At 69.0% G+C, this 55,505-nt stretch carries 56 protein-coding genes (1 of these 56 running past the window's edge); 27 read left to right on the top strand and 29 right to left on the bottom strand.

Going from position 1 to position 55,505, the window contains the following annotated elements; genetic code table 11:
* Positions 1–135: 135 nt before the first annotated feature.
* The gene (locus ACWGIC_RS15605; RefSeq protein WP_452076604.1) at positions 136–996 is read right to left on the bottom strand and encodes an alpha/beta fold hydrolase; all 861 of its coding nucleotides are present in this window, start codon (positions 994–996) and stop codon (positions 136–138) included.
* 117 nt (positions 997–1,113) lie between these two features.
* Here ACWGIC_RS15605 and ACWGIC_RS15610 point away from each other — a divergent pair, with 117 nt between their 5' ends.
* Complete coding sequence (locus ACWGIC_RS15610; protein WP_452076605.1) at positions 1,114–1,707, top strand: TetR/AcrR family transcriptional regulator; 594 nt, start codon at positions 1,114–1,116, stop codon at positions 1,705–1,707.
* Here ACWGIC_RS15610 and ACWGIC_RS15615 read toward each other — a convergent pair.
* A complete protein-coding gene (locus ACWGIC_RS15615; protein WP_452076606.1) occupies positions 1,688–2,758 on the bottom strand; it encodes a DUF6670 family protein in 1,071 nt (356 codons plus the stop codon). The two genes, ACWGIC_RS15610 and ACWGIC_RS15615, sit on opposite strands and share 20 nt — an antisense overlap.
* Before the next feature lie 68 nt (positions 2,759–2,826).
* On the opposite strand from ACWGIC_RS15615, the gene ACWGIC_RS15620 reads away from it, so the two are divergent.
* The 4 genes from ACWGIC_RS15620 (at position 2,827) to ACWGIC_RS15635 (ending at position 7,162) form a co-directional block, all read left to right on the top strand.
* Positions 2,827–4,377, top strand: a complete 1,551-nt coding sequence (locus tag ACWGIC_RS15620; RefSeq protein ID WP_452076607.1) for an FAD-binding oxidoreductase — start codon at positions 2,827–2,829, stop codon at positions 4,375–4,377.
* Between the two features lie 533 nt (positions 4,378–4,910).
* Positions 4,911–5,195: a hypothetical protein gene (locus tag ACWGIC_RS15625; protein WP_452076608.1), complete on the top strand. Its 285-nt coding sequence runs from the start codon at positions 4,911–4,913 to the stop codon at positions 5,193–5,195.
* Positions 5,196–5,285: 90 nt separating this feature from the next.
* Entirely contained in the window at positions 5,286–6,038 is a 753-nt protein-coding gene (locus ACWGIC_RS15630) for an SDR family NAD(P)-dependent oxidoreductase (protein ID WP_452076609.1), read from the top strand.
* Between the two features lie 266 nt (positions 6,039–6,304).
* On the top strand, positions 6,305–7,162 hold the full coding sequence (locus ACWGIC_RS15635; RefSeq protein ID WP_452076610.1) for a LysR family transcriptional regulator: 858 nt from the start codon (positions 6,305–6,307) through the stop codon (positions 7,160–7,162).
* Here the strand turns inward: ACWGIC_RS15635 and ACWGIC_RS15640 are convergent.
* The 5 genes from ACWGIC_RS15640 to wzm form a co-directional block, all read right to left on the bottom strand.
* The gene (locus tag ACWGIC_RS15640) at positions 7,116–8,222 is read right to left on the bottom strand and encodes a hypothetical protein (protein ID WP_452076611.1); all 1,107 of its coding nucleotides are present in this window, start codon (positions 8,220–8,222) and stop codon (positions 7,116–7,118) included. The genes ACWGIC_RS15635 and ACWGIC_RS15640 overlap by 47 nt on opposite strands.
* 129 nt (positions 8,223–8,351) lie before the next feature.
* Complete coding sequence (locus tag ACWGIC_RS15645) at positions 8,352–8,861, bottom strand: isochorismatase family protein (protein ID WP_452076612.1); 510 nt, start codon at positions 8,859–8,861, stop codon at positions 8,352–8,354.
* A gap of 192 nt (positions 8,862–9,053) precedes the next feature.
* Positions 9,054–9,341 carry a hypothetical protein gene (locus ACWGIC_RS15650; RefSeq protein WP_452076613.1) on the bottom strand — a complete coding sequence of 96 codons (288 nt, stop codon included), beginning with the start codon at positions 9,339–9,341 and terminating at the stop codon, positions 9,054–9,056.
* A 284-nt stretch (positions 9,342–9,625) separates the two neighbouring features.
* Positions 9,626–10,705, bottom strand: coding sequence for a glycoside hydrolase family 3 N-terminal domain-containing protein (locus tag ACWGIC_RS15655; protein WP_452076614.1), 1,080 nt, complete (start codon positions 10,703–10,705; stop codon positions 9,626–9,628).
* A gap of 111 nt (positions 10,706–10,816) precedes the next feature.
* A complete protein-coding gene (gene wzm, locus ACWGIC_RS15660; RefSeq protein ID WP_452076615.1) occupies positions 10,817–11,725 on the bottom strand; it encodes a galactan export ABC transporter permease subunit Wzm/RfbD in 909 nt (302 codons plus the stop codon).
* Between the two features lie 58 nt (positions 11,726–11,783).
* Here wzm and ACWGIC_RS15665 point away from each other — a divergent pair, with 58 nt between their 5' ends.
* Together ACWGIC_RS15665 and ACWGIC_RS15670 are read left to right on the top strand one after the other, a co-directional pair.
* A complete protein-coding gene (locus ACWGIC_RS15665; RefSeq protein ID WP_452076616.1) occupies positions 11,784–13,112 on the top strand; it encodes a class I adenylate-forming enzyme family protein in 1,329 nt (442 codons plus the stop codon).
* 491 nt (positions 13,113–13,603) lie between these two features.
* Complete coding sequence (locus ACWGIC_RS15670) at positions 13,604–14,656, top strand: reverse transcriptase family protein (RefSeq protein ID WP_452076617.1); 1,053 nt, start codon at positions 13,604–13,606, stop codon at positions 14,654–14,656.
* 9 nt (positions 14,657–14,665) lie between these two features.
* On the opposite strand, the gene ACWGIC_RS15675 is transcribed toward ACWGIC_RS15670, so the two are convergent.
* Both ACWGIC_RS15675 and ACWGIC_RS15680 read right to left on the bottom strand, forming a co-directional pair.
* Positions 14,666–15,121, bottom strand: a complete 456-nt coding sequence (locus ACWGIC_RS15675; RefSeq protein ID WP_452076618.1) for a hypothetical protein — start codon at positions 15,119–15,121, stop codon at positions 14,666–14,668.
* A gap of 1,349 nt (positions 15,122–16,470) precedes the next feature.
* Complete coding sequence (locus tag ACWGIC_RS15680) at positions 16,471–16,665, bottom strand: hypothetical protein (RefSeq protein WP_037715467.1); 195 nt, start codon at positions 16,663–16,665, stop codon at positions 16,471–16,473.
* A 262-nt stretch (positions 16,666–16,927) separates the two neighbouring features.
* Here ACWGIC_RS15680 and ACWGIC_RS15685 point away from each other — a divergent pair, with 262 nt between their 5' ends.
* The gene (locus tag ACWGIC_RS15685; RefSeq protein WP_452076700.1) at positions 16,928–17,917 is read left to right on the top strand and encodes an MCE family protein; all 990 of its coding nucleotides are present in this window, start codon (positions 16,928–16,930) and stop codon (positions 17,915–17,917) included.
* On the opposite strand, the gene ACWGIC_RS15690 is transcribed toward ACWGIC_RS15685, so the two are convergent.
* Positions 17,907–18,788 (bottom strand): class I SAM-dependent methyltransferase, encoded by an 882-nt coding sequence (locus ACWGIC_RS15690; RefSeq protein WP_452076619.1) that lies wholly within the window; start codon positions 18,786–18,788, stop codon positions 17,907–17,909. The genes ACWGIC_RS15685 and ACWGIC_RS15690 overlap by 11 nt on opposite strands.
* A gap of 46 nt (positions 18,789–18,834) precedes the next feature.
* Entirely contained in the window at positions 18,835–19,254 is a 420-nt protein-coding gene (locus ACWGIC_RS15695; RefSeq protein WP_452076620.1) for a PaaI family thioesterase, read from the bottom strand.
* A gap of 83 nt (positions 19,255–19,337) precedes the next feature.
* On the opposite strand from ACWGIC_RS15695, the gene ACWGIC_RS15700 reads away from it, so the two are divergent.
* Positions 19,338–19,757, top strand: a complete 420-nt coding sequence (locus ACWGIC_RS15700) for a MarR family winged helix-turn-helix transcriptional regulator (protein ID WP_452076621.1) — start codon at positions 19,338–19,340, stop codon at positions 19,755–19,757.
* Positions 19,758–20,106: 349 nt separating this feature from the next.
* Here ACWGIC_RS15700 and ACWGIC_RS15705 read toward each other — a convergent pair whose 3' ends face one another.
* Positions 20,107–21,021: a proteasome assembly chaperone family protein gene (locus ACWGIC_RS15705; RefSeq protein WP_452076622.1), complete on the bottom strand. Its 915-nt coding sequence runs from the start codon at positions 21,019–21,021 to the stop codon at positions 20,107–20,109.
* Positions 21,022–21,152: 131 nt separating this feature from the next.
* On the opposite strand from ACWGIC_RS15705, the gene ACWGIC_RS15710 reads away from it, so the two are divergent.
* From ACWGIC_RS15710 to ACWGIC_RS15735, 6 genes are all read left to right on the top strand, one after another.
* A complete protein-coding gene (locus ACWGIC_RS15710; RefSeq protein ID WP_452076623.1) occupies positions 21,153–21,707 on the top strand; it encodes a PH domain-containing protein in 555 nt (184 codons plus the stop codon).
* A 74-nt stretch (positions 21,708–21,781) separates the two neighbouring features.
* Positions 21,782–23,227 (top strand): PH domain-containing protein, encoded by a 1,446-nt coding sequence (locus tag ACWGIC_RS15715; protein WP_452076701.1) that lies wholly within the window; start codon positions 21,782–21,784, stop codon positions 23,225–23,227.
* Between the two features lie 62 nt (positions 23,228–23,289).
* Positions 23,290–24,045, top strand: coding sequence for an IclR family transcriptional regulator (locus ACWGIC_RS15720; RefSeq protein WP_452076624.1), 756 nt, complete (start codon positions 23,290–23,292; stop codon positions 24,043–24,045).
* Positions 24,046–24,061: 16 nt separating this feature from the next.
* The gene (locus tag ACWGIC_RS15725; protein WP_452076625.1) at positions 24,062–24,562 is read left to right on the top strand and encodes a GNAT family N-acetyltransferase; all 501 of its coding nucleotides are present in this window, start codon (positions 24,062–24,064) and stop codon (positions 24,560–24,562) included.
* Positions 24,563–24,777: 215 nt separating this feature from the next.
* Positions 24,778–24,975 carry a hypothetical protein gene (locus ACWGIC_RS15730; RefSeq protein ID WP_452076626.1) on the top strand — a complete coding sequence of 66 codons (198 nt, stop codon included), beginning with the start codon at positions 24,778–24,780 and terminating at the stop codon, positions 24,973–24,975.
* Positions 24,976–26,224: 1,249 nt separating this feature from the next.
* Positions 26,225–27,106 (top strand): esterase-like activity of phytase family protein, encoded by an 882-nt coding sequence (locus ACWGIC_RS15735; RefSeq protein ID WP_452076627.1) that lies wholly within the window; start codon positions 26,225–26,227, stop codon positions 27,104–27,106.
* A gap of 64 nt (positions 27,107–27,170) precedes the next feature.
* Here the strand turns inward: ACWGIC_RS15735 and ACWGIC_RS15740 are convergent, their stop codons facing one another.
* From ACWGIC_RS15740 to ACWGIC_RS15750, 3 genes are all read right to left on the bottom strand, one after another.
* Positions 27,171–28,442, bottom strand: a complete 1,272-nt coding sequence (locus ACWGIC_RS15740; protein ID WP_452076628.1) for an aminotransferase family protein — start codon at positions 28,440–28,442, stop codon at positions 27,171–27,173.
* Positions 28,443–28,511: 69 nt separating this feature from the next.
* Positions 28,512–28,796 carry a hypothetical protein gene (locus ACWGIC_RS15745; protein ID WP_452076629.1) on the bottom strand — a complete coding sequence of 95 codons (285 nt, stop codon included), beginning with the start codon at positions 28,794–28,796 and terminating at the stop codon, positions 28,512–28,514.
* A 13-nt stretch (positions 28,797–28,809) separates the two neighbouring features.
* Positions 28,810–30,138, bottom strand: coding sequence for an MFS transporter (locus ACWGIC_RS15750; RefSeq protein WP_452076630.1), 1,329 nt, complete (start codon positions 30,136–30,138; stop codon positions 28,810–28,812).
* 247 nt (positions 30,139–30,385) lie between these two features.
* Here ACWGIC_RS15750 and ACWGIC_RS15755 point away from each other — a divergent pair, with 247 nt between their 5' ends.
* Positions 30,386–31,066, top strand: coding sequence for a GntR family transcriptional regulator (locus ACWGIC_RS15755; protein WP_452076631.1), 681 nt, complete (start codon positions 30,386–30,388; stop codon positions 31,064–31,066).
* 8 nt (positions 31,067–31,074) lie between these two features.
* Here the strand turns inward: ACWGIC_RS15755 and ACWGIC_RS15760 are convergent, their stop codons facing one another.
* Genes ACWGIC_RS15760 through ACWGIC_RS15770 form a run of 3 tightly spaced genes read right to left on the bottom strand, consistent with a single transcriptional unit; the run spans position 31,075 to position 32,757 of the window.
* Complete coding sequence (locus tag ACWGIC_RS15760) at positions 31,075–31,542, bottom strand: EVE domain-containing protein (RefSeq protein WP_452076632.1); 468 nt, start codon at positions 31,540–31,542, stop codon at positions 31,075–31,077.
* Positions 31,539–32,396, bottom strand: a complete 858-nt coding sequence (locus ACWGIC_RS15765; protein WP_452076633.1) for an NAD(P)H-binding protein — start codon at positions 32,394–32,396, stop codon at positions 31,539–31,541. The genes ACWGIC_RS15760 and ACWGIC_RS15765 overlap by 4 nt, the downstream gene beginning before the upstream one ends.
* Positions 32,389–32,757 (bottom strand): VOC family protein, encoded by a 369-nt coding sequence (locus ACWGIC_RS15770; protein ID WP_452076634.1) that lies wholly within the window; start codon positions 32,755–32,757, stop codon positions 32,389–32,391. Before ACWGIC_RS15770 ends, ACWGIC_RS15765 begins: the two co-directional genes overlap by 8 nt.
* A 63-nt stretch (positions 32,758–32,820) precedes the next feature.
* On the opposite strand from ACWGIC_RS15770, the gene ACWGIC_RS15775 reads away from it, so the two are divergent.
* On the top strand, positions 32,821–33,270 hold the full coding sequence (locus tag ACWGIC_RS15775; RefSeq protein WP_452076635.1) for a MarR family winged helix-turn-helix transcriptional regulator: 450 nt from the start codon (positions 32,821–32,823) through the stop codon (positions 33,268–33,270).
* Position 33,271: 1 nt separating this feature from the next.
* Here the strand turns inward: ACWGIC_RS15775 and ACWGIC_RS15780 are convergent, their stop codons facing one another.
* Positions 33,272–34,918, bottom strand: coding sequence for a thiamine pyrophosphate-binding protein (locus ACWGIC_RS15780; RefSeq protein ID WP_452076636.1), 1,647 nt, complete (start codon positions 34,916–34,918; stop codon positions 33,272–33,274).
* A 193-nt stretch (positions 34,919–35,111) separates the two neighbouring features.
* Between ACWGIC_RS15780 and ACWGIC_RS15785 the strand changes: the two genes are divergently transcribed.
* Positions 35,112–36,479 carry a WS/DGAT/MGAT family O-acyltransferase gene (locus ACWGIC_RS15785; RefSeq protein ID WP_452076637.1) on the top strand — a complete coding sequence of 456 codons (1,368 nt, stop codon included), beginning with the start codon at positions 35,112–35,114 and terminating at the stop codon, positions 36,477–36,479.
* Between the two features lie 4 nt (positions 36,480–36,483).
* Here the strand turns inward: ACWGIC_RS15785 and ACWGIC_RS15790 are convergent, their stop codons facing one another.
* Positions 36,484–37,434 carry an aldo/keto reductase gene (locus ACWGIC_RS15790; protein ID WP_452076638.1) on the bottom strand — a complete coding sequence of 317 codons (951 nt, stop codon included), beginning with the start codon at positions 37,432–37,434 and terminating at the stop codon, positions 36,484–36,486.
* Positions 37,435–37,519: 85 nt separating this feature from the next.
* Between ACWGIC_RS15790 and ACWGIC_RS15795 the strand changes: the two genes are divergently transcribed.
* Complete coding sequence (locus ACWGIC_RS15795) at positions 37,520–38,746, top strand: MFS transporter (RefSeq protein WP_452076639.1); 1,227 nt, start codon at positions 37,520–37,522, stop codon at positions 38,744–38,746.
* Here the strand turns inward: ACWGIC_RS15795 and ACWGIC_RS15800 are convergent.
* The 3 genes from ACWGIC_RS15800 to ACWGIC_RS15810 are packed head-to-tail and all read right to left on the bottom strand — an operon-like array spanning position 38,706 to position 41,552.
* Positions 38,706–39,188: a MaoC family dehydratase gene (locus ACWGIC_RS15800; protein WP_452076640.1), complete on the bottom strand. Its 483-nt coding sequence runs from the start codon at positions 39,186–39,188 to the stop codon at positions 38,706–38,708. The genes ACWGIC_RS15795 and ACWGIC_RS15800 overlap by 41 nt on opposite strands.
* 52 nt (positions 39,189–39,240) lie before the next feature.
* Entirely contained in the window at positions 39,241–40,623 is a 1,383-nt protein-coding gene (locus ACWGIC_RS15805; protein ID WP_452076641.1) for an amidase, read from the bottom strand.
* A complete protein-coding gene (locus ACWGIC_RS15810) occupies positions 40,605–41,552 on the bottom strand; it encodes a D-2-hydroxyacid dehydrogenase (RefSeq protein WP_452076642.1) in 948 nt (315 codons plus the stop codon). The genes ACWGIC_RS15805 and ACWGIC_RS15810 overlap by 19 nt, the downstream gene beginning before the upstream one ends.
* 164 nt (positions 41,553–41,716) lie before the next feature.
* Here ACWGIC_RS15810 and ACWGIC_RS15815 point away from each other — a divergent pair, with 164 nt between their 5' ends.
* From ACWGIC_RS15815 to ACWGIC_RS15825, 3 genes are read left to right on the top strand one after another with little or no spacing between them, the layout of a single operon-like run.
* Complete coding sequence (locus ACWGIC_RS15815) at positions 41,717–42,457, top strand: maleate cis-trans isomerase family protein (protein WP_452076643.1); 741 nt, start codon at positions 41,717–41,719, stop codon at positions 42,455–42,457.
* Between the two features lie 46 nt (positions 42,458–42,503).
* Positions 42,504–43,238, top strand: coding sequence for a maleate cis-trans isomerase family protein (locus tag ACWGIC_RS15820; RefSeq protein ID WP_452076644.1), 735 nt, complete (start codon positions 42,504–42,506; stop codon positions 43,236–43,238).
* Between the two features lie 3 nt (positions 43,239–43,241).
* Positions 43,242–43,928: a GntR family transcriptional regulator gene (locus ACWGIC_RS15825; RefSeq protein WP_452076645.1), complete on the top strand. Its 687-nt coding sequence runs from the start codon at positions 43,242–43,244 to the stop codon at positions 43,926–43,928.
* A gap of 314 nt (positions 43,929–44,242) precedes the next feature.
* On the opposite strand, the gene ACWGIC_RS15830 is transcribed toward ACWGIC_RS15825, so the two are convergent.
* Positions 44,243–45,016 carry an amidohydrolase family protein gene (locus tag ACWGIC_RS15830; protein ID WP_452076646.1) on the bottom strand — a complete coding sequence of 258 codons (774 nt, stop codon included), beginning with the start codon at positions 45,014–45,016 and terminating at the stop codon, positions 44,243–44,245.
* 96 nt (positions 45,017–45,112) lie between these two features.
* On the opposite strand from ACWGIC_RS15830, the gene ACWGIC_RS15835 reads away from it, so the two are divergent.
* A complete protein-coding gene (locus ACWGIC_RS15835; RefSeq protein WP_452076647.1) occupies positions 45,113–45,466 on the top strand; it encodes a MerR family transcriptional regulator in 354 nt (117 codons plus the stop codon).
* A 5-nt stretch (positions 45,467–45,471) separates the two neighbouring features.
* Here ACWGIC_RS15835 and ACWGIC_RS15840 read toward each other — a convergent pair whose 3' ends face one another.
* The 4 genes from ACWGIC_RS15840 to ACWGIC_RS15855 all read right to left on the bottom strand — a co-directional run bounded on the left by ACWGIC_RS15840 (position 45,472) and on the right by ACWGIC_RS15855 (position 49,079).
* A complete protein-coding gene (locus ACWGIC_RS15840; protein ID WP_452076648.1) occupies positions 45,472–45,972 on the bottom strand; it encodes a GNAT family N-acetyltransferase in 501 nt (166 codons plus the stop codon).
* Between the two features lie 53 nt (positions 45,973–46,025).
* Positions 46,026–46,493: a DUF4262 domain-containing protein gene (locus ACWGIC_RS15845; RefSeq protein ID WP_452076649.1), complete on the bottom strand. Its 468-nt coding sequence runs from the start codon at positions 46,491–46,493 to the stop codon at positions 46,026–46,028.
* A gap of 70 nt (positions 46,494–46,563) precedes the next feature.
* The gene (locus tag ACWGIC_RS15850; protein WP_452076650.1) at positions 46,564–47,619 is read right to left on the bottom strand and encodes a tartrate dehydrogenase; all 1,056 of its coding nucleotides are present in this window, start codon (positions 47,617–47,619) and stop codon (positions 46,564–46,566) included.
* On the bottom strand, positions 47,616–49,079 hold the full coding sequence (locus ACWGIC_RS15855) for an NAD-dependent succinate-semialdehyde dehydrogenase (RefSeq protein WP_452076651.1): 1,464 nt from the start codon (positions 49,077–49,079) through the stop codon (positions 47,616–47,618). The genes ACWGIC_RS15850 and ACWGIC_RS15855 overlap by 4 nt, the downstream gene beginning before the upstream one ends.
* 93 nt (positions 49,080–49,172) lie before the next feature.
* Between ACWGIC_RS15855 and ACWGIC_RS15860 the strand changes: the two genes are divergently transcribed.
* The 4 genes from ACWGIC_RS15860 (at position 49,173) to ACWGIC_RS15875 (ending at position 54,755) form a co-directional block, all read left to right on the top strand.
* Complete coding sequence (locus tag ACWGIC_RS15860) at positions 49,173–50,429, top strand: aspartate aminotransferase family protein (protein WP_452076652.1); 1,257 nt, start codon at positions 49,173–49,175, stop codon at positions 50,427–50,429.
* A gap of 3 nt (positions 50,430–50,432) precedes the next feature.
* A complete protein-coding gene (locus ACWGIC_RS15865) occupies positions 50,433–50,933 on the top strand; it encodes a DUF3830 family protein (protein WP_452076653.1) in 501 nt (166 codons plus the stop codon).
* Positions 50,934–51,801: 868 nt separating this feature from the next.
* The gene (locus ACWGIC_RS15870) at positions 51,802–53,187 is read left to right on the top strand and encodes an FAD-binding oxidoreductase (RefSeq protein ID WP_452076654.1); all 1,386 of its coding nucleotides are present in this window, start codon (positions 51,802–51,804) and stop codon (positions 53,185–53,187) included.
* A gap of 5 nt (positions 53,188–53,192) precedes the next feature.
* Positions 53,193–54,755: an acetolactate synthase large subunit gene (locus tag ACWGIC_RS15875; protein ID WP_452076655.1), complete on the top strand. Its 1,563-nt coding sequence runs from the start codon at positions 53,193–53,195 to the stop codon at positions 54,753–54,755.
* On the opposite strand, the gene ACWGIC_RS15880 is transcribed toward ACWGIC_RS15875, so the two are convergent.
* Positions 54,752–55,505: the 3' portion of an MFS transporter gene (locus tag ACWGIC_RS15880; RefSeq protein WP_452076656.1), read on the bottom strand. 653 nt of this gene lie beyond the right edge of the window; only the last 754 of its 1,407 coding nucleotides appear in the window; the start codon falls outside the window, past its right edge — the gene reads right to left on this strand; the stop codon is at positions 54,752–54,754. The genes ACWGIC_RS15875 and ACWGIC_RS15880 overlap by 4 nt on opposite strands.

Below are 55,505 nucleotides of genomic sequence, written 5' to 3' on the forward strand. Positions count from 1 at the left end.
AGCCAAAAATGCGGGAGGAGGGTGCTTGTCAAGGCATCTTTCCCGCCTTGACAAGCACCCTCCTCCCGTCATCACAATCGGCTTCGGGGTGCCCCCAACTCACCGGACGCAATGTCGCCCCCTGGCGACGAGCCGTCACCCCAACACCTCCCGCAACCGCACAGCAAACGCCTCCGGCTCCCCCGCATACCCATGCTCCCCGCCAAGAAACCCCGCATGATGACTAGGAAACATCACCACCCCCACCCCCAGCACCCGAGCCACCCCCCGAGCAGTACGCGCCGTGAACGTATCCCCAGTCTCTTCCCCAACCCCAATCACCACCCGAGCACCCGAATCCCGAACCCCACCAACATCCGGCACATAATCAATCACCGCCCGAGACCGCCCAGACAACAACGGATCATCCCGCCGCCCATCATCCTCCGCGGACATCCCAAACGCCCCCGGCTCCACCACCGCCCGCGCGAAAAACTCCTCCGTAAACTCCCCCACCCAACTGCTCATAGCGATAAACTCCGCCATCCCATACCCAAATCCCCGCTCGAAATACCGCTCAGTCACCCCATCACAAGCCCGCCCAGCAGCCTCCCGATCCGGCAACCCCGAAATACACGGCGGCTCATGCGCGACCAACGTCACCACATCCCCCGGATACCCCGCGACCAACGCCAGCGCGGTAACCGCCCCGCCACTGCTGCCAAACAAATCAACCGGCCCCACCCCCAATGCTTGAATCACCGCGTGCACATCCCCAGCCTGCACCTCCGGCCGATTCTCCGTCTCCCCGTCAGACCGCGTACTGCGCCCAATCCCCCGCGGATCGTAAGTAACCACAGTCCGCTCCGGAAACAACGAAACAAGCGTGCCGAACCCACTGGCGTCCATCGGCTGCCCGATCATCACCAACGGCCGCCGCCCGTCCGAGACCGGCTGATTGTGCACGTCGTAAACAAGGTCCGCCCCGTCAACCGCAAGATGATGAGCAGTCACCACAAACTCCCCTCGCGACACCTGAACAGCCAGCCTACCCATCCGCACAAGCCGGGCACTCCGCAAAGAGTCCACAGTGGACCAAAGCAACCCAAGAACCGGATCAGCTATGCTGAAGCGGTGGCGAATCCAGCAGGCAGCAAAGGAATGCCGCGCCCCGAGCGGGAGCGGCTGATCCTCGACGCCGCCGTCCAGGAGTTCGGCGCCCAGGGCTACGCCCACGCCTCAGTAGCCGCCATCGCCCGCCGGGCGGAAATTTCCAAACCGCTGGTGTACGGCTACTTCGAGTCCAAAGACGGCCTCTACCTCGCCTGCCTGCACCGAGGCGCGGCCCCGCTGGTCGACGCCGTAACCGAAGCCCAGACCGGCACCGGCCTCACCCGGGCCCTGGGCACCCTGAACGCGATCTTCCGCACCCTGGAACCCCGCCGCCTCGACTGGGCCGTCCTGTGGGATCCCACCCTGCCGCCAGGTTCCGCAGTGGACGAAGCAGCCCGCGCCTACCGCCGGAAACTGTCCGCGCTCGGTGCGGAGGGCACGCAGGATGCCTTGGCCTCAGCCGGTTTCGCCGACCCCGGCGACGCCTCGCTGTTCGCCCGCATCTGGTACGGCGCGGTCGCCGCCACCGTCACCTGGTGGCTGGAGCACCCGGAGGAATCCGCCGAAACCACCATCCAGCGCTGCGCCCGCATCCTCACCTCCCTGCGCGGCTGATTTCGCAGTCCACCCACTCGAAATACCCGCTCCCCGACACCGCCCGCCCCCGGAACGCCCCGGAATACGTGTAGGCGCCGACGTAACCGCGCCCGTGGCCGTACCGCAATGGACTGTCCACCACCGCCTCCACCGCCACGACCTCCTCCGCGCCGTCCCGCACCGTCCACCGAAACCGTTCCGGCACGCGCATTTCCCGCCCCCGCGGATCAACCTCCGGCTCGGCCCGATGCTCCACTTCGACCTGCACGTCACGAAACACCGCCGCGTCACCGTCCAGCGTGCGCAAGTGCGCGAGCCGACAAGCCGTCGCCCCGGCCGCACGGACATCGGTAAGCAACAGTTGCGTCCGGTCGTCCAAGTTGATGATCTGATAGGTGAAGAAATCGATCGGCATCTTGAACCGAGGCGGCAACGGCGTACGCCGAAGTGCTTGCGGCGAAAGCGATCGCGCGTATTCGACAGTGCAGAGGCCGCCGATCTCAGTCTCACCGGTTTCGTCGGTGATCATCCCGGTGAACGTGGCAAGCAGGCTCAAGTGATCATAGGCAGGATTGCGCACAAACCACGAGACCTGCGACGTCGCAGTGATCGCCAAGTTCGCCGAGAAGCCTTCGTAACGCGCATGCACCTGATACGACGGATGCGCCGCTTCGATAGCCAGATCCGAATCCCATTCCAGCCGCGAACCGTCCTCGGCGAAGCGGCATTCGGTGCGGGAATCGTAGGCTTGATAGTGATGATGCCCGGGCGCGGCGGTGGACGACAGCACGGTCGTGGTGCGGCGGGCGTCGGAGGTCGCGAGGTAGTCGTTGTCGAAACAGACCGCGCCGGTGCTGCCGATCAGGGTCATGGTGTTGAGGTAGCGGTGCGGCCGCGGCAGTTCCGGCACGAAGATGCCGTAATGCGTCCACGCCCAGGTCCGCGAATCCGGATGCGGCCGCAGCAGGCCAGGCCGGTCGAACGGCTTCGCGGACTCCTCGATCCGCTGGTCGAAGCGGGGCAGCACTCGGTTCACCACAAACGGCGCGGCAGCGGTCAGCACGCTCATCTTTCCTCCTCGGTGCCTATTACCCTAGAGTAAGTTACTCAAGGGTCAATTCGGAAGGGAGCAGTCGGATGACACGGTCCTGGTGGGGCTGGGGTGACACCGAGGAAGCGCTGACCTCCGAAGAGTCGAAGGCGCTGGTCGCGCGCACCGCCGCCCTCCTCCCCGCACACGACTTCACCGACCACGCCCCGCCCGCGCCAGGCGACCTGCCGGTCCCGCCGTCCCGGCTCCGCCCGCCCGCCGCGCTGGCGCGGCTGTGCTCGACCGACCCCCTCGACCGGCTGTCGCACGCACGCGGCAAGGCGTTCCGCGACGTCGTGCGCAACCTGGAAGGACGGATCGAAACGATGCCGGACGTCGTCGCGCGGCCGGAGTCCGAGCAGGACGTGCTCGACGTCCTGGACTGGTGTTCCGCCGAAGACACGCCGGTAATCCCTTACGGCGGCGGCAGTTCCGTCGTCGGCGGCATCGAACCGCGGTTCCCCGCTCCCGCGGTGTCGCTGGATCTCAGCCGCCTCGGCCAGGTCGTGGAGATCGACCAGACGAGCCGCGCCGCGCGGATCCAAGCGGGGGTCTACGGACCCGCCCTCGAAGACCAACTCCGCCCGCACGGACTGACTCTGCGGCACTACCCCCAGTCGTTCACGCATTCCACCCTCGGCGGCTGGCTGGCGACCCGCGCCGGCGGCCACTTCGCCACGCTCGCCACGCACATCGACGACCTCACCGAGTCCCTGCGCGTCGTGACTCCGGCCGGCGTCAGCGAGTCGCGACGGTTGCCCGGCTCAGGAGCCGGACCGTCGCCGGACCGGCTGTTCCTCGGCTCGGAAGGCACCCTCGGCGTGATCACCGAAGCCTGGATGCGGCTGCAGGAACGGCCACGCTGGCAGGCGAAGGCGTCAGTGAGCTTCGCCCGGTACGCCGACGCCGTGCGCGCGACCCGGGCGATCGCCCAGTCCGGCCTGCACCCGGCGAACTGCCGCCTCCTCGACGCCGCGGAAACGTTCCTCAACACTGGTGTCCAGACGGACGGCCTGCTGCTGCTCGCGTTCGAGTCCGCCGACCACCCAGTGGACGCTTGGCTGGACCGCGCACTCGAACTGACCGCGGACCACGGCGGCACCGTCACCTCCCGCCGCGGCGAGTCCGGTTCGACGTGGCGGTCGGCTTTCCTGCGGATGCCGTACCAGCGCGACGCACTCGCCCGGCGGTCGATGGTGGTGGAGACCTTCGAGACCGCCTGCACCTGGGACGCGTTCGAATCCCTGCACAAGGCAGTCACGACGGCGGCGAACGCGGCGATCTCCGAGATCTGCGGCGCGGGCGTGGTGACCTGCCGGTTCACCCACGTCTACCCGGACGGCCCCGCCCCGTACTACGGCATCTACGCGACCGGGCGCTGGGGCAGCACCGTCGCTCAGTGGGACGAGCTGAAAACCGCGGTGTCCGAAGCGATCCTGGCCAGCGGCGGCACGATCACCCACCATCACGCGGTCGGCCGCGACCACCGCCCGTGGTACGACCGGCAGCGCCCGGACCCGTTCGCCGCCGCCCTCTCCGCGGCGAAGGACGCCCTCGACCCAGCTGGCGTGCTGAACCCGGGCGTCCTGCTTCGCTGACCCGGCACCGCCGCAAATACCGCAACGCCGCGTGACTGCTGCACATCCCGTGCGCGCCCGACCCCGGCGGCGTGGCCGCGTCGTATGGCGGCGAGGTCGTCCGCAGACCGAACACCAGACGTCGCACTTCTTTCGCTCCGGCGAGGATGTTCCCGCCGACGAAATTTAGGCACCGCCGCCCGGCTGCACAAGAACACCGTCCACTACCGCGCCCGCAGGCCGAGGAACCATGCAGGCGGCCGCTCGCCGAACACCGACTGGAAGTGGAAGTAGCCCTGCGTGCGGTCACTTTCCCGCGCCAGAGGCTGCCGTGGAACGAACCCGGCCGAGCCGTCTGTCCATTGTGGATTGGTTTGCCTTCTCGCGTCGCCGTGTTAGCCTGTCGCCGTGCTGCGCCTCATGACGTCCGAGCGACTCGTAACCCGGCGCGCCGGCTGAACCAGGCTGCCGGCGCGCGATGCCGGCGTACGGTTTTTTCTTCGGGACCTGGCCCTTTTCCCGCCAGACCTTTCGCGAGTTCCCGGAGAAACGCCATGTCCCTGAGCACCTTCTCGTCCGCCCCGTACACCTCCGCCCCGGCCATGCTGGTCCGCCGCCGGATCGCGACGTATTTCGTCGGCGGCATCGACCAGATCCCCGGCCTGGTCGCCACGCTGGGCCAGCACGGGAAGCTGATCCACGAGCTGTCGGTCGACGTCCGCGAGGGCGTCCGGGAGAGCAGCATGGTCAGCACGGTCCTGGTCAGCCCCGATGCGCTCGACGCCCTGTTGGACGCACTGCGCGACCTGCCGTCCGTCGTCTCCGCAGAGCTGGCCTGACCTCGGCGCGGTCACCCGCCCGGGTGGCCCGGCGAGGCTGCCGCCGACGTCGCGCAGACTGGGGTCCCCACCAGCGAAAGGGCACCCCACATGCGATTGGCCGACAAGATCACCCTGATCACCGGCGCTTCGAGCGGAATGGGCCGGGCGGCCGCCCTCACCTTCGCCCGCGAAGGCGCGACGGTCGTCGTCACCGACGTCGAAGACGCTGACGGCGCCGCGGTGGCCGAGGAGATCCGCTCCGTCGGCGGCCAGGCCGAATACCGCCGCCTGGACGTCACCGACGAGGCCTCGTGGACGTCCGCGATCGCCGACGTCCTGGACCAGCACGGAAAGCTCGACGTCCTGGTCAACAACGCCGGCATCAGCGGCACCTTCGACCCGGACCTCACCAGTACGGCGTTTTACGACCGCCTGCTGCAGGTCAACGCCCGCGGAGTGTTCCTGGGCATCAAACACGGCGCAGCGGCGATGTCCGGCCGCGGTGGCGGTTCGATCGTGAACCTGACGTCGATCTCGGCGTCGATCGGCCAGCCTGGCGTGCACCTGGGCTACGCCGCCTCCAAAGGCGCGATCAAAGCCATGACCACCACCGCGTCCGTCCACTACGCAGCCGAAGGCATCCGCGTCAACGCGGTCGCCCCCGGCTTGCTGCCGCCGATGCGCACCTCCCGCGGCTCGACTGATCCGGTGTGGCGGGCGAAGCAGGTCGAAGGCGTCCCGATGGGCCGGACCGGCGAGGTCCAGGAGGTCGCCGACGTGATCCTGTTCCTGGCTTCCGCGGAATCCTCGTACGTAACCGGAGTGGAAATCCTGGTCGACGGCGGTTTCACGGCCAAATAAGGCTCTCCCGTGGGGCTCCCGCCGCTCGGCGGGAGCCCCACGGTCGCAGTCCCTCAGCCAGGCCGAGATCAACGCCGCGACGATCGCCGCAGCCCGCGCCGCCGAATCCCCAGCGTCCAACCCCGGTGCCCGAATCCTCCACGCTTCAGCTCTCTGCCTGCCACACCGAGCCGCCCTCGGCCCCGTTGCTGCCGCCCGTCGTCCTCCAGCCCACGCGGTACGTTCACCCGAACCACTCCCTGGTTGGCGAGACGGAGACGAAGCCGATGGAACTGAGGCAGGTCGAACACTTCCTCGCCGTAGTCCGGCACCGCAACTTCACCCGCGCCGCCCAAGACGTGCACGTCGTGCAGTCCGCGCTCAGCGCGTCCGTCCGCAAGCTGGAAGCCGACCTAGGTGCGGAACTGTTCGACCGCACCACCCGCCGGGTGACCCTCACCCCCGCAGGCGAGGCCCTGCTCCCCCTGGCCCGCCAAATCGCCGCGAACGTCGACTCCGCCCGCGGCGAGGTAGCCGCGGTGACTGGTCTCGCCCGCGGCCGAGTGTCGATCGGAACCATCCAGACCCTGACCGTCATCGACCTGCCCGCGAAACTGGGCGAATTCCGCACCCGCTACCCGGGAATCCGGCTGCGCGTCCGAGAAGGCACCATCCCCGGACTGACCGCCGCGGTCTCCGACGGCGAACTGGATCTGTCCTATGTGGGCGGTCAGCTGCCGGAAGACCTGGCCGAATTCGCCAGCTGGCAGCAAAACCTGGTCCTGCTCACCCACCCCGGACACCGCCTGTCGACCCGCCGCCGAGTCCGGCTAGCGGAACTGGACGGCGAACCTTTCGTAGATTTCACCGGCAGCGGCCTGCAGGCTCTGGTCGACCGCTCCTTCACCGAAGCCGGAGTCCGCCGCGACCAGGTGTGCGAGGCAACGAACGTCCCACTGCTGGTCGACCTGGTCGCGGCGGGCCTAGGCGTCACCGTCGTGCCTGAACAAGTCGCCGCACGATCCGGACTCCCGTTCGCCCACCTCACCCAGCCGACGCTGTCCCGCACCATCTACCTGACCGGCCGCTCGGCAAACCTCACCAACCCGGCGGCACGCGCGCTGCTGGCCCACCTCCTCGCCTGACCCCGCGCACCGGCGCGAGCACCAGCGCGAACCCCACCAGCCCCAACACCAACGCGACGGTCGTCAGCCCGGTGATCCCAGCGACAAACGCCAACGCGAACGCCCTTCCGCCCAACCGCCGCAGCAACCGGACGACATCCCGAGTCGCCCCGTCGACCGAGTCGGTGTCGGCTGCCAGGTCGAGGCTGACCGCCAGCTCGGCAAGGCTCGCCGGGTCGGCTCCAGCCACCGATGCGGCGTCGGCTGTTTGGTCGGCGCTGGCGACCGAGTCGGCCTTGGCGGCCGGATCGGCACTCGCGACCGAGTCGGCCTTGGCTGCCGAGCTGCTGCTGGCCACCGACCTGCTGCCGGTCGGCCGATTGGCGCTCGCCACCGGCTCCACGCTGGCTCCCAGACCGGCGTTGGACACCGCCTTACCGCTGGCCACCGCATCGACGCCAACCTCCGACTCGATGCCAACCGTCCGGTCGACGCCAACCGCCGGGCGAACGCTAGCCACCGACGCGGCGTCGGCCGCTGACTCGGCCGTGGCGATTGGCTCGTCCCTAACCACCGAGTCGCCACTGACCACCGGCTCAACGCGTGCCACCAACCCGACGCGCACCACCGACGCGATGTTGGCCGCCGAATCGACGCTCGCCACAGACTCGTCGCTGGCCGCCAAGTCGCCGCTGACCGCCCGAGCGGCACTCGCCACCGGCTCAACGCTGGCCACCGCCGAGTCGCCACTGACCGCCAGCTCGACGCGCGCCACAGACCCGACATCGGTCACCGACTCGACGCCAGCCACCGACCCGATGTCGGCCATCGACTCAACACTCGCCGCCGACCCGACATCGGCCGACGCGACGTCAGCCACCGACTCGCCGTCGGCCACCGTGTGATCGCCCACCGCACCGACGACAACGCCATCCGGCGCGACCCCACGCCCGCCCGCGCCTCCCTCAGCACCACCGCCAGCCTCGATGTCAGCGGAGCGATCCGCCGACACCCCACCGGCAAGGCGTCGGTCGTCGCTTCGGCCGGAACCCTCGGCGAAGCCACCAGGCGAAGACGTCATGGGCTGAGTATTGGTTCGCCACGACCACCCAGTCCAACACCTGTTTTCGCTGCGATTCAGCGATGAAATCGATCGCCCTCGCGAAGGCGCATCGACGCGACAGTGGCCGCCGACTCGACGGCACCTCGATCAGGCAAAGACCACCTCCCCGCTTCCGACCAGCTTCACGCCTGCCGCGGACAGCTCCTCGTCGACCCGGGCGCTCTCCTCCGCGGCGGAGAGTTCGCCGTCGTAAGTGGCGTGAGCGTCTTGGACCAGCGTGACCTCGTGACCACGGTCGAGAGCGGCCAAGGCGGTTGCCCGGACACAGAAATCGCTCTGCATTCCGGCCACGACCAGCGGTGCTGATTCCGGCAGCAAGGAACCCAGCTGCGTATCGGCAAAAGAGTCCGGTGTCTGTTTGTCGACTACGTGCTCGCCCGGACGGACCTCGTGCACTAGTTCCCAGCCGGAGGCCCCGGGCACGTCGGGGTCCTCGCCGGTGCCGTTGTTCCGGATGTGCACTACCCGGGCACCCGCGGCCCGCGCCCGCTCCAGGACCCGCGAGATCGCGGCGGCGACTCGGTCGGCATCGGGCACTGGGGTGGGCGGGAGAAGGATGTTGTTCTGAACATCGACGAGAAGCAGCACGGGAACCATGGCAGAAGCATCTCAGCGGGCACCGACAAAAAACGGGGCTCGGCGTTCGCCCACAGGGATGAACGCTGGGCGAGTCTCGAACAGCGCACCCCGATGGGCAGGAATCTGGCATGTGTCCAGGAGCGGCACTCGGCAGTCACCGCTTCCGGTCGCGAGCAGCAGCTCGGCGCACCTGCCCCGAACCCGCTAGCGCTACGAATCCCGCCCCGAATCCTCCGGAGACGACGGCCGCGGGTGGCGCACCGGCCGTTGCCGGGCCACCGGGTAACGCGCCAGAGGATGCGCCTCGTCGAGCCGGTGGCGGGCGCGGCGGGGTACGTCGTCCGATGGGGAGACCCAGCGGCGCATCGAGTCGTCCGGAGGAGCGGCTGGAGAAGGCGGAGAAACAGCAGAGCGACGCCGGGCGGCGCGGCGCAGGAACACCACGGCCAGCACCACGAACACCGCGGCGACGGCCACCAGGAGCCACCAAGCTTGCATTCGTCCTCCCGTCGTGGGTGGGTCGCACGCAAGGGTGCCCGTTCAGCCCGCCGACAGCGCGTTGTCCACACCGCCGGGTGTCACCGGAACGGGCGGTTGTTCGCGAAGGCGGGGTGCCGCGCAGGTCAACAGCAATGACGCTAGCAGGATTCACTGCCCGACAACGGCTGGATGCCACGCTCCGGAGAGGCATACCAAGGCAGGACAGCGAAGCCCACCGCGAGACGAACAGAGGCTTACGACCACGAAGGATCACCCGGCAAGGCAACCCGCCGCCGAATGCTTCACTTCACCCCATCCCGCAACGCCGACACCCGATCCACCGCCGCGGTGAACTCCCCGCTCGGCAGGGAGCCGTTCGACAACCCCGTTGCCAGCGCGGAAGCCGCGTCGTCGCCCTGGCTCACGTCTCGGGCAGAGGCCAGGATCAGATCCATCCCCGCCTCCGCCGCCAGCACCGCACGGTTTCCCGGCCCGCCATAAGACTTCAGCGCGCCGGCCTCCAAAGCGTCCGTCACGGTCACCCCGGCGAAGTTCGTCTCGTTGCGGAGTTCCTGCACCGCCGTTGACGAAAGTCCGGCAGGACGGGCGGGATCCAGGGCTGGGTACACAGCCCACGAGAGCATCACCAGCTTCACGCCGGCGTCGACCACCGGGTGATAGGGAGACTCGTCCTTGGCGCGCAGTTCGGGCAACGGCACGTCCAACGTCACCGGGCCGACGTCCGTGTTGCTTCCGTCCGGAACAGCACCCAGGCCGGGGAAGTGCTTGGCCGTCGCGGCGACGCCGGTCGACTGCTGAGCGGTGACGAAATCCCGGCCCAGCGCACCGGCCACCTGGGGGTCCTGGCTGTAAGAACGCCCGTATTTATCAATGAAGTTGCCCGGCTGGCGGTAGACATCCAGAACCGGCGCGAGGTTGACGTTCATGCCCACCCCGGCAAGATTCTGCCCAGCACCGGTGCCGGCCGCTTTGGCCGCGGCGGAGGGGTCCGCGGACTGGGCGACCTGCTTCGCCGACAAAACGGGCTCACCGGGCAAACGGCGGACCTTCCCGCCTTCCTGGTCGGTCATCAGCAGCAACGGTCGACGCACCGGGCTTTGCTCGTTCGCCTCGCGCAATTGCCGTACGACGTCGGCGATCTGTTGTGAGCTTGAGATATTCTCGCCGAAGAAAATCACGCCTGCCGCTTCTCCGGCGCGGATTCGTTGCAGCAACGTGGCGGGCGGCGTCAAACCGGGATAGGAGTAGATCACCCGCTGTCCGGCCAGTTGCCGCGGCGTGAGCCCGGCCGGGGTGGCGGCGACCGTGCTCATCGCGAGCACCGTCACGGCGAGAGCCAGCAATGCCTTCCGACGCTTCATGCGACCTCCGTTCGCGAGCTGTGAGACAACGCTAGCCCCCGGTGGGCGTGCGTGCTCGACTGACGTCCGCGAAGCAGCGGCGAAGAGAAGTCACGAAGTCCTAAGTAGACATTAAACCCAGTAAGCGACCCGGGCGCGGTAATTGCGCAGCACCAGCAACGCCAGCGACCAGCCGACCACGGTCACCACGCCCGCGACGAGCCAATGCGTCCAGCTCTGTTGCTGCCCGACAAGCGGCGCGCGCACAATCTCGACGAAGTGGTACACCGGGTTGAGCTGCAGCAAATTCACCGCGAGGGAGCCGAATCCTTCGTGTGAGCCCTGATTCATCACCCGCACCTGGTCCATCGACCACATGATCGGCGTCGCGTAGAAGAGCATCGTGATGAAGCTCTGGATCACCGGCGGGATGTCACGGAACCGCGTGGACACCACGCCGAACAGCAGCACCACCCACGCGCCGTTCAGCAGGACCAGCAGCAGGGCGGGCACGGCGAGCAGCATTCCCCAGCCGAGCCCGGGGTGCAGCAAAGCGCCAGCTTTGTCCACCAAGCGGTACGGCTGCGAGAGCTTGCCGAAGAAGATCGCCAGCACGATCACGTACACGACAAGGTTGTGCACCAGGTATAACGCCTGCCGCCACACCGTGCGCAGCGCATACACCGAGACCGGTGCCGGCAGCTGTTTGATCATCCCTTCGTTCGCGATGAACGTTTCCGAACCCTCAACGATGCAGCCGTTCATGAAGTTCCACAGGATGAGCCCGGTGGTGATGCTCGGCAGCAAGGTCGAGATGGAAGAGCCGAACAGCGCGGAGTTCACGACGCCGAGCGCGAGCGCGGTGACCGCCATCCCGACGGTGATCCACAACGGCCCCAGCGACGAACGACGGTAGCGCTGCTTGATGTCCTGCCACGCGAGCAACGCCCACAGTTCGCGGGCGCGCAGCCCGGCTTGCAGGTCGGCGAAGGCACGGCGCCAGCTTCTCGATGCCGCGTCGATCGCGGGCGGAGCGGTCATGACAGCGAACCTAGCCGCGATCGCCGTTCTCGGCCAACACGCGACTACGGTGTGCCGCGTGAGCTTTTTCCTGTCCCGCGTCCTATCCGCACTCCGCGACGGCGGCGACACCGTGCTGTTCCGCCACGACGACGCCACCATGACGTACCGGGCTGCATCAGAGTTGCTGTCCCGGCTGTACGGTGGACTCGCCGAGGTGCGCGGCATGGTGGCGATCGACGCCGCCAACCGGCCGGAAGTGGTGCTCACCCAGCTTGCCGCGCAGCTGCGAGGACTGGAAGTCGTGCTGATCGCCGCGTCCGCGAGCCGTCCGGCGCGGGCGGCGACGCTGGCGTCCACCGGTGCGACGCTGCTCACTGACGCCGACCTCGACACGCTCGCCGCCGAACGTCCGTCCACTCCGGACACGCTGCCGGACCGCGCCACGGCGATTTTCCCGAGCGGCGGCACCACCGGGACCCCGAAACTGATCCGGCATAGCGGTATTTACGACGGCGTGGCCCATATCTTCCAACCGGACGGGACCAAAACCGCTCTCGTCACCGCACCGCTCACACACATGACCGGCAACGCTGCCGTCCTGGGCGCGCTCTGCTGCGGCAACACTGTGGTACTGCGCCGAGAGTTCAACGCCGAAACACTTCTCGCCGACGTGGAACGCCACCGCATCACTACGCTTTCCCTTACCCCACCTCGACTCGCCGCGGTTCTAGATCATCCAAAACTGTCCACTACGGACTTGTCCAGCGTGCAGCAGCTTTCCCTCGGTGCCGCACCGCTTCCGCCCCGCCGGCTGGCCGAGGCGCTCAAGGTGTTCGGTCCGGTCGTCGGACAGGGCTACGGACTCACCGAAGCGCCGATGATCGCCAGCATCTCCGCCGACGAAGTCCTTGCCCGACCGGAACTTCTCGGCTCCGTCGGCCGCATCGTGCCCGGCATGGAAGCCCGGATCGAGGACGGCGAAGTGCTCGTGCGCGGGTTGTCCATGATGGACGGCTACCACGGGCAACCGCCGATCGGCGACGGCTGGCTGCACACCGGCGACCTCGGCCGCTTCGACGAGGACGGCTACCTCTACCTGGAGGACCGGATCGACGACGTCATCGTCACCGGCGAGCACGGCACGAAGGTCTCATCGACCACAGTGGAGCACGCACTCCTCAGCCATCCCAAGGTAAAAGCCGCTGCGGTAGTCCCCGCGCCGGGGCCGGACGGAATTCTCTTGCACGCAGTGGTTGTCGCCGACGAGACGACGGCGGACGAACTGCGCGCCCAGGTCCGGGAAGAACTCGGCGGCGAGCACTTTGTACCGTCCACTGTGGAGTTTCGTGAAGCATTGCCGCTGACTCCGGTGGGCAAAGTGGACAAGCAACAGCTCAAGTGTTGAGTGACCGGACCGTTCTCGGCAATGCTCCTCGTGCGAAAAGGTCTCCGGCGCGGTTGGCACTTCCGCCAGCAGTTCTGACAGCGCGCGGTGTCGTCGCTCCACGACACCCGCAACGACCTCGCGTCCGGCAGCAGTCACCTCGATCGTCACCACCGTGCGGCAACACTCGTCCACGCCGCGCGGGGCGCGCGCTGTCCCAGGCCACAGCCACGAGCACACGAGTCAACCGCTCAAGCTCGGCCACCGCATCCGAAAAACTTGCATAGTGCAAAAGTTTTGATAGGCAACGATGAGGTCGAGGGTGGCCTCGGTCACGAAAGCTTTCTCTCGGGCGCCGGTTTTGTCGGTGATCTTGGTTAGGGTGGGGTTCAGCGACGCGGAGGTGAGCCGGTGGAGGACCACCCACTCCGGGGCAACCCCGGGGAGCAGCACGACACGTACCCTCAGCGCCCCGCGCAGCGGCGGCACGCTCCGCGTGCAAGACAGCGCGGATGAACGGAGAACGAGTCGCCTCCGCGTCGCTGCTCGAACCGATGCCGGTGTGGCGCTGGCCGGTCGCGCGGTGGACGACGTTCGACGAATGCGCCGCCGCACTCGACCTCACGCCCGGCGAACTGGCCTGGTTCGCCGACGAACGCGGCTGGCACCGGCGCTCCCGGGCGGTGCTGCGGCATTACAGCTACCGCTGGATCCCCACGTCCACCGGCGGCGCGCGGCTGATCGAACGGCCGAAACCCCGGCTGGCCGAAGTCCAGCGCCGGGTACACGGGCACGTGCTCGACGCACTGCCGGTGCACGAGGCCGCGCACGGTTTCCGCCGCGGCCGCTCGATCCACACCTGCGCCCGCCCGCACGCCGGACAAGACCTGGTGGTGCGACTGGATCTGGCCGGTTTCTTCCCGACGGTCTCCGCGTCCCGCGTACGGTCGCTGCTCGACCTGGCCGGTTACCCGGGCGCGGTCGCGGCCGCCGTCGCCGGAATCCTCACCACTCGAACCCCGGTCGACGTCCTGCGCGCCGCACCCGCGCGATCGTCCATGCTGAGCCACCTCGCCGGCACACACCTTCCGCAAGGCGCGCCGTCGTCGCCGTCGGTGGCGAACGCGGTCACCCATCATCTGGACCGAAGGCTCTCCGGCCTCGCCGCCGTACTGGGCGCGAACTACACCCGCTACGCCGACGATCTCGCCTTCTCCGGCGGCGCGACCCTGCCGCTGCACCGCCTGCTGCCGGGCGTCCGGCGCATCGTGACCGACGAGGGCTTCCGCCTGCGCGACGACAAGACGTCAGTGAAACCTGCTTACCGGCAGCAACGCGTCGCGGGCTTGGTGGTGAACGCCGCGCCAGCCGTCGCCCGGTCCGAGTACGACGAGCTGCGGGCGGTCCTGCACAACTGCGCCCGCACCGGCCCGGCGTCGCAGAACCGCGCCGGGCACCCGGATTTCCGTGCGCACCTGCTGGGCCGGATCGCGTGGATCAGTGCCACGAACACGACCCGCGGCGCGAAATTGCGCGCCCTGTTCGCCCGGATCGACTGGCCGTGAACCGGTGGTTCACACCGATAACAGGCTGAGATTCCGCTCCATGTCGGCCCACCATCCGGCCGCCGGAACATCCCTCGGCTGAATCATCGAGGCTTTGACCAGAATATCGGGCCGGTTTTCTCGCCAAGCGTAGGAAAAAAGCTCGTCGTAATGCACCCGCGGCAGCCAGCCCTGTTCCCGGCCCGCTTCCAATCGCATGAGCTGCCGGGCAAGATCCACGCTGCTTCGCTCACAACTGCGAAACGCGCTCGAAAATCGTTGCACGGCTTCGGCATCGCCCCGCAGAACCGCCTGGCAGGCAAGGAAAAGCATCGTGACGGCCAGAACGTCCGACCGATGCACCCCGCCCTCCGCCGCCAGATGTTCCGCCAGCTGAAAACTGCGCTTCCGCAGTCCCCGGCGCACCATTTCCGCCAGCGCTCGCTGCTGACGCGTGAGATATTCGTCTTCCCGCAGGTACTGCACAGTGTTTCCTCCCCTGCGCCCGGTCCCGACCCAGGTCGCTTCCCGGTACAGGATGCTCCACCAGGGTGACAGATACCTTGGCGACACTCAGCCGTTCGGAGCAAAATATCACCCAGGGGCATCGACAGTACCCGACCGCGCAAACTCGGGAATCCTTGTTGTGGCTCAGGAATCTGGGTGCACTGAGAGGTTTTCGGACACCCTTGGGGTGGATCGGTTTCCGTATCGACTCCGGGATTTAGCTGGGGTTGCCGGTGTGCGTTGGGTGCATTTCTGCGGAATCCGCATGCTGAGGCGACTGGCCCATGTGGACACCCCGCGCCAGGAGGTGGCCGTGGTCGTGAATCGCTTTCATACCAAGGGGTTTTGCCACCGAAGCGGAGCTGGCCTCCGGGCGGTTGGGGCTTCAGTTGACTCGGGAGGCGCGGTCTTCCGGTTTGATTTCTGGCGGTTATTTCACCCGTTTGGCCCAGTCTCGCGGGGTTGCGCGGGAAGGTGATTGGCGCGGATCGGGAGACCGGCCGGGGGCAGAGCAGGCGTCGCGTTAGTTCGCGGCGGCGCTCGACCGGCCGCGGCCGACGCGCTGACTAGCCGATCAGCTGTCGACCCGGCGATGCCCTGCCATCAGGTCGCTTCTGCCACCCAGACCAGAATCCAGACCCGCCGTGCAGGCAAACCTGGGGATTCGCCCGCTTCCCGGGCAAACCGCCTGAAACTGCTTTACTTGCGCCAAACCGCGCGGGCCATGGCGGGAGTTGCACCGCTCCGCAACACCGGGCCAAGAGCCCGATGGTCGGATCGGACTTCCCCATCACGTCAAGCGCCCAGCCTGCGAACCGCCCGGCTGTCCCCGTCAGATCCGCGTGTCGATTCCCCGGCGGAGCAACCGACCCCGCGCCGGGCCAAGGTTCTCATCCCCGCAACCAACTGACCGGGCATCCACGCTGGGCAGCGCCTTTCGGCCATGCGCCGACCCCTCCAGCCGACGGGCAGCACAAATTCCGGTCCCCTGCGCCGGGTTGCGCGGCCGCACCGTCCCGCCGGGTTTCCCCGGGCTGCCAGAGCCGAAACTCCCCGGCCCGCGCCAAACTGCCCGGCCGCCTCCGCCGCCGAGCTATTCAGCCCGTTACCGCTAAACCGCACGGCAGCTAGCCCACAACCGCTGAACCACACGGCCAGCCAGCCCGGTACCGCTAAACCGCACGACAAACCAGCCACTACCGCCCAGCCGCACAACCAGCCCGGCCCTCCCCAGGGCCAGGCTGGCGCAAAGCCGGCCAACCCGCGCCGGTCCGCACACCGGCCACGAGTCGTTCTCCCCCGCACACCTCAGCCGGAGCTGAAGTGCCTCAGGCGACCTCGGTCCGGCTGCCGCCCGGGGCGTGCAGCCCCAGCATGTCCAGCAGCAGGGCGCATTCCTGGGCGTCCTTGGCCCGGGACGCGACGGCCAGCGCTGCCTTGCGGCGGCGTTCCTCCTGCCGGGCCGCGTCCGTGTCGTCCACGAGGTCTGGCGCCGGGTGCAATCCGGTGGTCAGGTCTCGCATGGTGGCTCCTCCCCGATCGGCGTCGGCGCGGGTTTTCCGCGCTCGCTGCACACCCCTTCAACGGCCGAGTCGCACCGGATGTTCCGATGATTCCGGTCACGTCGGCCAGCCAGACCAGAATGGCACATGACGGGAGCCGCCGGTGCGGTACCGGAAAACAAGGCGTGCGCAGGGGAGCGTCCCGTATAGTCCTAAGTGGACACAACACAAGAAGCGCCCATTCGGGTGGCGTGAGTGGCCTCACCCGGCTGGGAGAGCCACCATCCACGCTGTGCCTTCCGCCCGACACCCTGTGCGCACCGCTCTCGTCGGGACGACCGTGCTCGTCCTCGGCGTCCTCACCGCGACGCAGGCGCCGAATCTGCCGCTCATCGGCGACGGCACCGCGTATGCCGCCGAGTTCAGCGAAGCCGCGGGACTGCAGACCGGGAACGACGTCCGGATCGCCGGGGTCAAAATCGGCCGGGTATCAGGGGTTTCGCTCGACGGCGCGTCCGTCCGGGTGTCTTTCCGGGCGTCGGGGGCGTGGCTCGGGGACCGGACATCCGCCGCGATCCGGATCAAAACGTTGCTCGGCCAGAAATATCTCGCGCTCGACCCGGCCGGTGCCGGATCGCTCGACCCGGACACGCCGATCCCGCGCGACCGGACCGCTGTTCCGTATGACGTGCTGCCCGCGTTCCGGCAGCTGGCGACGACCGTCGACGCCATTGACACCACCCAGTTGGCGCACAGCTTCCGCGTCATTTCCGAGACCTTCGCGCACACTCCGGCCGACGTCCGCGCCACGCTGAGCGGGCTGTCGCGGCTGTCCGACGCCCTTTCCGCCCGCGACGCGAAACTAGCTCACCTTTTGGCTGGCGCACGCACGGTTTCCGCCACTCTCGCCGACCGCGACGCTCAGCTGACCCGGCTTCTCACCGACGGCAACCAGCTGCTGGCCGAGGTGCAAAAACGCGAGTCAGCCATTCAGTCCCTGCTCGCCGGCGCGCGCCAGTTAGGCAGCGAAGTGTCCGGGCTCGTCGCCGACAACGACCGCGAACTCGGCCCGGTGCTCGCCCAGCTCGACCGGCTCACCGCGATGCTCGAACGAAACCGCGCGTCGCTCGCCGAAGGAATCCGGAAACTGGCCCCGCTCGTCCGCTTCGCCGCGAATCTCACCGGCAACGGCCGTTGGATCGACGGCTATCTGTGCGGTCTGCTCCTTCCCGCGATCGGACCGCTCAACGAGCACGGCTGCTTCACTCCATGAGCCCAGGGCCGCCGGTGATCCGCACGGTGACCTGGTTGTCGTTGTAGGTGTAGGCCTCATAGGAAAACTCGACGCCGGTCTTCTCGACGTGCTCGGTCCACGCCCGGTACTCGTGCCGTTTCCAGCCGGGGAAGTTGAAGAACTCGTCGAACTGCACGATGCTGCCGACCCGCAGCCTCGGGCCGACGTTGTCCAGCACGGTCTTCGCGGAGCTGTAGAGATCGCCGTCGACGTGCACGAAATCGACTGGTCCTGGATGTTTCTCCAGAAACCCGGGCAGAGTGTCGGAGAACAGGCCGACGACCAGTTCGGCTCCCGGCACGTCCGGCAGGTCGTCGCGGGCGAAGGCGCCGGCGGGCATGCCGTTGAGCCACGCCTCGGGCAGGCCGTCGAACGAATCGAAGCCGTACACCTCGGTCGCCTCGCGCGCGGCCGTGATGGCGCGCAGGGTATTGCCGGACGCGACGCCGAACTCCAGCGCCATCCCGCCGGTCGGCGCGAGGGAAAGCGCGTACTGCAGCGTTTCCTCCGGACGGCCGAAATGCTGTGCCCCGATCAGGTTTTCACGCGCGAAAACGTTGCTCTCCAACGCCGCGTCCTGATCGCCGGCGTACACGATGTCGCGGCGGCTGCGGATCTCGAACTCGACCACGCGGTCCAGCAGGCGATCCCCCTGCCGGACGATCTCGGACCGCAGTTCCTCCCGCGTCCGCTCCAGTTCCGCGCGCAGCTCGGCGAGCTGCTCGGCGTGTTGTGCGGGATGCGGATCGTGCAGCCGGGCCGTGGCCCTGCGCAGCACCAGGCCGGCCTTCCGGCGCAGCGCAGGGCCCAAAGTCCTTGTCGTCAGCCGATCTTGGCTTTCCTGGTTCATCCCGGGACGATAGCCGACCACCGGGTGCCGGTCCGCACGGCCCGGTTCACGCAGAAGTAGCCGAACGCCTGACCACCGCGGATCCCTGTGCCGCCGCGCATAACGCCGAATTTCCTTCTCTGTCCACTGTGTACAGATCGCAGCGGCAGGTCGCGCGCGAACGGCTCGCTTGGACGACCGTCGCTTCCGCGCGCAGCAGCACCCCTTCGGCGGGCACGAGGTAGTCGATCGAAAAACCGCTCGTCAGCAATTGCGGGCCGAGCACTGTTCCGGCGGCGAAGGTGAGCGCATTGTCCGCGGCGTAGGCCAGGACGCCGCCGTGCAGATAGCCGTTCTGCTGCCGGAGGTCGTCTCGGACGTCCAGCTCCAGTACGGCGCGACCGTCGCCGAACTCTTCGACTCTCGCGCCGAGCAGGACGCTGAACGGTTGTGCGGCGAGTCCGGCGCGCGCGAAGTCCAGGTGCATCTTTCGGCCTCACTTCAGTAGTGAAGTACTTCAGTAGTGAAGTGAGGATGGCGGCGGAAGGAGAACACTGTCAAGATCCCCGCATGGCCGCCGACGAACGACTTTTCTTCCTGCTGCAGAGCGCGGCGCACCGGCTGCGCGTCGAGGGCGACCGGCGCTGCCTCGCGGCGGGCGGCGTGACGACCGCACAGCTCGGCGCGCTGTTCGCGGTGCACGACCGGCCGGGGCTCACCCAGCGGGAACTGGCCGCGGAGCTGGGCCAGCGCGAATCCGCGATCACCGCGATGACCGGACGGCTGATCGACGCGGGGCTGATCGCCCGGCAGCAGCATCCCGAACAGCACCGGGCGCTGGTGCTGGACCTGACCGCCGAGGGGAAAGCGGCGCTCGCCCGGCTGCGGCCGGTGATCGAGTCGTTCAACCGGGAACTGCACGCGCTGCTCGGGGACGCGTTCGGGCCGACCAGCGAGGCGCTGCGACAGCTGGCGGGCTGGCCTGGTTGACGCGTGGCTCAGGTTCACGGAGCTGGCTCGCCGGGGAGCCGGTCGCGCGGCTAGCTGCCGCCCTGGCCGAATGGGCCCCCGCGTGGCGTTCGGTGCGTGCGACACGCCCCGCGTTAAACGCACCCAATGGGCGCTGGCGCGGTCGGGACCCGGACGCTAGGGGCCCGTCCGGGTGCCGGGCGGAGCCAGGTACCGGCTAGCCTGAACTCCAGATGTCACCCATCACACCCGCCCCCGCAGCCTTCCGGCAACGTGCGGGCCGCACCATGTCCGGAGTGGCGATCATGACAGCCCGGCTCTGGTGGGCCTGGCAGACGGTCCGGTCCGCAGGTGTTGCCTACTTCTCGGCTCAGCGTTCGGAGCCGTCCCCGCCCTGTTCCGCGAGGAACCGTTCGAACTGCGAGCCCAGTTCGTCCGCCGTCGGCATGTGTTCCTGCGATTCGGCGAGCAGGCTGTGCCCGGACGCTTCGGTGAACGTGTCGTACTGACGTTCCAGCGCGCGCACCACGTCGGCGGATTCCTCGGATTCCGCGACCTGGCGGTCGATTTCCGCCTTGGCCACCTCGGCCGCGGTGCGCAGCTCGCCGTCGGGCAGGCGGAGGCCAGTGGCTTTTCCGATCGAGCCGAGGATCGTCAGCGCGGCGGCCGGGTAGGTCGACTGCGCGAGGTAGTGCGGCACGTGCGCGGCGAAGCCCATCGCGTCGTGGCCCCATTCGCCGAAGCGGTACTCCAGCATCGCGGCGACGCTGCCCGGGACCTGCATGCGGTTGGGCAGCGGCTGGTGCTCCCCGACCAGGTGCTCGCGGGTCGCGTGCGCGGTGACGCCGAGCGGGCGCGTGTGCGGGGCCCCCATCGGGATCCCGTGATACCCCACGGTGAGCCGCACGCCCCAGCGCTCCACCAGCTGGCGCACGGCGGCCGCGAACAGCTCCCATTCGCGGTCCGGCTCGGGGCCGGACAGCAGCAGGAACGGGATGCCGTCGTCGTCGTGCAGCAGGCGCACGACCAGCTCGGGGGCCTCGTACTCTTCCCAGTGGTCCACTGCGTAGATCATCATCGGGCGGCGCGACCGGTAGTCGATGAGCCGGTCCACGTCGAACCGCGCGATGACCCGGTTTTCGACCTCTCCGGTCAGGTGGTCGGTGACCAGGCGCCCGGCCGAGCCCGCGTCCATGAAGCCCTCGAAGAAGTGCAGGAGCACCGCTCCGTCCAGGTCGGGGACGTCCGAGTCCACCTCGTACAGTTCCTCGGGATCGAGTCCCACCGGATCCTCCTGCTGCTCGCTTGCACGGACGTACGCGGTACAACGCGGCCCGGCTGCGAATCCATCCCGCGCGCGGCGAAAATAGTAACGCCCCGCACTCGCCCGCCACCCGGATCGGGGCCTCGTGACACTTGTCGTGGGCATCGGATCCCCGGGTCGGGCACTCTGAGCGGGTGAACATCGAGGAATCCACCACGCTTGAACTGCGGCTGCGCCCGCCCGAACACCGGGTGAGCCGCCGGGCGATCGGCCACTGGGCGGCGTCGGCGGGGGCCGGCTGGCTGCTCGTGCTCGCGGTGCAGGCGGTGGTGGTCGCGACCGCGGACGATCCGCCGTCGTGGCTCACCGTGACGCTCCTGCTCTCCTGCGTGCTGGCCCCGCTGCATCTGCTCGTCATGCCGCAGTGGCGCTACCGCGTGCACCGCTGGGAAGTCACCGGCGAGGCCGTCTACACCCAGTCCGGCTGGCTGAAGCAGGAGTGGCGGATCGCGCCGATCTCGCGGATCCAGACCGTGGACGTCGAACGCGGTCCGCTGGAGCAGCTGTTCGGGCTTGCCCGGCTCACCGTCACGACAGCGTCCGCCGCCGGGCCGCTGCGCATCTCCGGGCTCGACCGCGAGGTCGCGGTCTCGCTGGCCGACGAGCTGACCCGCACCACCCAGGCCGTTCGCGAGGACGCGACGTGAAGGCCACCGCACCCTCCGCGCCGGTCGCCGCCGAAAGCGCCGGCGAGGCGCCCTGGCATCGGCTCGACCGCCGGATGTTGTTGATCCGCCCCGTTCTCGACCTGGTGAAATCGCTGCCGGTGCTGGTCGGCGCGCTGCTGCTCGGCCACGGAAACTACTGGCAGTGGATCGGTCTCGTCGCCACCGCGGCGACGATCGGGGTCGGCATTTCGCACTGCCTCACCTCGCGCTACCGCGTCACCGCGACCCAGATCGAATGGCACACCGGGTTGCTGCTGCGCAAACAACGCGCCATCCCGCTCGACCGAATTCGTACCGTAGACGTGCTTTCGGAACCGAAACATCGGATTTTCTCGTTATCCGCAGTAAGAATCGGAACCGGACGGCACGATCACGGAAAAGGCCCGGGCAAGGACCAGCTGGTGCTCGACGCGGTCACCCGCGAGGAAGCCCAGCGGTTGCGGACCTTGTTGCTGCACCGGAAACCGGCCGAACCCGAAGCTCCGCCGGAGTCGGTCGTCGCCGAGGTCGACAAGCGCTGGGTGCGCTACGCGCCGTTCACGCTGTCCGGGCTCGCCGTGGTCGCGGCGATCCTCGGCACGGTCTATCACTTCGCGCACGAATTGCACTTCGATCCGACGAGTTTCGGGCCGGTCCGCGACCTCACCGCCCGCGCGCTCGAACAACCGGTGTGGCTCACCGTGGTGCTGGCGGCGGCCGGGCTGCTCGTGCTGGTGTCGGTGCTGTCGGTCGGCGGATACGTGTTGTCGTTCTGGAACTTCCGGCTCACCCGCGAACCGGGCGGCACGCTGCACATCCGGCGCGGGCTGATCACGACGCGGTCGGTGTCGATCGAGGAAGACCGGTTGCGCGGCGTCGAGATCAAGGAACCGCTGCCGCTGCGGATGGTCGGCGGCGCGAAATGCGTCGCGGTCGCGGCCGGGCTGCGCGAGGGCAAGGGCGCGGACCGCGGCGGCGGCCTGTTGCTGCCGCCTGCCCCGGCGTGGAAGGCCAGGGAGATCGCGAACGAGGTGCTCGGCGAGGACTTCGCGAAAGTCCCCCTCGTGCGGCATTCCCGGCGCGCGCTGACCCGCCGGATCACTCGCGCTGTCTTCGCCGTGCTGGCGCTCTCCGCCGCGCTGTTCGCGCTGGCCCGGCTCGACGTGCTGCCGGAATGGCCCTGGCAGGCCGCGCTCGTGCTGCTGCCGTTCGCCGTCCTGATCGGCTTCGACCGGTACCGCTCGCTCGGCCACGCGATCACCGGCCGGTACCTGGTGACCCGTTCCGGGTCGCTGGCCAGGGCGACGGTCGCCGTCCAGCGTGACCGGCTCACCGGGATCGTCGTGCAGCGATCGCTGTTCCAGCGGCGGGCCGGGCTGGTGACCGTCATCGCGCCGGTCGCCGCCGGAGCTGGGCACTACCGCGTGCTGGACGTCGAGGAAGGCACCGGGCTCGCGCTCGCCGACACCGCCGTCCCCGGACTGCTGACACCGTTTCTTGCCGTCCCGGAAAAAGGGTGACCTGTGGTAATTTACCGACGCGTTTGTGACTGAATTCGGTGCTCTCACGGAGAGGTTTCAGGATGTCTGAACCCGGACTCCGTCGCACGGCCGGCGCCAACAGTTCCCGGAAAGTGCTCCAGCTGCTGCTGTCGTTCACCGAGCAGCGCTGGGAAGCCAGCGTGGCGGAACTCGCCGAGGTGATCGGCAGCCCGGTCGCCACCACCTACCGCTACGTGCAACTGCTGAAGGAACTGCAGTTGCTGGAAGAGTCGCGGTCCGGGCGCTACCACCTCACCAGCCGCGTCATGCCGCTCGCGCGCGCCGCCCGGCTCGCGAACGACCTGACGCGGCTCGCACGGCCGATGATGGAGGAGGCCGTGCGCGAACTCGGCGAGACCGTCCTGCTGTTCCAGCACTTCGGCGACTTCGCGGTGTGCAGCGACCTGGTGGAATGCGACCGCCCGATGCGATTCACGTTCCAGCCGGGGCATTCCATCCCGCTCGGGGTCGGCGCGACCGGGAAGATGCTGCTCGCCCTGCTGCCCGACGGCGAACGCGAACGCCAGGTCGCGCGGATCGTCCGCGAACGCGGAAATGAGGTGCGCGACGACCTCAAGCACGCGCTGGCCAACCGCTACGTGCAAAGCTGGGGCGAAATCGAGGACGGCGTGTGGTGCTGCTCGGTGCCGGTCGACGCGGACCGGCACCGGCCGAGCGTGCTGACCTTCGTCGGGCCCGCCACGCGCATCGGCGACCTGGAACGCGAACGGGCGATCACGGCGTTGCGCGAGTACGCCGAGCAGATCGGAAACACGATTTCCGAGTACTCGCTGTAGCCGTAACATCGGGCGGGTGATCCGTCTCGCGGCCCCGGCCGACCTGCCCGTGCTCCCTGACCTCGAACTCGCCGCCGGAGAGCCGTTCCGCGCTGTCGGCATGGCCGAGATCGCCGACGACGCACCGCCATCGGTCGAGGAGCTCGCGGTGTTCCAGTCCGCGGGCCGCTGCTGGGTCTGGGACGACGACGGGACGATCGCCGCGTACGTGGTCGCCGAGGAGGTCGACGGTTTCGGCCATGTGGAACAGGTTTCGCTGCTGCCGAGCCACGCGCGCCGGGGGCTGGGGCGGGCGCTGATCGAGACGGTCGGCGCGTGGGCCGCGGAGCGGGGGTTGGCCGGGCTGACGCTGACGACGTTCGCAGAGGTGCCGTGGAACGCGCCCTACTACGAGCGGCTCGGGTTCCGCGTGCTGGCCGAGGAGGAGCAAGGGCCGGGCCTGCGGGAGATCCGGCGGGCGGAAATCGCGCGAGGACTGGACCGGTGGCCGCGGGTGGCGATGGTGCGGAGTCGGTGAGTTCTTTCCGCGTTTCTATTGCGGGGTAAGGGATTTTGCCGCCTTCGTGGTTGCCTGCGGCGCTCGCGCGGGTGGTCTGGGTCGCTCGGGAGGGGGACCTGGATTGCCTCGGGAATCGAACACGTGTTCTACTGGATGAGCCGGCCCCGGAGGGGGAAGCTCCGCGGGCCGGCACCCAGGCAGAACCCGTCCGTCGATCGATCCCAGGAGGCAGTGTGGCGGTCAAGATCACCCACCTCGCCAGTGGTCAGCAGGTCCGTTTCGCGAACGCGGACGGTGCCCGCCGCTATGCCGAGATCATGGGCGGCGGCGTGGACAAATGGCGCTTCACGATCGTTCCCGGGGACAGTGGGGCTCCGGGGATGCCGGGGGCGGTGGTCAACGTTCCGGTGTGGCGGACTGTTGCTCGGTGAGGGCGTGGGGGCGGCTCGGTGACGGCGTGGGGGCAGACGGTTCGGTGCGGGTCGCGGGTTGAGGGCCGGTTGTCTCGGGGTGGAGCGGTGCCCGGGGCAGCTGGTTGGCGCGGGCAGCTGACTGGCAACCGGCTGCCCTGTGGTGGGCGGCCGCCTGGTGACACCTGATCAGCGCGGGTTGGTGCCCGACAACCAGTTGCCCCCGGGGTGAATCGGTGCCGGGGCAGGTGGTCGGTGCGGGCAGCTGACTGGCAACTGGCGGCCCCGTGGTGGACCGCCGCCCGGTGACACCTGATCAGCGCGGACCGGTGCACGACAACCAGTTGCCCCCGGGGTGAATCGGTGCCGGGGCAGGTGGTCGGTGCGGGCAGCTGACTGGCAACTGGCGGCCCCGTGGCGGATCGGCACCCGGTCGCTCCTGATCGACGCGAGCCGCCCCGACAACCGCCAGCATCGCAGCGGACCGCCGCCCGGTGGCACCACGATTCCAGTCGGTTCGGCGCGGGCCGCGGTTTGACGGCCGGTTGCCCCGGGGTGGATCAGTGCCCGGTGACAACTGGTCGGCTCGGGCCTCGGCCTGGCAACCGGTTACCCCCGTGGCGGATCGGCACGCAGTGGCAGCTGATCGGCACGAGACCACCGCCCGACAACTAGCGGCCCCGTGGCGGACCGGCACCCGGTCGCAACTGATCGACGTGAGCCGCCGCCCGACAACCACCGGCCCCGTGGCGAGCCGCCGCCTGGCGACGACTGGTCGACGTGGGCAGCCGCCTGGCAACCGGCGGCTCCGTGGCAGATCGGCGCCCGTCGCAACTGGCCACCACGAGCCACCGCCCGACAACCACCAGCCCCGAAACAAACCGCCGCCCGGGCGACAGCCCAGTAATCGGCCCCGAGAAACCCCTGTGCCAATCATCGGAACAACGTCACCTGCTGTTTGTTGCTTACTCGCCACGCCTTGTGCTCCACTGTCGATCACCCACTGCTGTAAGTCCCGCGACGCGGGACCGCCGCTTGTCAGCAGCGACCACCTCGGCACGGCCGCCCGTGCCCGACGGACAGAAGGAGCGGCTCCTTGCTTGCGCATCAGCGTGGAACACATCGGCGTGGAAAAATCCGGGTCACCGTCGCGTTGTCGGTCCTGGCGCTCGCGGTCGGGGCCGGTGCGGCCCACGCCGTACCGGCAGCCACCCCGGCAACCGCCCCAAATGCCATCCCTAAAGCCACGGCGTGGCCTGGCGGGTCGAAGGTGGCCATCGCCGACGGCTCCGGGGTTTTCGGCAGCAACCTCAGCGGCGTCTCGTACGAATCGCCCACCGTGCTGTGGGCGGTGAAGAACGGTCCGAGCACCCTGTACCGACTGGTCCAGGACGGGAACAAATGGCGGCCCGACACCGCCAACGGCTGGTCCGATGGCAAAGCCATGCGCTACCACGACGGCAGCGGCGACCCGGACGCCGAAGGGGTCGTCTTCTCCCCGGACGGCGTCTTCACCGCCACCGAGCGCGACAACGACGACGGCGACACGAGCAAGCCCGCCGTGCTCCGGTACGCGGTTTCCGGGTCGGGCAAGTCGCTGAACGCGACCGGGGAATGGGACCTCACCTCGGATCTGCCGTCGGTCGAGCCCAACAAGGGGCTCGAGGGCATCGCCTGGGTGCCCGACTCCGCACTCACCGCGCACAAATTCCGGGACGAGCACGCGAAAGCCGCCTACAACCCGGCGAGCTACCCGAACCACGGGACCGGCCTGTACTTCGTCGGGCTCGAGGACAACGGCAAGATCTACGCGTACGCGCTCGACCAGTCCGGCGGCAAGTACACCCGCGTCGCCACTATCGACAGCGGGTTCCCGGCGGTGATGGACCTCGAGTACGAAGCGTCGACCGGCCACCTGTGGGCCGCGTGCGACAACACGTGCAAGGGCCGCACCACCACGCTCGACGTCAACTCGAAGGGCGCGTTCGCGGTCACCGCGCAGTACGACCGCCCGTCCGGGATGTCGAACTACAACAACGAGGGCTTCGCGATCTCGCCGTCGTGCGCGAACGGCAGCAAGCAGGTCGTGTGGTCCGACGACGACAACGACGACAACCATGCCCTGCGCATCGGAACGCTCAACTGCAAGTAGTCCTTTGTAGACAGACAGCCGCGGCGGCACCGGGAACTCGGTGCCGCCGCGGTGTCGTAAAGCGTCAGTTCTTCAGCAAGCGGTCCAGCGCTCGCGGAACGGCTGCCGCCAGCAGGTCCAGTTCGGCTTCCTCGGCCACCAGCGGCGGCGACACCGCCATTCCCTTGCCGAGCGAGCGCACGATCACGCCCTCCTCGAGCAGGAACTTGTGCAACCGGCCGGGCGCGCCCGGGTCCGCGGCCAGCAGGTCCGGGGCCAGCTCCACCGCGGCCAGGAATCCCAGCCCAGCACGGACTTCCGCGACCGCCGGATGGCCGACCGCGCCGGAAAGCGCGTCCGCGAGCGGCTTTTCCAGTGCCTTGCCGCGCGGGATGATGTCGTCGCGCTCGTAGATGTCCAGCGTCGCGTTCGCCGCGGCGCAGGCGACCGGGTGACCGGCGTACGTCGCGCCGTGGCGAAGGATCGGGGCACCCGGGCGGCCGGTGAAGAACGGCTCCGCCACGTGCGGCGCCACGAGCAGCACGCCCAGCGGGATCGTCCCGCTGGTCACGCCCTTCGCCGTGGTCACCAGGTCCGGCTGCACCGGCCAGCGGTCGATGCCGTACCAGGTGCCGAGCCGGCCCCATGCGCAAATCACGCAGTCCGCGACGAAAAGCACCTCGTGCTTGCGGCAGATCGCTGCCACTTCCTCGATGTAACCGTCCGGCGGCAGCAGCACGCCGCCCGCGCCGATGACCGGTTCGCAGAAGAACGCGGCGACCCGTTCCGGCCCCACGCGGAGGATTTCCTCCTCCAGCGCCGCCGCGTTGTCGTAGGGCACCTGCGAGAAATCAGCAGCGGGCGGGCCCCAGCCCTCCGCGTTCGCCGGGATCCCGGCCGCGGCGGTGCCGAATCCGTGCGTGCCGTGGTAGCCCTGGGTCCGGCTGATCACGTGGGTTTTGTCCGGGCGTCCAGTGTGGACGAAGTAGGACCGCGCGATCTTCACCGCGGTGTCCACCATGTCGCCGCCGCCCGAACCGAGGAACACCTTCGACCCGGGCATCGGAGCCAGTTCGGACAGCCGCGACGCCAGCTTCAGCGCCGGTTCGTTCGCGACGCCGCCGAACAGGTTGTAGGCGTCGAGCTTCTCCAGCTGCTCAGTGACCGCGCGGGTGATCTCGGGACGGCCGTGGCCGAGGTTCGAGTACCACAGCGACGCGGAGGCGTCGAAGTAACGACGGCCCGCGTCGTCCCACACGTAGGACCCCTCGCCGCGGGTCACCACGAACCGGTTCCCGTCGACCGCGCCCATGTCCGCGAACGGGTGCCACAGCGGGTTCGGCTGCTGGTCCGGCATTGCTCCTCCTCGGGGTCGGCTCAACCGGCCGGCGCCGCGGGAAGCGGCGACCGGCCGCCGCCGCCCTTTCTACCCGCCCGGCCGGGGATCGGCGAACCGCGACCCCTCGACGCGCGCCATCGCGGAACCCCGCAGTCCGGCGTCCCGATGGCTCCGATGGCGCTGTCCCCGGCCGGGCAGACTGGACGCCGGCCGCCGCGCCGGACGGCGGCACGCCAGCTCGCCCTTGTACAGCTCGGCGGCGCGGACCAGATCGGCGTAGGCCTCGACGTGGATCCGGTTGATCGCATCATGCGCGTCCCGGGCGGCCGCGTCGAGCCACGCGCAGTAGTCGTTCCTGGCCTGAGTCCGCATCGCGCGCCCCCGCTCAGACGTTTTCGACGTTGACGACCTGGGTTTCGGCGGGAGCCGTACTGAGCGAAGTGCCCCGCCGGTCCTTGACGAAGAAGCTCGTGACCAGGCCGATCACGGTCATCACGGCGAGATACCCGCCGACCGCGTAGACCGTTCCGGTGCTGGTCTGCAGTGCCTCGGCGATGGTCGGCGCGAACGCCCCGCCGAGCACCGCGCCGATCGCGTAGGAGATCGCCGCGCCGCTGTAGCGGACCGTCGTCGGGTACATCTCCGCGTACAGCGCCGCCTGCGGACCATAGGTGAACCCGAGCCCGACCGAGAACAACATCAGCGCGAGCACGAGCATCCCGACGCTGCCCGTGTTGACCAGGGCGAAGAACGGGAACATCCAGACCAGCTGCAGCACGAACCCGATCTGGTAGGTGCGCACGCGGCCGATCCGGTCGGCGAGCCAGCCGCCGGCGAGCGTGCTCAGCAGCCAGGCGACGGCGGAGATCATCACCGCGATCAGCACCGTCGAGCGGTCAAGGTGCAGCGATTTGGTCGCGTACGACTGCACGTAGCCGCCGGTGGTCATGTAGCCGACGGCGTTGTTGGCCGCGAACAGCAGCGCCCCGGCGAGCACCAGCTTCCAGTGGTGCCGGAACAGCTGCACCAGCGGCATGCTCGACCGCGCCTTCTTCTCGCGGACCTCCTCGAACACCGGGCTTTCCGCGACCCTGGACCGGATCATCAGGCCGGCGACGATCAGCACGACGCTCAGCAGGAACGGGATCCGCCAGCCCCACGCCAGGAACTGCTCCGGCGTCGTCAGCGCGGTGACCAGCGCGAGGACGCCGTTGGCCAGCAGCAGCCCGATCGGCACGCCGATCTGCGGGAACGCGCCGTACAGCCCGCGCCGTTCCGCGGGCGCGTGCTCGACCGCGAGCAGTGCCGCGCCGCCCCATTCGCCGCCCGCCGAAAGCCCCTGCACGATGCGCAGCAGCACCAGAATGATCGGCGCCCAGACGCCGATCGACGCGGTGTTCGGCACCAGGCCGATCAGCACCGTCGAGATCCCCATCAGCAGCAGGGTGAGGATCAGCATCGCGCGCCTGCCGAGCCGGTCGCCGAGGTGCCCGGCGATCACCGCGCCGATCGGGCGGAAGAAGAAGCTGATGCCGACCGTCGCGAAGGACAGGATCAGCGCGTCCTTGCCGAGCACCGCGAAATACTGCGTCGCGAAGACCAGCCCGGCGCAGATCGCGTAGATGAAGAAGTCGAACCATTCGATGGTCGTGCCGACCATCGCCGCCAGCACGACGCGGCGGTGCTCTCTGCTGATCCCGGTCGTGCGCGGCATCGCGCCTCCCCTGCTGACGGTGCTTCAGGCCGGGACAGATCGTATATAATCAGCGAGCATCCCGACAAGACTCAATGCGGTAACTGAGCAGGACGTTTGTCTACATTAGTCGGAAATGACAGCGTGCGCGCGGATTCCAGCCAGCAGACTCGATCGCCAGATAGTATATTATTTAGCGCAACGAACGGACCGGTTACCGTGGCCTGGACACCCCGCCCCGGCGGGTTGCGAAGGGGAGGCGACAGGGATGTCCACAACACACGAGCAGGCCGGCGGGCTCAGCAAGAGCCAGCACACGTACCAAGTGCTGAAGTCCCGGATCACCGCGGGCGCGTACCCGGCCGGGCACCGGCTGGTCCTCGGTTCGCTGGCCAAGGAATTCGACGTGAGCACGGTCCCGGTGCGGGAAGCCGTGCGGCTGCTGCAGGCCGAGGGGCTGGTGCACTTCGAGCGCAACGTCGGCGCGACCGTCGCGGCGATCGACCCGGTCGGCTACGAGCACACGATGCAGATGCTCTCGATCGTCGAAAGCGCGGCCACTGCGCTCGCCGCGCCGCACCTGACGGCCGACGACCTCGCCGAGGCCGCCGAACTCAACGACCGGATGCGCGCCGGGCTCGACCAGCTCGAACCGGTCGAGTTCACCCGGCTCAACCACGAGTTCCACGAGGTGCTCTACACCCGCTGCCCCAACCCCAGCCTGGTCGACCTGGTCAAGAAGGGCTGGGCCCAGCTCGCCACGATCCGCGATTCGACGTTCTCGTTCGTGCCCGCCCGCGCGCTCGCGTCCGTCGCCGAACACGACCAGCTGCTGGACCTGATCCGCGCCGGTTCCGGTCCCGAATGGATCGAGCACTGCGCGCGGGCGCACCGGTCGGCGACGCTGGACGCGTTCCTCAGCTGGGAAGCGGACGCGCACCACAGCTGAGGAACCCTTCACGCGGTCATGCACGCGACGATCGTCGAAAAGTCCTCCGGCGGAATGGGAAACAATCCACGGCGAAACGGCAGACCCCAATGAACGGGGTCGGCGACAAAGGACAACTGGCCGACCAGCGGCTTCGCGTCCACGCGCTGGCAAGCGTGAAAAGCAGCGGCGAGCCGCCACGGCTGGAAGTCTTCGCTGACGTAGGCCTGGTAAGGCTGGTCGCCGGTGATGGTGGCCCAGGCGGTGAACTGTCGCACGGGCTGACCTCCCTGCAAGCTCGTCCGCGGCGAGTAGAAGATCATCTCGTCGCCGGGACGGGGCTGGCGAAGACGCTTGCCAGCCCCGTGGTCCGCCTGCGTGAAACCGCCCTGCACAGCCGCTTCGACGTGGTCCAGGGTGACAGTGTTGATCCAGAACCGCTGGCCGGGAGAAGGGACGGCGCGACCCGGCTCGCCCGCGCCTGCCCTGCCGTTCACTTCGCCGTCAGCCCTTCGACGAGACCGGTCGTCGGCCTGCCGAGGAGCCGGGAAAGATCGTCGCCGACCCGGGCGAAAACCCCGGCGGCAATGGTTTCGTCGAGGCTGACCAGGAAGTCGGCCATTCCGTCGGCCATTCCCGTTTTGCGGAGCATTGCCCGCAATTCTTCAGGAGCGACCGGCCGATAAACAACCTCTCGCTCCAGCACGACTGACATCGCTTCGGCAATGTCGGCGTAAGTGAAGTTCGTGTCGCCGGAGAGGCTATACGTCACGTTGTCGTGCCCGTCGGTGGTGACCACGACGGCCAACGCCTCGGCCAGGTCCTTGCGGCTGGCGGCCGCGACGACAGCGTCACCGGTCGCCGCGGCGAGAACACCGGTGAAGCGAGGACCGGCCAGCGACTGGACGTAGTTCTCGATGTACCAAGTGTTCCGCAGAATCGTGTACGGAACGCCGGAAGCGACAAGCGCCTCCTCAGTCGCCCGATGGTCCGCGTTGATCTCGAACCGGTCGTCGTCGGCTCGGACTCCGCTGGTGTAGTAAACGTGCCGGACGTTCGCGTTCTTCGCGGCCTCGATCACCGACTCGTGTTGCGCAAGGCGATTCTCGTCTCGCCCCGAGATCAACACGATGTCCGAGTGCCGGGAAACCAGTTCCGCGACGCCGGCCGAATCCGACAGATCGACGACAGCGGCGCCGAACCCCGCGGAAGCGAGTTCCTCAAGGCGCCCCGGGTTCCGGCCCGCCGCGGTGATCGTCCCGGGATTGGTCTCCCTGGCGGCCAGCGCGTCCAGGACGTGCTGACCGAGTGCTCCGGTCGCCCCGAAGACCAGGGTGCGCGCCTCAGCCACGGTCGTGGAGGGTGACGTGGTAGCCGTTGGGGTCGGCGAAGGTGAACGTCCGGCCGAAAGGCCCGTCGATCGGCGCGGAGACGATGGTGTGCCCGTCGGCGACGAGCGCGTCGTGGATGGCCTGGACGTCGGTGGCGAGCAGCCAGATCGCGGCACCGATGCCGGGCTGGGCGACGGAGGCGAGATCGGTGCCGGGAACGAGGTCGCGAAGCGCGAACGCGATCGGCTTCGTGTCGAAGACGACGGCGTGCGGAGGTCCGGCTGGCGAGCGGACGAGGCCGAGGTACCGCTCGTAGAACGCCTGTGAAGCTTCCAGGTCACGAGCCTGGAGCGAGATGAAGTCGGGGCCGATGGCGGGCAAGGCAGTGCTCCTTTTCTTCGTGTCAGGTTTCTGACATGCTCCACCGTATGTCAGAATCCTGACATGAGTCAAGGCCACGGCGGTGTCGACCTGAACAAGTCACTGGGCTACCTGCTGAAAGAGACGTCGAGCGCGCTGCGCGCGGCCATGGAGGAGGTGCTGCGGCCGCTCGGGATGACCGTGACGCACTACTCCTGCCTCGAACTCCTGGCGCAGCGGCCAGGCCTGTCGAACTCCGAACTCGCGCGGGGCGCGTTCGTCACCCGGCAGTCGATGAACGTGCTGCTCCAAGCCTTGGAACGAGACGGCTACGTGACCAGGCCCGCGGAGGCGCCGGTCGGGAAGGCACTTCCTACCCGGCTCACGCCGCGCGGACGGCGCAGCCTGGAGAAGGCGAGCGCAGCTGTCCGGTCGGTCGAGGTCAGGATGCTGGCCGGGTTGACCGAAACCGATCAGGCAGCCGCGTTCCGGATCCTGCAGAGCATGGTCCGTTCCCTGCGCGAGGGCGCGTAGCTCAGCTGCGCGGTTTCCGATACCACCGCGGCGAAGTGTTCAACGGCGGTTTGAGCTTCGCGCGCACCACCAGCACGTTCGGCTCGTCCGATTCCACGAATTCGCTCAGCAGCCGGCGAAACGCGCGGCCGAAGCCGGACACCCGGTCCGCGTGCACGCCGAACGAGCGGGCCAGCCCGACGAAATCCGGGCTGTCCCAGTCGACTCCCCGGTGCGGCAGGCCTTCCTGGTCCTGGTCGAAGCGCAGCATGCCGTAGCCGCCGTCGTCCACCACCACGACCGTCACCGGCAGCTGCTCCTCGGCGAGCGTCGCCAGATCTCCTACGGCGTAAAGGAAACCGCCGTCGCCGGTGACGCACAGGACGCGACCGCCGCCGGCCGCCTCGGCTGCCGCGCCCGCCCCGAGCGACGCCGGGAAGCCGTAGCCGAGCGTGCCCCAGCCCATCGGGTAAGCCAGCCGCCGCGGGGCGCGGACCCGGTGGAAACCGCCGATCCAGTACCCGGCGACGCACATGTCCGTGACGATAGTCCCGTCCGAGGGGAGCACTTCCTCCAAAGTGGACAAAAAGTCGGCGGCCTGCGGTTCCTCCTCGCGGATGCGCCTGCGCACCCGGCGGCCGATGCCGCCCAGCCGCGCGGTCAGCTCGTCGAGGCCGGGCCGCTGCTGCGGGTGCAGGGATTCGACGACGCGGCGGGCGTCGCCGACCAGGGTGACGTCCGGCCGGTAGTTCTTCGCCGCGTCGCCCGCGTCGACGTTGACCGCGATCAGCTTCGGCGGCGCGGGCATCTGCCAGTTCTGCGTCATCAGGCCGTCGAAGTCGGTGCCGATCGCGAGCACCACGTCGGCCTCGTCCCACAGCTGCCCGACCTCCGGCGCGTGCACCGGATTCGGGGCCAGGCAAGGATGATCGAGCGGAAGCAGGCCGCGCGCGCCGAACGTGGTGAGCACCGGCGCGGCCAGCCGCTGCGCGAGCTGTCCGATCGCTTCCCCCGCTTCGGAGCGCAACGCACCGCCGCCCGCCCAGATCAGCGGACGGCGCGCGGACGCCAGCAGCTCGGTCGCGCGAGGCAAGTCCGGCAGGTCGAGCACGCGTTCGGCGGGCGGTGCGGGCGGTTCGCGCGGCGGGGTCGTCTCGCGGAGGAAATCGGTCGGAATACCCAAATACACCGGACCGCTTTGCGGCATCAGCGCGAGCCGGGCGGCACGGTGCAGCGTCGCGGCGATCTGGTCCGCGCGATGCACGGTGAACCCGGCCTTGGTCACCGGAGCGAACATCGCCTGCTGATCGGAAGTTTCGTGCAGCACCCCGCGCACCACGCCCGGACGCCGCAGCGTCGACGGAATGTCCGTGGCGATCACGAGCACCGGAGCCGCGGACGCCATCGCCTCGCCGACCGCGCCGAGCGTGTTCGCCGCGCCGGGGCCGGTGGTCACGAGCGCGACGCCGAGTTTCCCCGTCCTGCGGGCATAACCGTCGGCGGCGTAGCCCGCGGTCTGTTCGTGCCGGACGTTGACGAGCCGGATCCCGGTGTCCGCCAACGCCTCCCACAGCGGCAGGTTGTGGACGCCAGGCAGGCCGAACACCACCTCGGTCCCGAGAGCCGTGAGCGCGTCCCCCAGCTGCTGAGCTCCAGTCCGTCCTGCCACGCCAGCGATGGTATCCGCCCCTCGTAAGCAGCCGCAGACACGTCACCGGACAGGGTTTGTCATGGTTTGTCATCGCCGTGCCCTCCGGCTGTCCCCCACCTGGCCGCGCGATCTGAGGCGCCGCCTTTTTCGTGCGTACACTCCGGGTGCCGGGGACGCCGAGGTTCCCAAGGCGGCGGAAAGGGGTGGCCGAATGCCGTTGATGCCGGTGACCGACTCGATGTTCCTGATGGTCGAGACCCGCGAACACCCGATGCACGTGGGCGGGCTCCAGCTGTTCCGCAAACCCGAGGGCGCCGGCGAGGACTATCTGCGCGATCTTCGCCGGAGCCTGCTGGAATCGGACAACATGCGCAGCGTGTTCCGGATGCGGCCGAGCCGTCCGGTGAACACCGTCGGGCACGTGCGCTGGTCGCGCGACACCGATCTGGAACTCGACTACCACTTCCGGCATTCCGCGCTGCCGCAGCCGGGCCGGATCCGCGAACTGCTCGAACTCACCTCGCGCTGGCACAGCACGCTGCTCGACCGGCACCGGCCGCTGTGGGAAACGCACCTCATCGAAGGACTGCGCGACGGCCGGTTCGCGATCTACTCGAAGATCCACCACGCGCTGATGGACGGCGTTTCGGCGCTGCGGCATCTGCAGGGCACGCTGTCGGACGACCCGGCCGACCTGGACTGCCCGCCGCCGTGGGGTTCGCGCGACAAGCCGGCCGCGAATCACAACGGCCGCGCGCCGGCGTCGCCATTCGCCCTGGTGGGCAAGACATTCGAGCAGGTCGCGGGGATCGCGCCGGCCGCGGCGAAGGTGGCGCGCGAGGCGTTCCGCGAGCACCGGCTCACGCTGCCGATGCAGGCGCCGAAGACGATGCTGAACGTGCCGATCGGCGGCGCGCGCCGGTTCGCCGCGCAGTCCTGGCCGCTCGATCGGGTGCGCGAGGTCGCGACCGCCGCGGGCGTGTCCCGCAACGACGTCGTGCTCGCGATGTGCTCGGGCGCGCTGCGCGATTACCTCATCGAGCAGAGCGCGCTGCCGGACGCGCCGCTGGTCGCGATGGTCCCGGTGTCGCTGCGCCGCCGCGACTCCGGCGACGCGACCGGCAACAACATCGGCGCGCTGCTGTGCAACCTGGCCACCGATCACTCCGACCCGGCGCAGCGGCTGGCCGCGATCTCCGAATCGATGTCGAACGGCAAGAAGCTGTTCTCGCAGCTGTCGCCGCTGCAGACGCTGCTGCTGTCCGGGATCAACGTGGCGCAGCTGGGCGCGTCGCCGATCCCCGGCGTCGTCGGCAACACGCGGCCGCCGTTCAACCTGGTGATCTCGAACGTCCCCGGCCCGCGCAAGCAGATGTACTGGAACGGCGCGGCGCTCGACGGCATCTACCCGGCGTCGGTGCTGCTCGACGGGCAGGCCCTGAACATCACGCTGACCAGCAACGGGGACAATCTCGACTTCGGCGTCACCGGGTGCCGGCGCAGTGTCCCGCACCTGCAGCGGATCCTGACGCACCTGGACACGGCGCTCGCCGAGCTGGAATTCGCGACCCGGGGGTAGCCGGTCAGTCGATGCCTTCCGGGCTGGCCCCGCCGACCGGGACGGCTGGCGCGACAATGCGGTCGATCTCGGCGAGGTCGGCCGGGGTGAGCTGAACGTCGGTCGCGCTGTTCTCGATGCTGGCTGGGCGGCGGGCGCCGACGATGGCGACGTCGGCCTTCGCCAGTGTCCACGCGATGGCCAGCTGGCTCACCGTCGCGCCTCTGTCCTTGGCGAAAGCGGCGAGCTGGTCGACGATCTTCAGGTTGTGCCGCAACGAGTCCCCGCGGAAAGCGGACGAACGCGACCGCCAGTCCGACGGGTCGAACGCCGTTTCGGCAGTGAGCGAACCGGTGAGCAGACCGCTGCCGAGCGCACTGTAGGCGAGCACGCCGATGTTGTGCGCGCGGGCGTACGGGAGCGGATCGGTTTCCGCTCCGCGGCGGAAGAGATGGTAGGGCACCTGCACGGTTTCCACCGTCTCGTTCAGCGCCCGGAGCTGCGCAGTGTCGTAGTTCGACACTCCGACGTGGCTGACCTTGCCCGCGTCCACGAATTCCCGCAACGTCCCGGCGACCTCAGCCGCTGGCGTCTCCGGATCGGGCCAATGGATCTGATAGAGGTCAAGGTGGTCGACGCCGAGCGCGCGCAGGCTGTCGTCCACTCCTTGGGCGAGCCGTTCGCGGCGGGAATCGCGGATGCGTTCGGAACCGGGGTTCGTCCCGCCTTTGGTGGCGATCACGACGCTGTCGCGGCGGTGGTCGAGTTCGCTGCGCAACGCTTTGCCCAGGAGCGTTTCGGCGGAACCGTAAGCGCGTGCGGTGTCGAAGAGGGTGATGCCGAGTTCGTGTGCGCGCCGGATCGCCGCGATCGCGGTGTCCTCGTCGAAACTGCCCCACTGACCGCCGAACCCTCCGGTGCCGAAGGCGATCCGGGACACTTCGAGGCCGCTGCGGCCAAGAGCCGTCGTCCGCATGAGCCGAGGACAGCACCGCTGGCTGCTCCTGACGAGCGTTCCCAGCTGCTGATTATTCGGTTGACAACCGCGGGAAGCTCGTCCGGTGAGCCTCCTGGAGCCGTTGCGGCACCGCAGCTTTCGCGCCCTCGCCGCCGGACGGACACTCGGCACCTTCGGCAACTCGGTCGCTCCGGTCGCGCTCGCCTTCGCGGTGCTGGACCGCACCGGGTCGGCGGTCGACCTCGGGCTGGTCGTCGGGGCCCGATCGCTGGCGAACATGCTGCTGCTGCTTTTCGGCGGGGTGCTCGCGGACCGGCTGCCGCGCGCGGTGATCCTGCAGGGCACCGAGATCGCGGCCGGGCTCAGCCAGGCGCTGATCGCCGCGAGTGTCCTTTGTGGATTCGGCTCGATCCCGTTCCTGCTGTCGCTGAGCGTGGTCAACGGCGCGGTCGCGGCGATCTCGCTGCCCGCTTCGGCGGCGATCACCCCGCAGACCGTGCCGCGAGGCCTGCTGGCCCCGTCGAACGCGCTGCTGCGGCTGCTGATCAACGGCGGCCGCATCGCCGGGGCCGGGGCCGCCGGGATCGCGGTCGCGGCGGCCGGATCCGGCTGGGCGCTGGCGGTGAACGCGCTGGTGTTCTTCGCCGCCGCGCTCGCCTATCGCGGTGTCCGGCTGCCGCGGGCCGAGCGGGTTTCCGGTGCGCGGCCGATCGCCGACCTGATCGCCGGGTGGCACGAATTCCGGTCCCGCACCTGGGTGTGGGTGGTGGTGGCGCAGTTCGCCTTCGTCAACGCCACCGGGCTCGGCACGCTCGTGGTCATCGGGCCGGTCGTGGCGGACGAGACGTTCGGCCGCTCCGGATGGGGGCTGGCGCTGGCGATGCAGACGGCGGGCGCGCTGCTCGGCGGGATCGTCGCCGCGCATTGGCAGCCGCGGCGCGCGTTGTTCGTCGGGGTGCTGCTGGTGACGGTGGAAGCGCTGCCGGTGCTGACGCTCGGCTGGTGGCCGTCGCTCGTCCCGCTGCTGATCGCGATGCTGCTGGCCGGGCTGGCGATCGAGCAGTTCGCCGTCGCGTGGGACGTCTCGCTGCAGGAACACATCCCGCCCGACCGGCTCGCCCGCGTGTACTCCTACGACATGCTGGGGTCGATCGCCGCGATGCCGCTCGGGCAGATGGCGGCGGGTCCCCTCGTGCAGCACTTCGGCCGCGAGACGGTGCTCGTCGCGTGCGGGGTGCTCGTCCTCGTTTCGACCGGGCTCGCGCTGTGCAGCCGCGAGATCCGGCAGCTCACGAACCGGCCGGCTTCGGCCGTACCGACAGGAAGTTGACCGCGCTCGCGCTGAACACCAGCTCGTCGTCGCCGTTGAACAATTCCATCCGGGTGCGCACGAGCCCGCGATCGGGCTTCGACTTCGACAGCCGCGCCTCGGTGACGGTCGCGCGCATCCGCAGCCGGTCCCCCGGCCGCACCGGACGCGGCCAGCGCAGCTCGTCGACGCCCGGGCTGCCGAGGCTCGCGACCGAAGACAGGTAGTGGTCGGCGAACATCCGCATCATCAGGCTCGACGTATGCCAGCCGCTCGCGATCAGCCCGCCGAACGGGCCCTCCTTCGCCGCCACCGGATCGACGTGAAAGCTCTGCGGGTCGTACTTCTCGGCGAACTCGACGATCTCCGCTTCGGTGACGGTCGTGTCGCCGAACTCGTACACCGCTCCCTCGGGGTAGTCCTCGAACCAGCGGTCGTCGATGGGCGCGGTGAACTCGGTCATGCGCGCCAGACTGCCACAGCCGGTCGCCCGCCGAGGGTCTCCCCGGCGGGCGTCACGGAGCGGCCCAGGGCCGGACCTCCTCCAGCAGCTTCGCCACCGCCAGCACCAGGTCGTCCGAATGCCGAGGACCGACGATCTGCAGGCCCACCGGAAGGCCCGCTTCGGTGCGCCCGGCCGGGACGCTGATCGCCGGCTGCTGCGTCATGTTGAACGGGTAGGTGAACGGGGTCCACTCCGGCCATTCGGTCATCCCGCTGCCCGGCGGCACGTCGTGCCCCGCTTCGAACGGCGGGATCGGGACGGTCGGCGTGAGCAGCACGTCGTAGCGGGTGTGGAACTCGCCCATCAGGATGCCGAGGGCGGCGCGTTCCGCGGTGGCGTCGAGGTAGTCGCCCGCGGAATAGGTGCGGCCCTGTTCCCACACTCGGCGCAGGCCCGGGTCGATCCGCGACTCGCTCCCCGGCGGGAACGCTTCGAGCGACTTCGCCGCACCGGCCGACCACAGCACGTCGAAGGCGCCCTTCGGGTCGGCGAACCCGGGGTCGGCCTGCTCGACCTGCAACCCGGCGTCGGCGAGCGACTGCACTGCCGAGGCGACGATCGCCGCGACTTCCGGGTCCACTGTGGCGAAACCGAGCGTCGGCGAGAACGCGGCGATCAGCCCGCGCACGTCGCGCCGCACCGCCTCGCGGTACGCGCTGATCGGCGGCGCGAGCCCAGTCGGGTCGCGGTGGTCCGGCAGCGCGAGGACGTCCAGCAGCAGCGCCGTGTCGTCGACGCAGCGCGCCATCGGCCCCGCGTGCGCGAGCGGGCCGAACGGGCTCGCCGGGAACAGCGGGACCCGGCCGTGCGTGGGCTTCATGCCGACGATTCCGCAGAACGACGCGGGAATCCGGATCGAGCCGCCGCCGTCGGTGCCGACGGACAGCTCGCCCATCGCCGCCGCGACCGCGGCCGCGCTGCCGCCGCTGGACCCGCCCGCGGTCATCCGCGGGTTCACCGGATTGCGCGTGACGCCCGACAGCGCGCTGTCGGTGACGCCCTTCCACGCGATCTCCGGCGTGGTCGTCTTGCCAAGCACGACGAGGCCCGCCTCGCGCATGCGCGCCATCACCGGGCTGTCGATGTCCCACGGCTGGTCCGCCGGGATGCTCGTGGAGCCGCGCAGCGTCGGCCAGCCTTGAGTAAGGAAGATGTCCTTGATCGAGGCCGGGACCCCGTCGAGCGCGCCGATCGGATTCCCGTCGCGCCAGCGGGCCTCGGCCGCTTTCGCCTGGTCGAGTGCGCGATCGGCGTCAACGAGGCAGTAGGCGTTGACCTCGCCGTCGCGGTCCTCGATGTTCTGCAGGGCGCTCTTCGTCGCCTCGACCGGCGAAAGTTCGCCGGTGGCGTAGGCGGCGACGAGTTCGCTGGCAGTCAGTTCCCGGTCGCCCATCCGGCGCCTCCCTGCGATTCGGACGGCACGTAGCCGAGCCGTTTGTCCACGACGTTCCACAGCGGCTCCCCGGCGAGCCAGCGCCGGAAGTTGCCCGTGAACACCTCTACCAGCGTCCGCCGCCAGCCGATGAAGTCGCCCGACATGTGCGGGGACAGCAGGACGTCCGGCATGGTCCACAGTGGACTTTCAGACGGCAGCGGCTCGGTGTCGAAGACGTCGAGCGCGGCTCCGGCGATTTCTCCCGCCCCCAGCGCCGCGATCAGATCGGACGTGACCACCAGTTCGCCGCGGCCCACGTTCACGAACCGCGCGGACGGCTTCATCGCGGCGAACGCGGCGGCGTCGAACATGCCCTTGGTCTGATCGGTCAGCGGCGCGACCGCGACGACGTAGTCGAATCCGGGCAGATGCCGTGTCAGCTCGGCGGATTCGTGCACGACGCCGAAATCCGGATCGCCGACCCGGGCCCGCCGGCCGGCCCCGGACACCCGCATCCCGGCCGCGCGCAGCATCCGCGCGATGGCCCTTCCGATCGGCCCGGTGCCCACCACCAGCACTTCCCGTCCGGCGATCCGCTCGGACTCGCGGTGCTTCCACGTGCCGGCGCGCTGCAGATCGAGCGAACGCGCGAAGTCCTTGGCGAACGCCAGCACGACGCCGAGCACGTACTCGGCGATGGCGTCGTCGAACACCCCGCGCGAGTTCGTGAGCACGACCTCGCTGTCGCGCAGCCCCGGGAAAAGCACTGGGTCGACGCCGGCGCTCGCGATGTGCAGCCACTTCAACCGGTCCGCCGCGTGCCACGCTCCGGGGACGGCGTCGGAGAGGAAATCGTAGACGAAAAGCGCGTCGGCTCCGGCCAGCGCAGCGGCTAGCCCGCGCTCGTCGGTGTAACGAACTACCGCAGCGTCTTCGATAGCGGCCATGTCCGGTGGTTGGGCCGCCCCGCAGAGCACTGCCAGGACGGGTGTTTCCGGGGCGTTCACGATTGACACCGTAAAAGTGGCTCGTATGATTGTCAACAATCCGAGGACTACCCCCGGAGCACCGGACGGGCATCGGGCACAGGCGTTATTCCGGAGGCTGAACCTTGGATCTGGACTTCCTCGCGTTCGAGGGCCCGCTAGCCCAGCGCGGCATCGGCGTGATCGCGCCGTTCGACCTCGCGCTCGAGCGCGAACTGTGGCGCTGGGTGCCGATGGAGGTGTCGCTGCACCTCGCCCGCACCCCCTACGAACCGGTCCCGGTGAGCATGGAGATGGCCCAGCTGGTGAGCGACAGCAGGCACCTCGCCGCGGCCACCCGCGACGTGCTGCACGTGGAGCCCGAGGTGGTCGCGTACCTGTGCACCTCCGGCAGCTTCGTGAACGGCATCGACTACGAACGCTCCCTCACCAAAGCGATCTGCGAGGCGGGCGCGCCGGACGCGGTCACCACCTCCGGCGCGCTCGTCGAGGTGCTGCACCAGCTCGACCTGCACCGGGTCTCGGTGCTCACGCCGTACGACGCCGACCTCACCGGCAAACTCCACGACTTCCTCGCCGAGGTCGGCGTGGACACCGTGTCCAGCGATCATCTCGGCCTGGGCGGCGGCATCTGGAAGGTCAGCTACCGCACCATCGCGGAGCGGATCCTTGCCGCGGACCACCGCGAGGCCGAGGCGATTTTCGTCAGCTGCACCAACCTCCCCACGTTCGATTTGATCGAACCGCTGGAGAAGGCGCTCGGCAAACCCGTGCTGACCGCCAACCAGCTGACCATGTGGGCCTGCCTGCGCCGGATGCGGCTGCCCATCGTGGGTCCCGGCCAGTGGCTGCGGGAGGTGTCTTGACCCCTCCCGCTAATATTGTCGACAATTTGCGCATCCCGGAGGTTTCGTGACCACGATCGGCTTCATCTACCCCGACCACGCGGCCGAGGACGACTACCCGCTCGCGGAACAGCTTCTGGGCGGCTCCGACTCGGCCGAGGGCGGCATCCGCCTGCCGGTCGCGCACATCTACGGCACCGACCTGCACGCCGTGCCGGAGCTGCTCGACCTCGGCAGCGAAGCCCGGCTCGCCGAAGGCGCCCGGCTGCTCGGCAAGCACCAGCCGGAAGCTGTCGTGTGGGCTTGCACGTCCGGCAGCTTCGTGTACGGCTGGGACGGCGCGCGCAACCAGGCCGACCAGCTCGCCAAGGCCGCCGGAGTGCCGGCTTCGAGCACGTCGTTCGCCTTCGTGCACGCGGCGAAAGCCCTTGGCGTGAAACGAGTCGCGGTGGCCGCGAGCTACCCCGACGACGTCGCGCGGCTGTTCGTGGACTTCCTCGCCGCCGGCGGGGTGGAGGTGCTCTCGATGTCGAGCGCCGACATCGACACCGCCGCCGAGGTCGGCCAGCTCGCGCCCGAGGCCGTGCTGGACCTGGCGGTGAGCCACGACCACCCGGACGCCGACGCGGTACTGGTGCCCGACACCGCGATGCGCACGCTCGGCGAGATCACCGCCATCGAGGAGAAGCTCGGCAAGCCGGTGCTGACCGCCAACCAGGTGACCGTGTGGGAAGGCCTGCGGCTGACCGGCGCGAGCAGGCTGGTGCGTTCGCTGGGCGCGTTGTTCCGGACGAGGGGCTGACCCGTGGTCGCACTGCCTGACATAGAACCGGTGAGCCGGGAATCGACCGCCGCGGTGATCGCGCGCCAGCTGCGCGACGCGATCATGACCGGTGCGCTGCCGCCGGGCACCCAGCTCGGCGAAACCGACCTCGCCGCCCGCTTCCAGGTCTCGCGCGGCCCGCTGCGCGAGGCGATGCAGCATCTCGTGTCCGAGGGCCTGCTGCGCAGCGAACGCCACCGCGGCCTGTTCGTGATCGACCTCGAACCGGCGGACGTGTTCGACATCTATCTCGCCCGCTCGGCGGTGGAAAGAGCCGCCCTGCTGTGCGCGTTCCGCGGCGATCGCGAGGCGGTGGCCGCGATGCTGGAACAGAACGTGGCCGACATGGCGGCAGCCGAGGACGATCCGGCCGCGTTGTCGGAGGCGGACCTGCGGTTCCACGAGGCGCTGATCAATGCGTCCGGGAGCAAACGACTGGTGCGTATGGCCCGGACGTTGCTGATCGAGACGCGGATGTGCCTGACGTTGCTGCAGAGCACGTATCAGGGCGTGGAGGACCGGCTGGAGGAGCACACGCGGATCATCGAAGCCCTGCGCTCGGGCGACGAGGAGACAGCGCTGCATTTGCTGGACGCGCACATGGAGGACGCGATCAGCCGGTTGCTTCCGGGGCGGAGTTTGAAGGACGGGGCCTCGGCTGCGGGGTGAGGGTGGCGGGTTCTTGGCCTCCGTTTCGCTGACAAGCAGCGGCACCAGCCTCCGCACCGAAGTTCTGCGGCCGCCGAACGAGACGAGCGGTTCCTTCGCCGCCACACCACCGAACAGCAGCACCGGATTCCGCGCTGGCGTTTGAGGGGCAGCGGCGCGGCCGCCGGGCGAGGCGACCGGGTGCGTGGCCACCACACCACCAAGCAACAGCACCAGCCTCCGCGCCGGAATCGTGAACACGCTGCGGAGCGCCGCAATCAGCCGCCCAGTCCGGTGCGCGGTTGCGCTGCCGGGCTTTCCGCTAAGCACGCGTCTCATAACCCCAGCACCTCCGCCATCGTGCCGCCGAGGACGCGGGCTCGCAGTTCTCCGGGCGGGGTCACGCGTTCGATCGTCGTGCGGGAGAGGACTGGGTCGCCGTAAGGGGCGTCCGAGCCGAACAGCGTGCGGTCCGGCAGTTCGGTGATCGCCAGCCGGACCGCGAAGACGATGCTGGCCGTCGACGTTTCCAGATAGATGTTCGGCGTTTCCCGCGCCAGGTCGATCGCGGTGAGCCAATGCGTGCCGCCCAGCTGGCTGATCACCAGCGGCACGGCCGGGTAGCGACGGGCCAGCGCGGCGAGGGTGGACAGATCGTCTTCGGTGGTCGGGGCGGAGCCGTGCACTACCACGGGGAGTCCATTGTGGTCAGTGGCTGCTCGCAGCACTGGTTCGATCCGGGCGGCAGCGCCTGGAGGTGGAGTCAGTTCGCCGATTCCGCGGTAACTGCGGGCGACGTGGTCGACCTCTGTGGCGAGCTGGTCCGCGGAGAGATCGAGGCGGACTGAGCGGAAGCCCAGGAAACGGCCAGGGTGTGCGGCCAAAGCCGCGTCGAGTTCTTGCCAGGCGGACTGGTAGCCGTCGCCGGAGCGGCCGTTGAGCGCGGCGTCCAGCACGTTCATTTCCTGGCGGAACGACGCGAGATCCGCGGCTCGTTCGGGGTGCGGCCTGGTCGCGAACAGCACGGCGCGGTCGACTCCGGCTTCGTCCAGCAGCGCGAGGTGCTGGCGCACCGGGTCGTGGACGTGGCTGTGGGCATCGATGATCAACGGAAACTCCCGGTCCGGTCGGGCGCGCGGAATGCGGTCGCCGGGACCAGTGTTGAACGTTGACACCATGCCAAGGTCAAGCTCAGCGGAGGGGCGATGCGGATCGGGCAGCTGGCCGAGCGCACCGGCACCAGCGAACGGCTCCTGCGGTACTACGAACGCGTCGGGCTGCTGACGGCGGACCGGCGGCCCAACGGCTACCGCGACTACGCTCCGGCCGCCGAGCAGACCGTGCGCCAGATTCGCGCGTTGCTGGCGGCCGGGCTGCCGACCAGCCTGATCAAGCGGATGCTCCCGTGCGCCGAAGCGGACGGTTCGCTGCGTCCGTGTCCGGGTGTGCTGCGGGCGCTGCGCACTCAGCTCACCGAACTCGACCGCCGGGCCGAGGACATCGCGCGGGCGCGGCGGACGCTCCGCGAAGCCATCGCGGCGACGGAACGCGCCGGCTGAACACCTCAGCCCGGCAAAGGATCCAGCGTGATCCAGTACCGCCGCACCGGTCCGTGCTCGGTCTGGCGAAGTTCCTCCAGCACGCCGCCGGCGCGCTCGATCGTCCTGGCGGACGCCAGGTTCTCCCCTGCGCACACCAAAAGCACACGAGACAAATCCAGCCGCCGGGCCTCGGGCAGCAGCTGGCGCAACGCCCAGGAAGCGAGACCACGGCCGCGCGCCGACGGACGGATGCCGAAGCCGAGGTGCCCGGCCCATCGCACGTACTCCGCCGGGCCGGAACGCAGGGCGATTCCGCCGAGCACCTGTCCGTCCTCGACCAGCCAGCGGTGCACAGCACCGGCCCGGGTCACCGCCGAGACCCAGGCGGCGAAGCCAGCCGGCGAATCGACCTCGTCCGACGCCGACAGGCCGAAGCCGTCTTCGTGCAGGCCTGGCCCCCATTCGGCGTGCGCTTCCAGCCAGGCGCGATGCAATCGTACGGTGGGGGCGAGGAGCTCGGGCATGATCCGATTCTACCGGCCGGAAACGCCAAAAAGCCTGTCGCAGCAGGAAAAACTCAGGCATTCCGCACCCCCAGCACGGGCTGTCCGCCGTGGCCGAAGTTGTATCGCGGCGACCACGGGAACCAACCCGCGGAGTCGGCGTAGACCAGCTGCACGGCTTCGATTCCCGTGCCGTAACAGCAAACCGCGACGTGCAGGTGCACGGCGGGGGCGCTGAGCCGCACGATTTCCAGCTTCGGCAGCCGGGGCAGCAGCCACTGTTCCCCGGGTTCCGGCGGACCGGTGTGCAACGTGTGTTCGGCCGCGGCGTTGAGCAATCGCGTCGCGTGGTGCGGCAGCAGCCCGGTGACGATCAGTTCGGGCAAGCCTTGCACGGTCAGGCCCGCGGTGTACGCCCAGGACGGCCGGGATCCTGTTCCCAGCACGCCCTGGACGCACCAGCCGTGCTCCCTGATCCGGTCCAGCGCCTCGATCAGGTACTGCTCCTCGAAGTTTCCCGGTTCCTCGCACATCCGGCACATCGGTGCCCTCCTCCCCTCGGGACCCGTCGGCGGGTCAGGGAGGAGTCAACCGCGCGGCACCGACGAAAAATCAGCGGAGCGAAGCGGCCACCGCGGCGCCGAGCGCGGTTGTGGTAGAGGTTCCGCCGAGGTCGGGGGTGAGCGTTTCGCCCGCGGTCAGCACCTCGTCTACCGAGGCGCGGATCGCTTGTGCGGCAACGGTTTCCCCGAGGTGGTCGAGCAGCATCGCCGCGGCGAGGATCTGCGCGACCGGGTTCGCGATGCCCTGTCCGGCGATGTCCGGGGCACTCCCGTGGACCGCCTCGAACATCGACGGAAACTCACCTGATGGGTTGATGTTTCCCGACGGCGCCATGCCCAGCCCGCCGGTGATCGCGGCCGCGAGATCGCTCAGGATGTCGCCGAACAGGTTCGACGCCACCACCACGTCGAGCCGGTCCGGGGCCTGCACCATCCGCGCGGCGAGAGCGTCCACATGGCACTGTTCCGCGCGGACGTCGGGGTACTCGGCCGCGACCTCGGCGAAAATCTCGTCCCAGTACGGCATCGAGTGGATCAGCCCATTGGACTTCGTCGCCGACGTGACGTGCCGCGAACGCGTGCGCGCGAGGTCGAAGGCGTACCGGATGATCCGTTCCACCCCGACCCGCGTGAACACCGACTCCTGCAGCACGAACTCGTCCGGCCTCCCGGCGTTGTGCCGTCCGCCGATCTCCGAGTACTCGCCCTCGGAGTTCTCCCGCACGATCACCATTTCCAGCTCGTCGGCCTTCCGCCCGGCCAGCACCGACGACGTCCCCGGCAGCAGCCGGACCGGCCGCAGGTTGACGTACTGCTGGAACGCCCGCCGCAACGGAATCAGCAGGCCCCACAAGGAAACGTGGTCGGCGACGCCGGGGAAGCCGACCGCGCCGAGCAGAATGCCGTCGAAACCCGACAGCTGCGCGACACCGTCCTCCGGCATCATCGCGCCGGTCTTCGCGTACCGCTCGCAGCTCCAGTCGAATTCGGTCCACTCCAAGGAGAACCCGTACTTCTCCGCGGCCGCGTCGAGGACCCGGCGCGCCTCGATCGTGACGTCGACCCCGATCCCGTCGCCCGGGATGCTCGCGATCCGGTGTGTCACAGGCTCACCGCGATGTACTTGGTCTCCAGGAACTCGTCGATGCCGACCGTGCCGCCTTCGCGGCCGAGGCCGGACTGCTTGACGCCGCCGAACGGAGCCGCCGGGTTGGACACGATGCCCTGGTTGAGGCCGATCATCCCGGCCTCCAAGCGTTCCGACACCCGCAGCGCGCGCTTCAGGTCGCTGGTGAACAGGTAGGACACCAGGCCGAATTCGGTGTCGTTGGCCTTCTCGACCGCCTCGTCCTCGGTGTCGAATGGCGTGATCGGCGCGACCGGGCCGAAGATTTCCTCGCTGGCCAGCCGAGCGTCGGCGGGCACGTCGGTGAGCACCGTCGCCGGGTAGAAGTGGCCAGGGCCGTCGACCCGCGAGCCGCCGGTGAGCACCCGCGCGCCCTTGTCCGTGGCGTCCTTGACCAGTTCGGTCACCTTCTTCACCGCGGCCTCGTCGATGAGCGGGCCGACCACGACGCCTTCGTCGGTGCCGCGGCCCATCGGCAGCGCCTGCATCCGCTCGGTGAGCCGGCGGGAGAATTCCTCGGCCACGCCGCGCTGCACGTAGAACCGGTTGGCGGCGGTGCACGCCTCGCCGATGTTGCGCATCTTGGCCTGCATCGCGCCCTCGACCGCGGCGTCCAGGTCCGCGTCGTCGAACACGACGAACGGCGCGTTGCCGCCCAGCTCCATCGACGTGCGCAGCACCTTCTCCGCACACTGCTCCAGCAGCTTGCGCCCGACCCCGGTCGAGCCGGTGAAGGACAGCTTGCGCGCACGTCCGTCCCGGATCAGCGGCTCCATCACGCCGCCCGCGTTCTTGGTGGTGACGACGTTCAGCACGCCTTCGGGCAGCCCGGCGTCGGCGAGGATCTGGGTGAGCGCGAGCATCGACAGCGGCGTCTGCGCGGCGGGCTTGATCACCATCGTGCAGCCCGCGGCGACCGCCGGGCCGATCTTGCGGGTGCCCATCGCCATCGGGAAGTTCCACGGCGTGATGAGCAGCGTCGGACCCACCGGCTGACGCGTGATCAGGAACCGGCCCGAGCCGTTCGGAGCCACCGCGTAACCGCCGTCGATCCGCACCGCCTCCTCCGCGAACCAGCGGAAGAACTCGGCGGCGTAAGTGATTTCCCCGGCGGCCTCGGCCAGCGGCTTGCCCATCTCCAAGGTCATCAGCAGCGCCAGTTCGTCGCGGCGCTCGATGAGCTTGTCGTACGCGCGGCGCAGGATCTCGCCGCGCTCCCGAGGGGCGACCGCTGCCCAATCAGCCTGCGCCGCGACGGCCGCGTCGAGCGCCGCGAGACCGTCTTCCGGTCCGGCGTCCGCGACCTGGCACAGCACCTCGCCGGTGGAGGGGTCCTGCACGTCGAAGGTCTTCCCGCTGCGCGCGGAGACCCACTTGCCGCCGATGAAGAGTTCCTTGCCGACCGCGTCCACAACGCCGTTCTCGGTGATCCCGCTCATCCAGCTCGCTCCTGTTCCTGTTGTCCCGAACTCATGCTATGGATATTGTCAACAATCGACAACCGTCTCCACCCGCACCCAGGAGGGCGCCGCATGGCCCAGCTTTCCCCGCTGCTCAAGCAGGCAACGCCCGTCGTCGTCGACCACGGTGAAGGGGTTTACCTCTACGACGTGGACGGGAAACGTCACCTCGACTTCACCGCGGGCATCGGGGTGACCAGCACCGGCCACTGTCACCCGCGCGTGGTCGAAGCCGCGCGCGAGCAGATCGGCAAGCTCGTGCACGGCCAGTACACGACGGTGATGCACAAACCGCTGCTCGAGCTGACCCGCAAGCTCGGCGAGGTGCTGCCGTCCGGCCTCGATTCGCTCTTCTACGCGAACTCCGGCAGCGAGGCCGTGGAGGCCGCGCTGCGGCTGGCCCGGCAGGCGACGAAGCGGCCGAACGTCATCGTGTTCCAGGGCGGTTTCCACGGCCGCACGGTCGCCGCCGCCTCCATGACCACCTCCGGCACCCGGTTCAGCGCGGGCATCTCGCCGCTGATGGCCGGCGTGCACGTCGCGCCGTTCCCGTACGCCTACCACTACGGCTGGAACGAGGAAACGGCGACGAAATTCGCTCTGCGCGAGCTGGACTACCTCTTCCAGACCGTCTCCGCGCCGAACGAGACGGCCGCGTTCTTCATCGAGCCGGTGCTCGGCGAGGGCGGCTACGTCCCGGCCAACACCGAGTTCATGGCCGGGCTGCGCGAGCGCGCCGACCGGCACGGCATCCTGCTGGTGCTCGACGAGGTACAGGCCGGGTTCGGCCGCACCGGCAAGTTCTGGGGCCACGACCACTTCGACGTCCGCCCGGACGTCGTGCTGATCGCGAAGGGTCTCGCCAGCGGCTTCCCGCTGTCCGGCATCGCCGCTTCGGAAGAGCTGATGGCGAAGGCGTACCCGGGTTCGCAAGGCGGCACGTACGGCGGCAACGCGGTGTCGTGCGCGGCAGCCATCGCGACGCTCGACGTCATCCAGGACGAAGGCTTGGTCGAGAACGCTGCGGAGCGCGGCCGTCAGCTCTTGGAGGGCGCGCGCATCATCGCGGACAAGACGCCGGCCATCGGCGACGTACGCGGTCTCGGGCTTCTCGTGGGCACTGAGTTCACTACTGCGGACGGTGAACCGGACACGGCCACCGCGCAAGCCGCGCAGCAGGCTGCTTCTAAGAACGGACTGCTGTTGCTCACCTGTGGCGCGTACTCGAACGTCGTGCGCATGGTGCCGCCGCTGGTCGTCAACGCGGAACAAATCGACGACGCGCTGCGCATCTGGGGCGATGTCGTCACTTCGGTCACGGGGAGCTGAGGCATGGCGCGCTACATCACCATCAGCCTCGACAAGCGCGGCGTCACCTGTCGCGCACGGCTGCTCGACGCCGAAGCACCGCGCACCTGCAAGGCGGTGTGGGACGCACTGCCGCAGAGCGGTTCGGCCTATCACGCGAAGTACGCGCGCAACGAGGTCTACACACTCGTGCCGCCCTTCGCCGAGCCCAAGCCGGGCCGCGAGAATCCGACCATCACGCCGATTCCCGGCGACGTTGTCTACTTCGGATTCGAAGCGTGGGAGATCGGCAATCCGGCGTACGGCTACGACGAGGGCAGCGAGGCGCACAGCGACCAGGGTGCCACGGATCTCGCGATTTTCTACGGCCGCAACAACCTCCTGATCAACGGCGACGCGGGCTGGGTGCCCGGCAACGTGTTCGCGACGATCGAGGAAGGCCTGTCCGAGATGGCCGCGGCCGCGCAGGACCTGTGGCTGCGCGGCGTGGAAGGCGAGACGCTGTCGTTCGCCCGCGCTGACTGACCGTCGCTTCAGGGCCGGTTCCTCCACCGCGGAGGGACCGGCCCTTTTCACTGCCCGATCGGGCCAGATTGTTCCGCCAGAGTGAAGCCGGGTTAACCCTCCGCGATCACCACTCAGGTCCGGGATCTGCTGCCAGACAAGGGATCCGGGCCCGATGATCACCCGGCGGTGTGAACCTCGGGAACTCACCAATCGTGGCTTCGCATTCACCGGTTCGAGGGGCGACGCCGCCCGGTTGCCGCAGTGCGCGTCTGCTACCCAGGGTGATCGGACGCGGCGTTCGCTACGAACCGTGGCGAACAGTCCACAGTGCACCCCCGGCGACAAACCCGAAAGCCTTACATGTTTAACATGGGAAGATTCCCCGGCCGCCGATCCCTTGCCAGCACAGGGAAAACCGCGTTTTGACACCACGAGCGCGCCGGTGGAAATCTGCGTTGGCTCCTCGCGAGAGCACCAAGTAAGAACAATCCGAACAAGGAGCCCCTCAATGCAGATGTTCACCCAGCACGTGCACCACGGCCACGACCTGATCTCGGGTCTGCTCGCGCACCTGGCGCACGTGCTCGGCTGGCTCGTCTGACCGGCACCGAGGATTAACCCAGGGGCCGGCCTGTTGGCGCGGGCCGGTCCCTGCTTGGGTTCTCTCCCCTTCCTGGCCACGCGCGCGGCGTGGCCTTTTTCGTGCCCGCGTCGGCTAACGTGAAAACTATTCATGGCCAGCCTCGCAGCAGAACGGCTAGGCTGCGGCCACGACGTACGCGCGCGCACGAGGGAGTGGCATGAGCGCAGCTTGCAAGCGAATCATGGGCATTCATGCCGTCGCCTCACGGGCGACCAGGGTGAAACTCCTCAAGGAGGCGACGGCATGAGCGAGATCGCAACACAGCTGGCAGGGGCCGTCGGAGCGGGGAACCTGCTGACCGGTGACGCGATTTCCGACGACTACGCGCACGACGAAGCCCTCAGCACGCCCGGCCAGAAACCGGCGTACGTCGCGAAGCCGGCGACGGCCGAAGAGGTCTCCGCGCTGCTGAAGATCGCCGCCGCCGAGGGCGTCCCGGTGACCGCGCGCGGGTCCGGCAGCGGGCTGTCCGCCGCGGCGCGTCCGGTCGAAGGCGGACTGGTCGTCTCGTTCGAGCGGATGAACTCGGTGCTCGAGATCGACACCGGCAACCACGTCGCCGTCGTCCAGCCGGGCGTCACGCTGGCCGAACTCGACGCGAAGACCGCCGAGCACGGCCTCACCTACCCCGTTTATCCCGGCGAGCTGAGCGCGAGCGTCGGCGGCACCGTCGGCACCAACGCCGGCGGCATGCGCGCGATCCGCTACGGCATTACCCGCGGCAACGTCTCGGGCCTGCAGGCGGTGCTCGCGACCGGCGAGATCATCCGCGTCGGCGGCCGGATGTCGAAGATCTCCAGCGGCTACGACCTCACCCAGCTGATCATCGGTTCGGAAGGCACGCTCGCGCTGGTGACCGAGGTGATCGTGAAACTGCAGCCCCGGCTGCCGCACGGCGCGACGGTGCTGGCCCCGTTCGACGATTTCGAACAGGTCATGGCGGCGGTGCCGAAGATCGCCGCGAGCGGTCTCGCCCCGCAGATCCTCGAGTACATCGACAACATGACGATGGCCGCGATGGTCTACAACGACAAGCTCGAACTGGGCGTCCCGGCGGAAATCCGCGACCGGACCCAGGCGTATCTGGCCGTGGCGCTGGAAAACCGGGTGGCCGACCGGCTCGGCGAGGACGTCGAGGCGCTCGGCGAACTGCTCACCGAACTCGGCGCGATCGACGCGTACGTGCTCGAAGGCGGAGCCGCGCGCAAGCTCATCGAAGCCCGCGAAAAAGCCTTCTGGAACGCCAAAGCCGCCGGGGCGGACGACGTGATCGACGTGGTGGTGCCGCGAACCGCGATGCCGCAGTTCATGACCCGCGCCCGCGAGCTGGCGATGGCGACCGGTGGCGGCGCGATCGGCTGCGGGCACGCCGGCGACGGCAACGTCCACCTGGCGATCTTCTGCAAGGATCCGGACACTCGCTCGCAGCTGCTGACCGACATCTTCGGCTACGCGTACGAGCTGGGCGGCGCGATCTCCGGCGAGCACGGCCTCGGCCGCACCAAGACGAAGTACTACGACAAGCTGGAAGACCCGGCGAAGCTCGAACTGCTGCGCCGGGTCAAGGACAGCTTCGACCCGGCCGGGATCCTGAACCCCGGCGTTCTGTTCGCTCCAACCGGAAAGTGAGCACAGTGAGCACGCTCAACGGCGCCCAGTCCCTCATCCGCACGCTCGTCGACAGCGGGGTCGACGTGTGCTTCTCCAACCCCGGCACGTCGGAGATGCACTTCGTCGCGGCGCTCGATTCAGTGCCGGAAATGCGCGGCGTGCTCGCCCTGTTCGAAGGCGTCGTGACCGGTGCCGCGGACGGGTACGCGCGGATCGCCGACAAGCCCGCCGCGACGCTGCTGCACCTCGGCCCGGGGCTGGGGAACGGCCTGGCGAACCTGCACAACGCGCGCCGCGCACACACGCCGGTGGTCAACGTGATCGGCGACCACGCCACCTATCACAAGCAGTACGACGCCCCACTGGAGTCGGACATCGACGCCATCGCGGGCTCGCTCGAAGGCTGGGTGCGCCGGTCCGGGCACACGAAGGACGTCGGCGCGGACGCCGCGGCAGCGGTCGCGGCGGCACAGGACGCACCGGGCCGGATCGCGACGCTGATCCTTCCCGCCGACGCCTCGTGGGGCGAGGGCGGCGAAACGTGCGAGCCGATTCCGCCGCGCGTGCCGCAGAAGGTCGACGCGACAACCGTGCAGAAGATCGCGGACCTGCTGCGCAGCGGCGAGTCAGTAGCGTTGCTGGTCGGCGGATCCGCTTGCCGGGAAGCCGGTTTGCGTGCGACCAGCCGGATCGCCGCCGCGACCGGAGTGAAGGCGTTCGCCGAGACGTTCCCGGCACGGCTGGAGCGCGGGGCTGGCCTGCCCAGCATCGAACGACTGGGATATCTCGCCGAGCACGTGAAGTATCAGCTGGACGGGGTCAAGCACCTGATCGTCGCGGGCACGAGGGCGCCGGTGTCGTTCTTCGCCTACCCCGGCATGCCGAGCGAGCTGACCCCGGAAGGCGCGGACGTGCACGTCCTCGCGACGGTCGGCCAGGACGTCACCGCCGCGCTGGAGGCGGTCGCCGCGCTCGTCGCCGCGGACACGGAGCCGGTCCTGCAGGAAGCCGGACGGCCGGAGCTGCCGAGCGGTCCGCTCACCCCGCAGAACTGGGTCGACGTGATCGGCGCGCTGCTGCCGGAGAACGCGATCATCGTCGACGAGGCGAACACCTCCGGGCTCATGCTCCCCGCCGCGACGGCAGGCGCGCCGCGACACGACGTGCTGACCCTGACCGGCGGTGCGATCGGATACGGGATGCCGGTGGCCGTCGGCGCGGCGATCGCGGCTCCGAAGCGGCCGGTGGTCAACCTCGAATCCGACGGCAGCGCGATGTACACGATCTCCGCGCTGTGGACGCAAGCACGCGAAAACCTCGACGTCACGACGGTGGTGCTCAACAACAACGCGTACGCGATCCTGCGGATGGAACTGCAACGCGTCGGTGCGTCCGGGGACGGACCGCGCGCGAAGGACCTGCTGGACATCGGCCGTCCGGACCTGGATTTCGTGAAAATCGCCGAGGGCATGGGCGTTCCGGCGACCCGGGCGACGACCGCGGAGGAGCTGGCCGAGCAGTTCCGGCGCGCGGTCGCCGAACCGGGTCCGCACCTGATCGACGCGGCCGTTCCGCCGCTGCTCTAGACCCGGGCGAGGTCCGGGCTGGCGGCACGGATCCGCGGCACCACCGCGGTCAACGCCAGCCCGGCTACCGCCGCGGCCGCGGCGACCGCGAAAGTGGCGCGGAATCCCGCGAGCGACGGCACGGTGAACGTGCCGACGGTGATCGTCAGGTGGGCCAGCATCGTGGCCATCACCGCGCTGGACGTCGAGGTGCCGACGGACCGCATGAGCGAGTTGAGGCCGTTCGCCGACGCCGTTTCGGTGACCGGCACCGCGCTCATGATCAGCGCGGGCATTGCGGCGTAAGCGATTCCGACGCCTGCCCCGATGATCACCGACGCGATGATCAGCTCGATCGCGTTGGCCATCAGGAAAATCGCGAAAAGATAGCCGACGGCGATCACGGTCGCACCGGTCATGAGCGTGACGCGCGCGCCGTAGCGGTTGGTCAGCCGCGCGGACACCGGGGACAGCGCCATCATCACCAGTCCGTTCGGCGCGAGGCACAGCCCGGCTTGCACCATGCTGAGCCCGAGGCCGTAGCCGGTCGCCGACGGTGCCTGAAGCAACTGCGGGAACGACAGCGCCATCGCGTACATCGCGAACCCGACGAGGATCGACGCGAGGTTCGTGAACAGCACCGGCCGTCGCGCCGAAACGCGCAGATCCACCAGCGGGTCACGACGGCGCAGCTGATACCAGCCCCAGAAGCCGAAAACGACCACTGCCGTCGCGGCCAACCCGAGCGTCACCGGACTGCCCCAGCCCCAC

Source organism: Amycolatopsis sp. NPDC054798 (assembly GCF_053611505.1).

What these genes read in the sequence shown, in the direction of transcription:
- ACWGIC_RS15615 (WP_452076606.1), bottom strand. Translation starts at nt 2,758, where the DNA reads ATGAGCGTGCTGACCGCTGCCGCGCCGTTTGTGGTGAACCGAGTGCTG.
- ACWGIC_RS15620 (WP_452076607.1), top strand. Translation starts at nt 2,827, where the DNA reads ATGACACGGTCCTGGTGGGGCTGGGGTGACACCGAGGAAGCGCTGACC.
- ACWGIC_RS15625 (WP_452076608.1), top strand. Translation starts at nt 4,911, where the DNA reads ATGTCCCTGAGCACCTTCTCGTCCGCCCCGTACACCTCCGCCCCGGCC.
- ACWGIC_RS15630 (WP_452076609.1), top strand. Translation starts at nt 5,286, where the DNA reads ATGCGATTGGCCGACAAGATCACCCTGATCACCGGCGCTTCGAGCGGA.
- ACWGIC_RS15635 (WP_452076610.1), top strand. Translation starts at nt 6,305, where the DNA reads ATGGAACTGAGGCAGGTCGAACACTTCCTCGCCGTAGTCCGGCACCGC.
- ACWGIC_RS15640 (WP_452076611.1), bottom strand. Translation starts at nt 8,222, where the DNA reads ATGACGTCTTCGCCTGGTGGCTTCGCCGAGGGTTCCGGCCGAAGCGAC.
- ACWGIC_RS15645 (WP_452076612.1), bottom strand. Translation starts at nt 8,861, where the DNA reads ATGGTTCCCGTGCTGCTTCTCGTCGATGTTCAGAACAACATCCTTCTC.
- ACWGIC_RS15650 (WP_452076613.1), bottom strand. Translation starts at nt 9,341, where the DNA reads ATGCAAGCTTGGTGGCTCCTGGTGGCCGTCGCCGCGGTGTTCGTGGTG.
- ACWGIC_RS15655 (WP_452076614.1), bottom strand. Translation starts at nt 10,705, where the DNA reads ATGAAGCGTCGGAAGGCATTGCTGGCTCTCGCCGTGACGGTGCTCGCG.
- wzm (WP_452076615.1), bottom strand. Translation starts at nt 11,725, where the DNA reads ATGACCGCTCCGCCCGCGATCGACGCGGCATCGAGAAGCTGGCGCCGT.
- ACWGIC_RS15670 (WP_452076617.1), top strand. Translation starts at nt 13,604, where the DNA reads ATGAACGGAGAACGAGTCGCCTCCGCGTCGCTGCTCGAACCGATGCCG.
- ACWGIC_RS15680 (WP_037715467.1), bottom strand. Translation starts at nt 16,665, where the DNA reads ATGCGAGACCTGACCACCGGATTGCACCCGGCGCCAGACCTCGTGGAC.
- ACWGIC_RS15690 (WP_452076619.1), bottom strand. Translation starts at nt 18,788, where the DNA reads ATGAACCAGGAAAGCCAAGATCGGCTGACGACAAGGACTTTGGGCCCT.
- ACWGIC_RS15695 (WP_452076620.1), bottom strand. Translation starts at nt 19,254, where the DNA reads ATGCACCTGGACTTCGCGCGCGCCGGACTCGCCGCACAACCGTTCAGC.
- ACWGIC_RS15700 (WP_452076621.1), top strand. Translation starts at nt 19,338, where the DNA reads ATGGCCGCCGACGAACGACTTTTCTTCCTGCTGCAGAGCGCGGCGCAC.
- ACWGIC_RS15715 (WP_452076701.1), top strand. Translation starts at nt 21,782, where the DNA reads ATGTTGTTGATCCGCCCCGTTCTCGACCTGGTGAAATCGCTGCCGGTG.
- ACWGIC_RS15720 (WP_452076624.1), top strand. Translation starts at nt 23,290, where the DNA reads ATGTCTGAACCCGGACTCCGTCGCACGGCCGGCGCCAACAGTTCCCGG.
- ACWGIC_RS15740 (WP_452076628.1), bottom strand. Translation starts at nt 28,442, where the DNA reads ATGCCGGACCAGCAGCCGAACCCGCTGTGGCACCCGTTCGCGGACATG.
- ACWGIC_RS15745 (WP_452076629.1), bottom strand. Translation starts at nt 28,796, where the DNA reads ATGCGGACTCAGGCCAGGAACGACTACTGCGCGTGGCTCGACGCGGCC.
- ACWGIC_RS15750 (WP_452076630.1), bottom strand. Translation starts at nt 30,138, where the DNA reads ATGCCGCGCACGACCGGGATCAGCAGAGAGCACCGCCGCGTCGTGCTG.
- ACWGIC_RS15755 (WP_452076631.1), top strand. Translation starts at nt 30,386, where the DNA reads ATGTCCACAACACACGAGCAGGCCGGCGGGCTCAGCAAGAGCCAGCAC.
- ACWGIC_RS15775 (WP_452076635.1), top strand. Translation starts at nt 32,821, where the DNA reads ATGAGTCAAGGCCACGGCGGTGTCGACCTGAACAAGTCACTGGGCTAC.
- ACWGIC_RS15785 (WP_452076637.1), top strand. Translation starts at nt 35,112, where the DNA reads ATGCCGTTGATGCCGGTGACCGACTCGATGTTCCTGATGGTCGAGACC.
- ACWGIC_RS15790 (WP_452076638.1), bottom strand. Translation starts at nt 37,434, where the DNA reads ATGCGGACGACGGCTCTTGGCCGCAGCGGCCTCGAAGTGTCCCGGATC.
- ACWGIC_RS15800 (WP_452076640.1), bottom strand. Translation starts at nt 39,188, where the DNA reads ATGACCGAGTTCACCGCGCCCATCGACGACCGCTGGTTCGAGGACTAC.
- ACWGIC_RS15805 (WP_452076641.1), bottom strand. Translation starts at nt 40,623, where the DNA reads ATGGGCGACCGGGAACTGACTGCCAGCGAACTCGTCGCCGCCTACGCC.
- ACWGIC_RS15810 (WP_452076642.1), bottom strand. Translation starts at nt 41,552, where the DNA reads ATGGCCGCTATCGAAGACGCTGCGGTAGTTCGTTACACCGACGAGCGC.
- ACWGIC_RS15835 (WP_452076647.1), top strand. Translation starts at nt 45,113, where the DNA reads ATGCGGATCGGGCAGCTGGCCGAGCGCACCGGCACCAGCGAACGGCTC.
- ACWGIC_RS15840 (WP_452076648.1), bottom strand. Translation starts at nt 45,972, where the DNA reads ATGCCCGAGCTCCTCGCCCCCACCGTACGATTGCATCGCGCCTGGCTG.
- ACWGIC_RS15845 (WP_452076649.1), bottom strand. Translation starts at nt 46,493, where the DNA reads ATGTGCCGGATGTGCGAGGAACCGGGAAACTTCGAGGAGCAGTACCTG.
- ACWGIC_RS15855 (WP_452076651.1), bottom strand. Translation starts at nt 49,079, where the DNA reads ATGAGCGGGATCACCGAGAACGGCGTTGTGGACGCGGTCGGCAAGGAA.
- ACWGIC_RS15860 (WP_452076652.1), top strand. Translation starts at nt 49,173, where the DNA reads ATGGCCCAGCTTTCCCCGCTGCTCAAGCAGGCAACGCCCGTCGTCGTC.
- ACWGIC_RS15865 (WP_452076653.1), top strand. Translation starts at nt 50,433, where the DNA reads ATGGCGCGCTACATCACCATCAGCCTCGACAAGCGCGGCGTCACCTGT.
- ACWGIC_RS15870 (WP_452076654.1), top strand. Translation starts at nt 51,802, where the DNA reads ATGAGCGAGATCGCAACACAGCTGGCAGGGGCCGTCGGAGCGGGGAAC.